Origin of the sequence: Bradyrhizobium sp. LB11.1, from assembly GCF_040549385.1 — a bacterium.
Lineage (GTDB): Bacteria > Pseudomonadota > Alphaproteobacteria > Rhizobiales > Xanthobacteraceae > Bradyrhizobium.
Map to the genome: position 1 here is coordinate 453189 of NZ_JBEPTH010000004.1, position 57356 is coordinate 510544.

50 protein-coding genes, 1 other RNA gene and 1 pseudogene (1 of these 52 only partly in view) are annotated in these 57356 nt (G+C 64.2%); 33 read left to right on the top strand and 19 right to left on the bottom strand.

The annotated features are described in order from the left end of the window. The first annotated feature begins 137 nt into the window (after positions 1-137). A complete protein-coding gene (locus ABIA96_RS13490; protein ID WP_148775805.1) occupies positions 138-308 on the top strand; it encodes a DUF1328 domain-containing protein in 171 nt (56 codons plus the stop codon). Here the strand turns inward: ABIA96_RS13490 and ABIA96_RS13495 are convergent. Further along, the gene (locus ABIA96_RS13495) at positions 305-817 is read right to left on the bottom strand and encodes a thioesterase family protein (protein ID WP_354137532.1); all 513 of its coding nucleotides are present in this window, start codon (positions 815-817) and stop codon (positions 305-307) included. The genes ABIA96_RS13490 and ABIA96_RS13495 overlap by 4 nt on opposite strands. Before the next feature lie 87 nt (positions 818-904). On the opposite strand from ABIA96_RS13495, the gene ABIA96_RS13500 reads away from it, so the two are divergent. Both ABIA96_RS13500 and ABIA96_RS13505 read left to right on the top strand, forming a co-directional pair. Then, positions 905-2329 (top strand): FAD-binding oxidoreductase, encoded by a 1425-nt coding sequence (locus tag ABIA96_RS13500; protein ID WP_354137533.1) that lies wholly within the window; start codon positions 905-907, stop codon positions 2327-2329. A gap of 52 nt (positions 2330-2381) precedes the next feature. Further along, positions 2382-2744, top strand: coding sequence for a hypothetical protein (locus tag ABIA96_RS13505; protein WP_354137534.1), 363 nt, complete (start codon positions 2382-2384; stop codon positions 2742-2744). Positions 2745-2750: 6 nt separating this feature from the next. Here ABIA96_RS13505 and ABIA96_RS13510 read toward each other — a convergent pair whose 3' ends face one another. From ABIA96_RS13510 to ABIA96_RS13520, 3 genes are all read right to left on the bottom strand, one after another. Next, a complete protein-coding gene (locus ABIA96_RS13510; protein ID WP_354137535.1) occupies positions 2751-4418 on the bottom strand; it encodes a SulP family inorganic anion transporter in 1668 nt (555 codons plus the stop codon). Positions 4419-4704: 286 nt separating this feature from the next. After that, a complete protein-coding gene (locus ABIA96_RS13515) occupies positions 4705-6183 on the bottom strand; it encodes a caspase family protein (protein ID WP_354137536.1) in 1479 nt (492 codons plus the stop codon). 146 nt (positions 6184-6329) lie between these two features. Further along, the gene (locus ABIA96_RS13520) at positions 6330-7250 is read right to left on the bottom strand and encodes a LysR family transcriptional regulator (protein WP_354137537.1); all 921 of its coding nucleotides are present in this window, start codon (positions 7248-7250) and stop codon (positions 6330-6332) included. A gap of 95 nt (positions 7251-7345) precedes the next feature. On the opposite strand from ABIA96_RS13520, the gene ABIA96_RS13525 reads away from it, so the two are divergent. Next, on the top strand, positions 7346-7789 hold the full coding sequence (locus tag ABIA96_RS13525; RefSeq protein WP_354137538.1) for a DoxX family protein: 444 nt from the start codon (positions 7346-7348) through the stop codon (positions 7787-7789). Positions 7790-7799: 10 nt separating this feature from the next. Here the strand turns inward: ABIA96_RS13525 and ABIA96_RS13530 are convergent, their stop codons facing one another. Beyond that, complete coding sequence (locus ABIA96_RS13530; RefSeq protein WP_354137539.1) at positions 7800-7982, bottom strand: hypothetical protein; 183 nt, start codon at positions 7980-7982, stop codon at positions 7800-7802. A gap of 170 nt (positions 7983-8152) precedes the next feature. Between ABIA96_RS13530 and ABIA96_RS13535 the strand changes: the two genes are divergently transcribed. Genes ABIA96_RS13535 through ABIA96_RS13545 form a run of 3 tightly spaced genes read left to right on the top strand, consistent with a single transcriptional unit; the run spans position 8153 to position 12050 of the window. Then, a complete protein-coding gene (locus tag ABIA96_RS13535) occupies positions 8153-9184 on the top strand; it encodes a TRAP transporter substrate-binding protein (protein WP_354137540.1) in 1032 nt (343 codons plus the stop codon). A 22-nt stretch (positions 9185-9206) separates the two neighbouring features. After that, positions 9207-11060: a TRAP transporter large permease gene (locus ABIA96_RS13540; RefSeq protein WP_354137541.1), complete on the top strand. Its 1854-nt coding sequence runs from the start codon at positions 9207-9209 to the stop codon at positions 11058-11060. 12 nt (positions 11061-11072) lie between these two features. After that, on the top strand, positions 11073-12050 hold the full coding sequence (locus tag ABIA96_RS13545; RefSeq protein WP_354137542.1) for an NAD(P)-dependent oxidoreductase: 978 nt from the start codon (positions 11073-11075) through the stop codon (positions 12048-12050). Positions 12051-12056: 6 nt separating this feature from the next. Here ABIA96_RS13545 and ABIA96_RS13550 read toward each other — a convergent pair whose 3' ends face one another. Then, positions 12057-13223: an ABC transporter substrate-binding protein gene (locus tag ABIA96_RS13550; protein ID WP_354137543.1), complete on the bottom strand. Its 1167-nt coding sequence runs from the start codon at positions 13221-13223 to the stop codon at positions 12057-12059. Positions 13224-13508: 285 nt separating this feature from the next. Here ABIA96_RS13550 and ABIA96_RS13555 point away from each other — a divergent pair. The 3 genes and pseudogenes from ABIA96_RS13555 to ABIA96_RS13565 all read left to right on the top strand — a co-directional run bounded on the left by ABIA96_RS13555 (position 13509) and on the right by ABIA96_RS13565 (position 20063). After that, positions 13509-15937: pseudogene (locus ABIA96_RS13555) on the top strand (bifunctional diguanylate cyclase/phosphodiesterase). 84 nt (positions 15938-16021) lie between these two features. Next, positions 16022-17320: an MFS transporter gene (locus ABIA96_RS13560; RefSeq protein ID WP_354137544.1), complete on the top strand. Its 1299-nt coding sequence runs from the start codon at positions 16022-16024 to the stop codon at positions 17318-17320. Positions 17321-17477: 157 nt separating this feature from the next. Next, positions 17478-20063, top strand: a complete 2586-nt coding sequence (locus tag ABIA96_RS13565) for an EAL domain-containing protein (protein ID WP_354137545.1) — start codon at positions 17478-17480, stop codon at positions 20061-20063. Between the two features lie 81 nt (positions 20064-20144). Here ABIA96_RS13565 and ABIA96_RS13570 read toward each other — a convergent pair whose 3' ends face one another. Next, positions 20145-20594 (bottom strand): ester cyclase, encoded by a 450-nt coding sequence (locus ABIA96_RS13570; protein ID WP_354137683.1) that lies wholly within the window; start codon positions 20592-20594, stop codon positions 20145-20147. Positions 20595-20864: 270 nt separating this feature from the next. On the opposite strand from ABIA96_RS13570, the gene ABIA96_RS13575 reads away from it, so the two are divergent. Continuing rightward, positions 20865-21566 carry an alpha/beta fold hydrolase gene (locus ABIA96_RS13575; RefSeq protein ID WP_354137546.1) on the top strand — a complete coding sequence of 234 codons (702 nt, stop codon included), beginning with the start codon at positions 20865-20867 and terminating at the stop codon, positions 21564-21566. 88 nt (positions 21567-21654) lie between these two features. On the opposite strand, the gene ABIA96_RS13580 is transcribed toward ABIA96_RS13575, so the two are convergent. Next, complete coding sequence (locus ABIA96_RS13580; protein ID WP_354137547.1) at positions 21655-22266, bottom strand: TetR/AcrR family transcriptional regulator; 612 nt, start codon at positions 22264-22266, stop codon at positions 21655-21657. Positions 22267-22394: 128 nt separating this feature from the next. Between ABIA96_RS13580 and ABIA96_RS13585 the strand changes: the two genes are divergently transcribed. From ABIA96_RS13585 to ABIA96_RS13605, 5 genes are all read left to right on the top strand, one after another. Continuing rightward, positions 22395-23624, top strand: a complete 1230-nt coding sequence (locus tag ABIA96_RS13585) for a cytochrome P450 (protein WP_354137548.1) — start codon at positions 22395-22397, stop codon at positions 23622-23624. 160 nt (positions 23625-23784) lie between these two features. After that, entirely contained in the window at positions 23785-27414 is a 3630-nt protein-coding gene (locus ABIA96_RS13590; protein WP_354137549.1) for an AsmA family protein, read from the top strand. A gap of 218 nt (positions 27415-27632) precedes the next feature. After that, on the top strand, positions 27633-28757 hold the full coding sequence (locus ABIA96_RS13595) for a DUF2336 domain-containing protein (protein WP_354137550.1): 1125 nt from the start codon (positions 27633-27635) through the stop codon (positions 28755-28757). A 25-nt stretch (positions 28758-28782) separates the two neighbouring features. Beyond that, positions 28783-29028 carry a hypothetical protein gene (locus ABIA96_RS13600; protein WP_354137551.1) on the top strand — a complete coding sequence of 82 codons (246 nt, stop codon included), beginning with the start codon at positions 28783-28785 and terminating at the stop codon, positions 29026-29028. A 321-nt stretch (positions 29029-29349) separates the two neighbouring features. Beyond that, the gene (locus ABIA96_RS13605; protein ID WP_354137552.1) at positions 29350-31029 is read left to right on the top strand and encodes a di-heme-cytochrome C peroxidase; all 1680 of its coding nucleotides are present in this window, start codon (positions 29350-29352) and stop codon (positions 31027-31029) included. Between the two features lie 9 nt (positions 31030-31038). Here ABIA96_RS13605 and ABIA96_RS13610 read toward each other — a convergent pair whose 3' ends face one another. After that, positions 31039-31878 (bottom strand): class I SAM-dependent methyltransferase, encoded by an 840-nt coding sequence (locus tag ABIA96_RS13610; RefSeq protein WP_354137553.1) that lies wholly within the window; start codon positions 31876-31878, stop codon positions 31039-31041. Positions 31879-32038: 160 nt separating this feature from the next. Here ABIA96_RS13610 and ABIA96_RS13615 point away from each other — a divergent pair, with 160 nt between their 5' ends. Beyond that, complete coding sequence (locus tag ABIA96_RS13615; RefSeq protein WP_354137554.1) at positions 32039-35422, top strand: AAA family ATPase; 3384 nt, start codon at positions 32039-32041, stop codon at positions 35420-35422. A 68-nt stretch (positions 35423-35490) separates the two neighbouring features. Beyond that, complete coding sequence (locus ABIA96_RS13620) at positions 35491-35949, top strand: sterol desaturase family protein (RefSeq protein ID WP_354137555.1); 459 nt, start codon at positions 35491-35493, stop codon at positions 35947-35949. A 209-nt stretch (positions 35950-36158) separates the two neighbouring features. On the opposite strand, the gene ABIA96_RS13625 is transcribed toward ABIA96_RS13620, so the two are convergent. Beyond that, positions 36159-36521 (bottom strand): hypothetical protein, encoded by a 363-nt coding sequence (locus ABIA96_RS13625; RefSeq protein ID WP_354137556.1) that lies wholly within the window; start codon positions 36519-36521, stop codon positions 36159-36161. A 109-nt stretch (positions 36522-36630) separates the two neighbouring features. Next, positions 36631-37371, bottom strand: a complete 741-nt coding sequence (locus tag ABIA96_RS13630; RefSeq protein ID WP_354137684.1) for a 3-oxoacyl-ACP reductase family protein — start codon at positions 37369-37371, stop codon at positions 36631-36633. A 106-nt stretch (positions 37372-37477) separates the two neighbouring features. Here ABIA96_RS13630 and ABIA96_RS13635 point away from each other — a divergent pair, with 106 nt between their 5' ends. The 3 genes from ABIA96_RS13635 (at position 37478) to ABIA96_RS13645 (ending at position 39083) form a co-directional block, all read left to right on the top strand. Further along, the gene (locus ABIA96_RS13635) at positions 37478-38071 is read left to right on the top strand and encodes a TetR/AcrR family transcriptional regulator (protein WP_354137557.1); all 594 of its coding nucleotides are present in this window, start codon (positions 37478-37480) and stop codon (positions 38069-38071) included. A gap of 133 nt (positions 38072-38204) precedes the next feature. Continuing rightward, positions 38205-38573, top strand: a complete 369-nt coding sequence (locus tag ABIA96_RS13640; protein ID WP_354137558.1) for a cupin domain-containing protein — start codon at positions 38205-38207, stop codon at positions 38571-38573. A 144-nt stretch (positions 38574-38717) separates the two neighbouring features. Continuing rightward, a complete protein-coding gene (locus ABIA96_RS13645) occupies positions 38718-39083 on the top strand; it encodes a response regulator (RefSeq protein WP_354137559.1) in 366 nt (121 codons plus the stop codon). A 505-nt stretch (positions 39084-39588) separates the two neighbouring features. Here ABIA96_RS13645 and ABIA96_RS13650 read toward each other — a convergent pair. The 8 genes from ABIA96_RS13650 to ssrA form a co-directional block, all read right to left on the bottom strand. After that, a complete protein-coding gene (locus tag ABIA96_RS13650; protein ID WP_354137560.1) occupies positions 39589-40914 on the bottom strand; it encodes an MFS transporter in 1326 nt (441 codons plus the stop codon). 382 nt (positions 40915-41296) lie between these two features. Then, entirely contained in the window at positions 41297-43168 is a 1872-nt protein-coding gene (feoB, locus tag ABIA96_RS13655; protein WP_354137561.1) for a ferrous iron transporter B, read from the bottom strand. Between the two features lie 24 nt (positions 43169-43192). Continuing rightward, entirely contained in the window at positions 43193-43468 is a 276-nt protein-coding gene (locus tag ABIA96_RS13660) for a FeoA family protein (protein ID WP_354137562.1), read from the bottom strand. A gap of 114 nt (positions 43469-43582) precedes the next feature. Then, a complete protein-coding gene (locus ABIA96_RS13665) occupies positions 43583-43837 on the bottom strand; it encodes a ribbon-helix-helix domain-containing protein (RefSeq protein ID WP_354137563.1) in 255 nt (84 codons plus the stop codon). Further along, positions 43834-44022, bottom strand: coding sequence for a DUF4169 family protein (locus ABIA96_RS13670; protein WP_354137564.1), 189 nt, complete (start codon positions 44020-44022; stop codon positions 43834-43836). Before ABIA96_RS13670 ends, ABIA96_RS13665 begins: the two co-directional genes overlap by 4 nt. A 276-nt stretch (positions 44023-44298) precedes the next feature. Continuing rightward, a complete protein-coding gene (gene fumC, locus ABIA96_RS13675) occupies positions 44299-45732 on the bottom strand; it encodes a class II fumarate hydratase (protein WP_354137685.1) in 1434 nt (477 codons plus the stop codon). Between the two features lie 89 nt (positions 45733-45821). Continuing rightward, on the bottom strand, positions 45822-46340 hold the full coding sequence (locus tag ABIA96_RS13680) for an SspB family protein (protein WP_354137565.1): 519 nt from the start codon (positions 46338-46340) through the stop codon (positions 45822-45824). A 113-nt stretch (positions 46341-46453) separates the two neighbouring features. After that, positions 46454-46828, bottom strand: a transfer-messenger RNA (tmRNA) gene (gene ssrA, locus ABIA96_RS13685). 95 nt (positions 46829-46923) lie between these two features. Between ssrA and ABIA96_RS13690 the strand changes: the two genes are divergently transcribed. The 12 genes from ABIA96_RS13690 to ABIA96_RS13745 all read left to right on the top strand — a co-directional run. Then, positions 46924-47541 (top strand): chromate transporter, encoded by a 618-nt coding sequence (locus ABIA96_RS13690; RefSeq protein ID WP_354137566.1) that lies wholly within the window; start codon positions 46924-46926, stop codon positions 47539-47541. Continuing rightward, positions 47538-48068 (top strand): chromate transporter, encoded by a 531-nt coding sequence (locus ABIA96_RS13695; RefSeq protein WP_354137567.1) that lies wholly within the window; start codon positions 47538-47540, stop codon positions 48066-48068. The genes ABIA96_RS13690 and ABIA96_RS13695 overlap by 4 nt, the downstream gene beginning before the upstream one ends. Before the next feature lie 93 nt (positions 48069-48161). Further along, positions 48162-48923, top strand: coding sequence for a tripartite tricarboxylate transporter TctB family protein (locus tag ABIA96_RS13700; protein WP_354137568.1), 762 nt, complete (start codon positions 48162-48164; stop codon positions 48921-48923). A 7-nt stretch (positions 48924-48930) separates the two neighbouring features. Next, complete coding sequence (locus ABIA96_RS13705) at positions 48931-50496, top strand: tripartite tricarboxylate transporter permease (protein ID WP_354137569.1); 1566 nt, start codon at positions 48931-48933, stop codon at positions 50494-50496. Between the two features lie 135 nt (positions 50497-50631). Continuing rightward, on the top strand, positions 50632-51612 hold the full coding sequence (locus tag ABIA96_RS13710) for a tripartite tricarboxylate transporter substrate binding protein BugD (RefSeq protein ID WP_354137570.1): 981 nt from the start codon (positions 50632-50634) through the stop codon (positions 51610-51612). A gap of 171 nt (positions 51613-51783) precedes the next feature. Beyond that, positions 51784-52578, top strand: a complete 795-nt coding sequence (locus ABIA96_RS13715; protein ID WP_354137571.1) for a thymidylate synthase — start codon at positions 51784-51786, stop codon at positions 52576-52578. Positions 52579-52583: 5 nt separating this feature from the next. Continuing rightward, positions 52584-53069: a GNAT family N-acetyltransferase gene (locus ABIA96_RS13720; RefSeq protein ID WP_354137572.1), complete on the top strand. Its 486-nt coding sequence runs from the start codon at positions 52584-52586 to the stop codon at positions 53067-53069. Continuing rightward, on the top strand, positions 53069-53578 hold the full coding sequence (locus tag ABIA96_RS13725; protein WP_354137573.1) for a dihydrofolate reductase: 510 nt from the start codon (positions 53069-53071) through the stop codon (positions 53576-53578). The genes ABIA96_RS13720 and ABIA96_RS13725 overlap by 1 nt, the downstream gene beginning before the upstream one ends. Before the next feature lie 159 nt (positions 53579-53737). After that, on the top strand, positions 53738-54874 hold the full coding sequence (gene hflK, locus ABIA96_RS13730; RefSeq protein ID WP_354137574.1) for an FtsH protease activity modulator HflK: 1137 nt from the start codon (positions 53738-53740) through the stop codon (positions 54872-54874). Beyond that, positions 54871-55767: a protease modulator HflC gene (gene hflC, locus ABIA96_RS13735; RefSeq protein ID WP_354137575.1), complete on the top strand. Its 897-nt coding sequence runs from the start codon at positions 54871-54873 to the stop codon at positions 55765-55767. Before hflK ends, hflC begins: the two co-directional genes overlap by 4 nt. Positions 55768-55838: 71 nt before the next feature. Beyond that, the gene (locus ABIA96_RS13740) at positions 55839-56045 is read left to right on the top strand and encodes a DUF2065 domain-containing protein (protein WP_354137576.1); all 207 of its coding nucleotides are present in this window, start codon (positions 55839-55841) and stop codon (positions 56043-56045) included. 148 nt (positions 56046-56193) lie between these two features. Further along, positions 56194-57356, top strand: the 5' portion of a protein-coding gene (locus tag ABIA96_RS13745; protein ID WP_354137577.1) for a Do family serine endopeptidase. It continues 355 nt past the right edge of the window; the window shows 1163 of its 1518 coding nt (coding positions 1-1163); its start codon is at positions 56194-56196; its stop codon lies off the right edge, out of view.

The window sequence follows — 57356 nt, forward strand, 5'->3', positions numbered from 1 at the left end:
GATTTTGTTCCTCGCGCCCGAGCGAATTTCCGGCTCCAGCGGGCCGGAACCAATGTTCCGCGATGGCGATTATTTCTGCAAGTGAGGCGCCTCAGCCGCGCCGATCGCAGACAGACATCAAAACAGAGGTTAAGGCCATGCTGAGCTGGGTTGTGACGTTTCTGGTTATCGCACTGATCGCCGCTATTCTGGGCTTTGGCGGCCTCGCCGGCGCATCGATCGAAATCGCCAAGATCATCTTCTTCGTCGCGATTGTGCTGTTCCTGGTCTCGGCCGTGGTCGGCCTGGCCCGTGGGCGAAGGATCTAGCGCGACCGCTTCGAGGGCATCGCCACGTTACGGCCGATGCCCTCGGGCCGCGACACGCGGCTGTGAGCCCCGATGACGGCCGCGATGCGCTCGCTTATGTCAGGCGGAAAGGCGGCTACCTTCCGCGAACCCATGTCGATGTGCAGCGACATGTTCTCGGAAGTGGCCGACAGCCAGCCCTCGGTCGCGTGCCGCAGCTCCTGGAAGGTGTGCAGGCGCTTGTCATCGGCTTCCAGCAGCCAGACCGAGACCTGCACGGGATCACCAAGGTGGATCTCGCGCAAATAGCGCACGTGGCATTCGGCGGTGAAAGTCGAGCCGTTGCGCTCCTTCATGTAACCCGGCCCGATCCCGAGCGTCAGCCACATCTGGTCGATCGCCCGGTCGAACATCACGTTGTAATAGGCCATGTTGAGATGGCCGTTATAGTCGATCCACTGCGGCTCGATCTGCATGATCGCGCTGCGGAACGGTTCGGCGTTGGGCGCTGAAGCGGCGGTCTCCGGCATGTTTCATTCCCTGGTTATGCGTCCGGTCGCTTGACTTGACCGGTGAGATGTCCTTTGCCACGGTTTCGACTGTCGGGAGGACTATCCGTGGGTACAACTATCACCAATAATCCGCCGCGGCCCGAGCCGAAAGCCCTCGCGAGCGCGCTGGAGCAACTGGCCGCACGCTTCGGCAACCGCCTCATCACCTCGCAGGCCGTGCGCGAGCAGCACGGCCATACCACGACATGGATCGTCAACCAGCCGCCTGATGGTGTGGTGATGGCGCAGGAGACTGCCGACATCCAGGACGTGGTGCGCATCTGCGCCAAGAACGGCGTGCCCGTCATTGCCTTCGGCACCGGCACCTCGCTCGAGGGCCAGGTCAACGCGCCCGCCGGCGGCATCTCGATCGATTTGCGCGACATGAACCAGGTGCTCGCGGTGCACGCCGAGGACCTCGACTGCGTGATCCAGCCCGGCGTCACCCGCAAGGCGCTCAACGAGCATCTGCGCGACCAGGGCCTGTTCTTCCCGATCGATCCCGGCGCGGACGCCTCGCTCGGCGGCATGGCCTCGACGCGTGCTTCCGGCACCAACGCGGTGCGCTACGGCACTATGCGCGACAGCGTGCTGGCGCTGAAAGTCGTGCGCGGCGACGGTGAGATCATCACCACCGGCACGCGCGCGAAAAAATCATCCGCCGGCTACGACCTGACGCATCTGTTCGTCGGCGCCGAAGGCACGCTCGGCATCATCTCCGAGCTGACCATTCGGCTCCGCGGCATTCCCGAGACGATTGCGGCCGGCGCGGTGTCGTTCGAGACCGTGCACGGGGCGTGTCAGGCGGTGATCCTGGCGATCCAGACCGGCATTCCGGTGGCGCGCATCGAGCTGCTCAATGCTGCGCAGGTGAAGGCCTGCAATGCCTATTCGAAGCTGACGCTGCCGGAGACGCCGCTTCTGCTGATGGAATTCCACGGCAGCGAGATCGAGGTCGATGCGCAGTCGAAGGCGTTCGGCGAGATCGCGAAAGATTGCGGCGGCGGCGATTTCTCCTGGACCACCAAGCCCGAGGATCGCACGAAACTGTGGCAGGCGCGGCACGATGCCTATTGGTCCGTCAAGGCGTTGCGCCCCGGCGACAGCATCGGCGTGGTCGCAACCGACGTCTGCGTGCCGATCTCGCGGCTTGCCGATTGCGTCAGCGAGACCGAGGAAGATCTCAAGCGACTCAATCTGTTGTCGCCGATCGTCGGCCATGTCGGCGACGGCAATTTCCACTGCTCGCTGGTGTGTGACACCAACGATGCGGCCGAGATGGCGCGCGGTGAGGAATTCATGCATCGCCTGGTCGAGCGCGCGCAGGCGATGGACGGAACCTGCACCGGCGAGCACGGCATCGGCCAGGGTAAGCAGAAATATCTCAAGGCGGAACTCGGCCCCGAGGCCATCGATGCGATGCGTGCGCTAAAAAAGGCACTCGATCCGCAAAACATCTTCAACCCCGGCAAGATCGTGCCGGAGGTGTAGCGCGCAGCATTGCCTTTCGTTTATGCTCGCGCCATCACGGCGGAGCGAGGCAATGCAGTGGTTCGCGCGCAAGACGCGAGAAGACATCTGGGACGAAGCGATCGAATGGCCGCTCGGCGATATCCAAGCGGCCGAGCGCATCCGTGCGATCTGTGAAGCTGCGGCCCAGAGCGCCGCAGGCTCCGCCTGTAACGACAAGAGCGAGAGTGCGCGCTATGAGCGCGCCGCAAAGGTCGTAATGGAAATCGCGATGAAGATCTCCGACGGCCTGATGCGCGACGACGCGGTGCATCGGATCGTCAATCTCTGCATGGCCGCGAACGACATCACGACGGCGCAGATCCTGTTCCGCGCGATCCACGCCGGCTGGATCCGCGAAACGGCGCAGCGGGATCACCCGGCGCTGGTGCAGTGAGGCCCGCTATTTCGCCAGCTTGCGCACGGCCTCGTCGACGCTGTGGAAGACGTGCTCCTTGGGCAGGACATCGAACAATCTGAAGCGCTCGAACGCGTCCTGCGCGCGCACCGATTCCAGCCGCGCCAGCGCGACGGTGACACCCTGTTCGCTGCAAGCCTTGAAGACGTCGAGCAGGATCTGCGCAGCGGTGAAGTCGATCTCGACCATCCCGCTCGCCTCCAGCACCAGCAGTTGCGGCGTGGCCGTCGTGAGCACCTTCGTCACGTCGCTGCGAAAGCCGGGCGCGTTGAGGAAGGACAGCGGCGCCTGAAGCCCGATCACGGCAATGCCGGCAAGCCGCTCGCCGGTGATGTGCGGATGCGTCGGCCACCAGATCGTTGTGCCCGGCACGCGCTCGAACTCGACGAGTCTTGCGCGTGTCGTGCTCCAGATGCCGTGCAGCAGCGACAGCACGATGCCGAGGAATGCGCCCTGCTGGATCGGCAGCACGATGATCAGCGCGGCGGTGGCGACGATCAGCAGAAATTCGCTTGGGGATTGGCGATAGATCGTCCTGATCTGCTTCACGCGGATGATGCGCAGCGCCACGAACAGCAGGATGCCGCTGAGTGCCGCGTCAGGCACATGGCGCAACAATCCCGTTCCGAACGCGAGCAACAACAGCACGATCGCTGCAGCCGCAAGCCCTGCAAGCTGCGATTGTCCGCCGGTCTCCGCGACGATGCCCGTGCGTGGCGGGCTGGCGTTGACCGGAAACGCGCCGAACAGGCCTGACAGCACGCTGCCGGCGCCGGCGCCGAGGAAATCGCGATCGACATCGGCGGGCTTGTCGGGATCCGACGGGAAGGATCGCGTGGTAGCGGCGGTCTGCACCATCACGACGATGGTGATCACGAAGGCGAGCGGCACCAGCCGCACCCAGAGCTCCGGCGCAAGCGTGGGGAGGGTCGGCCGCGGTAGCGTGCCCGGCACCACGCCGACGACGTTGACGCCCTTGCTCTCGAGGCCGAGCGCGATCGTGGCCAACGTCGCGGCAACGAGCCCGATCAGCGCGCCGGGGATCTTTGCGCTGACCTTTTCGGAGACGACAACCACGGCCAGTACGCCGAAACCGATGCAGAGCGTTACGGGATTGGTGCGACCGATCTCGCTTGCGAGCACGCCGATGCGATCGAGCGTCGGTCCGCTCGGCGATTCCAGACCCAGCACGCCCGGCAATTGCGAGACGATGATATGGACTGAGATACCGGCGAGGAAGCCGACCATCACCGGCATCGACAAGAGGTTTGCAATGCCGCCGAGCCGAAACGCGCCGCCGGCCAGCATCATCGCGCCGACCATCAGTGCCAGCGCGATCGCGAGCCCCTGATACTCAGGTGTGCCGGCAGCCGCGAGTGCGGCAAGGCCACCTGCAAAGATCGGCGTGATCGTGGAATCGGCGCCGCAGGACAGGAAGCGGTTGCCGCCGAGCAGTGCAAAGCCGAGCGAACCCGCCATGAAGGCGAAGAAGCCGATCTGCGGTGCGAAGCCACCGAGCCGCGCGGTCGCCATCTGCTCGGGGATCGCAATCGCCGCCAGCGTCAGCCCCGCCATGAGATCGCCGGGCAGGGCATAGGACGCGAGCGAGCCAAACAGCGGCCATGCTTTCTTGGCGTGAGTGTCTTGCGGCATCGATATCGGGTCTCCGGAAAGGCTGATGTCGGCCAGTCAGACTACAGCATTTCCGCGTTGGAGGCGGCAGACAGAGCAACTGCTCGACCATCAACAGAAATGTCGGGGGTTGGTCATCCAGGCTTCTTCCTCGTCATTGCGAGGAGCTCGCGACAAAATTGCGGAGCAATTTTGCGCTGATGCGACGAAGCAATCCAGAAATGCATCGGTGGCCGCAGTCTGGATTGCTTCGCTTCGCTCGCAATGACGGAGGACAAACTCGTCCTCCGCGTTATCTGTGGCCGCCTCAGTACCTGCCGCGGTTGTAGTCGCCGCCGCGCCCCAATCCTCCGCCGTGGCCGCCCATGCCCATGCCGAGACCAATCCCGAGACCGATTCCGGCGCCGACGGCTTCGGGCGGCGGGCCGGGGGGAGGCGCGCGCTCGACGACCTCGTCAGGCGGCGGCCGGCGCGGTTTCGGCGGCGCGTCGACGACCTTGCGCCTTGGCGGTGCGTCGTCGACGCGCTTCTTGATCACAGGCGCAACCGTCGGTTTGATCGGCGTTACCGGCGGCGTCGGTGCCGAGCATGGGCAGGTCGGCGCCATCGCGACGGCGACCGGCACCGCGGCGGCCGCAACCGGCAGGGCATAATTGCGGTTCTGCACGCGGAGCAGCAGCCGGCGCGCGGTCGCGGCGAGATCGCTGTTGTCCCAGTTCGCGAGATAGGCCTCGAAGGAGGCGCGGGTGTTGATCGCGACCGCACGGTCCCACGCCAGCATCTGGCGCCGGCGCTCCAGGATCGTGCGCAGCCGCGGCGTATAGGAGGCCTGCGCGTAGAGCTCGATATAGGCCTGATAGGCTTCCACGGTGTCGTCGGCGATCACGAGATCATAGGCGAGCTTGGAGTCCTTGCCCTGCAAATCCTTGCGCCAGTCTGCGACGCTGCGCGTGGCGGCGGCGAGCGCCATCGCGTTTGCGCCCTGAGCTGGAGGCTGTTGGCCGCTGCTGTCGCCGAAGAATTTGAAGTCGGTCGTCAGCGATGAACTTTCCCAGGGGATCTGCCGTCCGTCGGTCGATTGCGCAACCGAAATGCGGATGCGCTTGAACACTTCCTCGATCGGGATGTTCGGTTGCTTGGCGACTGTCAGGGCCGCCGTGGTGTAGGGACTGTCGGCGCCGGAGCCGTCCTCGGCCTCGGAGCCGGGCGAGGTCGAATAAGAAATGAAGGAGCCGGGCGCGCCCGCCTTGGTGTCGACGATGGCCAGCCCGTGGCCGGCACCGCTCAGCGCCGGGAACGGATTGTTGCGGCAGGCATCGAGCATGAAGATGCGCGCCCGCGTCGGCAGCGCGCCGAGCGTGTTGAGCAAATCGTTCAGCCGTACGCCCTGCAGCGGAATGTCGGCCTCGCGCTTGGGATCGAGATCAACAGGCACGAGATAGTTCTCGCCGTCGATCTGCAGACCGTGGCCGGCATAGAACACCAGCGCGACGGTGTCGGCGCCGCTGGCGCTGACCTTGCCGGCGAAATCCGAGATCGCCTGGCGCATATCGTTCTGCGACAGGTTGGGCGCCGCGGTGACGTTGAAGCCGGCATTGCCGAGCAGCTCGGCCATGCCCTTGGCGTCGTTGGCGGCGTTGGGCAGTTCCGGCACCGTGCGATAGGCGGATTGGCCGATCACCAGCGCAAGCCGGGCCTCGGCTGCGGCCTGCGTCGGCGTCATCAACTGGGTGAGTGCAAGCAGGCCGGAGGCAAGGATCAAATTGCAAAGGACTGGACGGCGCATGGCATCACCTGCATCGGCAACGGGCGAGAGGATGTCACCTTTCCTAATCGTCCGCCACGGCTCTGTCTGTGCGCTACCTCACGCATTCGCGTGCGGCATAATGGGGCAGGAAATCTGCCGGAGCTGACGCGCCACGCCGGACGATGTCAGAACAGTCCGCGCTCCCACGGCGGGTCCGGCGCAAAACGCGCGGCGAGGAAATCGATGAAGGCGCGCACCTTCGCCGGCGGCCGGCGATCGGGCAGGTAGACCGCATGCACTGCGGAGGACTGCATCTCCGGTTGGTCGAGCGGAAGCGCGACCAGCGTGCCGGCGCGTAAGTCATCCGCGACAATGAAGGTCGGCTGTCGTGCGAGGCCGAGGCCGGCCAGCGTCGCGGCGCGCAGCGCATCGCCATTGTTGGCGCGCAAGGTGCCGCTGATCTGGATGCGGATTTCGCCGTCTACGCCGAACGGCCATTCCGCGGCGCTGCCCTGCTGCGTCAGCGTATAGCCGAGGCAATTATGCACGGCGAGGTCGGCGACGCTGCGCGGCGTGCCGTGCTTCGCCAGATAGGACGGGGCGGCGCACACCACCAGGCGGTTCGGCGCGAGCTTTCGCGCCACGATGCTGGAGTCGCGCAGCTTGCCGATGCGGATCGCGAGGTCCCAGCCTTCCTCGGCGAGATCAACGAGACGATCGTTGAGGCCGAGTTCGAGCGTGACCTCGGGATGGCGCTCAGAGAAGTCCGCGATGAGGGGCGCGATCTGCCGTGTGCCGAACACGACGGGGACGTTGATCCGCAACAGCCCGCGCGGCTCGGCGCGCTCCCGCGCGACCGCGGCATCTGCCGTCTCCATGTCGGCGAGAATCCGCTCGGAGGATTCCAGATAGAGACGGCCGGGCTCGGTGATCGACAGCCGCCGCGTGGTGCGGTGGAACAGTTTGATGCCGAGCCGCGCCTCCAGCGAGGCCACGTGCTTGGTGACCATGGTCTGCGACAGGCCCATCGTCCGGGCCGCACCGGACAGGCTGCCGTTGGCCGCCACCTTGGCGAAGACTTCCAGGCTGGTTAGCCGGTCGAGCATTTATTTCACTCTATCAGTGTGAGGTATATTTCCAGAATAGCCAATTATCATTCTATTGAGAATAGATCATAGCGTCCCCAACAATGGAGACCGCCATGATCGATTCCCGTACCGCTCCCTACGCCGCGCTGGTGCTGCGCGTGACGCTGGGCGTGCTGTTCCTGGCCCACGCCGGCCTGAAACTGTTCGTTTTCACCCCCGCCGGAACTGCAAAGTTCTTCGGCAGCCTCGGCTTCCCGCCCGAGCTCGCCTACCTCGTGATGGCCGTGGAGGTTCTCAGCGGCATTGCCCTGATCCTCGGCGTCTGGACCCGCTATGCGGCGCTGGCCGGCATCCCCGTCCTGCTCGGCGCGATCTTTACGGTGCATGGCGCAGCCGGCTTCTTCTTCACCAACCCGAAGGGCGGTTGGGAATACCCGGCTTTCTGGGCAATTGCGCTGGTCGCGCAAGCGCTGCTTGGCGATGGCGCGTTCGCACTGCGGCCCTCGCGCGATGTCGAGGCGGCGAATGGACAGCTGAGCGTCGCGCCGTCGCGCTGACGTCATCGCATCATCGAAACGCGAGAGCTGCGGGATCACGGTCCCGCAGCTTTTCGTTGTGCACCAGCGCGCGCGACGCGGTCTGAAGCCCCATTAATCTGCGTTCGGCATTGATCCATACCTGAATTGGATCGATCTGCGTCAATCTTGCATAGTGCATCGTTCGGTCGCGATGCGGCATGACCGAAAACATCGGCAAATCCAGGCGTTCCGCTGCAGTCTCTGCCGCGCGCCCGCGTCTCTTCCCATAGCAGCTGCGCCGGTGGCAACCCTTGCCTGCCCCGTCGCTTTGGCCATACAGTCCGCGCAACAGGCGGTGGCTACGACCGCGGCCGCGAACAAAAAATATTGGGGAGAGACACCATGACTATCGTGCCCGTCAGCCGTCGCACGTTCATCAAGTCGTCGACGGCAGTGACCGCCGGCCTCGTGCTCTCTCCCGCGATCATCGGCCGCGCCGAAGCCGCGACGCTGAAGCTGAAATGCTCCTCCTCACTGCCGAACGATCCCAAATTCGCCAACGGCCGCGTCTACTACGACAACCTCGTCAAGAATTTGAAGGGCAACGGGCTCGGTGACCAGGTTGAGGTTGCCTTCTTTCCGGACAATCAGCTTGGTCAGGAAATCGACGTCATCAATTCGGTGAAGCTCGGCGTCATCGACCTCATGGTATCGGGTTCGTCGATCTCGGCCAATCTGGTGCCGCTGGTCGGCACCTATGACCTCGGCTTTCTGTTCTCGAGCTTCCCGCAGCAGACCAAGGCGTTCGACGCCGGTGCCGCCAAGCCGATCGAGGATGCGCTGCTCAAGGGCAGCAACATCCGCATCATCGCATGGGCCTATAATTTCGGCTCGCGCAGCGTGTTCGCCAAGAAGCCGGTGAAGACGCCGGAGGATCTCGCCGGCCTCAAGATCCGCACACTGCCAAATCCCGTCATCACGGAATGCCTGCGGCTGATGGGGGCCGCCGCCACGCCGTTGGCGTTCGGCGAAATCTACACGGCGTTGCAGGCGGGCGTGCTCGATGGCCTGGAGCACGATCCGCCGACGATCCTCGCCAGCAAGTTCTTCGAAACGGCAAAATTCTACGCGCTGACGCAGCACAATTTCTCGCCGCTCGCGATCTACTTCAGCGACATGACCTTCAACCGCATGGATCCGAAGCTGCGCGAGGGTTTTCTCGATGCCGCAAAGAAGGCCGCGGCCGACACGCGCACCCATGGACTTGCGGTCGAGAAGGAGGCTCTGGCGGCCCTGACCGAGAAGGGCGTGACCGTGGCCGAATGCGACCGCGAGGCGTTCAAGAAGCGCGTGGCGCCGCAGATCGAGAACTTCATCAAAGCGCGTCCGGAGTCCAAGGCGGTCATCGACATCATTCGTTCGACTCAAGCCTGAGATGGCCAAATCCGAGTTGGCAATGTCAGGCGCCGTGCCGCTCTCGGGCGGTCGACACGGGAGCATTGCATTGCTGCTCCGTTGCAGCGACGCGATCGCGGCCATCCTTCTGGCCGCCGATCTCGTGGTCGTCTGCGGATCCGTGCTGCTGCGTTTCTGCTTCAACGCGCCGGTCGAATGGTCGGATGACGTCGCGCGCGGATTGATGGTCGGATCGGCTTTCTTCGGAGCGGCAAGCGCGCTTGCCCGCGGCGAGAATGTCGGCGTGTCCTTCTTCCGCGACCTGCTGACGCCGCGGCTGCGCACCCTGGTCGATGCCGCAAGCGCCGTGCTCGTCGTGCTGATCTCCGGCTACGTCGCCTACAACGCCATCAAGCTCGGATCATTGACGGCGGGGCAGACCACCGGCTCCGGGCTGCCGCTGGAATTGACGTTCTACCCGATGGGCGTCGGCGCTCTGTTCATGACGGTCTTTGCGATCGACCAACTCTGCGCCAGGCCGCTTCCCGACATCGTCAGAGGACTCGTTGCGGTCGTCGTTGTCACCGGCCTCTATCTCGCCTGGGATTATCTGTCGCCGTCGTCGGTGCCGTCGGCGGGCGTGCTGATGCTGATCGGCTTCTTTGCCACGCTGTTCGGCGGCTTGCCGATCGGTTTCGCGCTGGCGCTGGCCGCGCTGATCTTCATCTGGGTCGAGGGCGCGCTGCCCGGCGTCATCTTCGCCCAGCAGATGGCGCGCGGCATCGACAATTTCGTGCTGCTTGCGATCCCGTTTTTCATCCTCGTCGGCTACCTCATGGAAGCCAACGGCATGTCGGTGCGCCTGATCGAACTGCTGCAGCGCGCGGTCGGACGCATGCGCGGCGGCCTGAACGTCGTGATGGTGGCGTCGATGGTGCTGTTCTCCGGCATCTCGGGCTCGAAGATGGCCGACGTCGCGGCCGTGGGCTCCGTGCTGATTCCGGCGGCGCGGCGTTCGAAGCAGAACCCGGGCAGCGCGGTGGCGCTGCTCGCGGCGTCCGCGGTGATGGCGGAAACCATTCCGCCCTGCATCAACCTGATCATTCTGGGCTTTGTCGCGAACCTGTCGATCGGTGGCCTGTTCATGGCAGGGCTGCTGCCGGCGGCACTGATGGCGGCGGTCCTGATCGCCTTCTCCATCATCTTCGGCAAGCCGCCGGCGGACGCCGAGGAGGTCGAGCCGCAGATGCCGGTGTCGGGCCTGTGGAGCGGCGCGATCGCCTCGTTCGGCCTGATCTTCATGATCTTCTTCGGATTCAAGAGCGGCTTCGCCACGGCCACGGAGATATCCGCCTTCGCGGTCGCCTATGCGCTCGTGGTCGGAAGCGCGGTGTTCCGCGAGCTCAGCTTCAGATCGGCGACGCATAGTTTCGTCCAGGCGGCGACGCGCGCGGGGCTGGTGCTGTTCATCGTTGCCGCCGCGCAGTCGCTGGCGTTCACGCTGACCTTACAGCAAGTGCCGCATGCGGTCGGTGACTTCATGCTGGGGCTGTCCAAAACGAGCGGCACCTGGCTGTTCATGCTGCTCGCAATCGGCGTGCTGATCGTGATGGGCTCGGTGCTGGAAGGCGCGGCCGCGCTCATCATCTTTGGGCCGCTGCTGTTGCCGGTCGCGGTGCAGCTCGGGATCGATCCCTTGCACTTCGGCGTGGTGCTGGTGATCGCGATGGGCGTCGGGCTGTTCGCGCCGCCGCTCGGGCTTGGGCTCTACGGTGCATGTTTGATCGGCAATGTGCCGATCGAGCAGACGGTCAAGCCGATCCTTGGCTATCTCGGCCTGTTGTTCCTCTGCCTGCTCGTCATCGCCTTCGTGCCATGGTTGAGCACCGCCCTGCCGCGCGCGTTCGGCTACTAAGGGAGCCTCGTCGTGAAAGTCCTGCTGGCCCACACGCCGGAGATGCGCCGCAATTATTACGGCGATCGCAGCCTGAACGGCCTGCGCGCGATTGCTGACGTGATCCTGCACGAGGGGGATCAGGCGCTCGATTCTACGGGCCTCGTGAATGCCGCGAAGGATGCCGACATCATCGTCGCCGATCGCATGACCGAAGGCCGCGGCGAGATATTTGCGCAGCTGCCGCGCCTGCGTGCGTTCGTCCGCTGCGCCGTCGACATCCGTAATGTCGAGGTGGATGCCGCTTCGGAAGCGGGCGTGCTCGTGACCCGCGCCGGCCCCGGCTTCGTGCAGGCCGTCGCCGAGCTCGCTATCGGCTACATGGTCGACCTGTCGCGCGGCGTGTCGCGCGCCACAGCGGACTACCAGGCCGGCCGCAAGCCGGAGGCGCGGATGGGCCGTCAGCTCGCCGGCAGCACGATCGGCATCATCGGCTATGGCAGCATCGGTCGGTACCTCGCCGAGATCGCCAAGGTGATGCGCATGGAGGTGCTGGTCTCCGATCCCTTCGCGACCGTCAACGACCATGCGATCAAACAGGTCGGCCTCGACGAGCTCCTGGCGTCCTCCGACCATGTCGTCTGCCTCGCAATCGCCAACGAGCAGACCGAGAAGCTGATCGGGGAGGCGGCGCTGGCGCGCATGCAGAAGCATGCCGTCTTCATCAATCTCTCGCGCGGCAATCTCGTCGACGAGGCCGCGCTCGCGAAGGCACTGCTTGAGAACCGCATCGCTGGTGCCGCGATGGATGTCGGCCGCGCGCCCGACCAGATGCCGACGCCGGAGCTGGCGAAACTTGCCAACGTCGTCGCCACGCCTCATGTCGGCGGCCTGACGCCGCAGGCGATCGAATATCAGTCGCTGGAAACGGTGCGGCAGGTCGACGCCATCATCAAGGGCGAGGCCCCGCACGGCGCCGTCAACGCCGACCGCTGGACGCGGCGTCCGTGAGTTGGCCTACAGCCGATCGACGGGCTTGAACGTTCCGTCCTTCTGGATCACCGTCAGAAACACCTTTGGCGGCGTCTCGACAGCGCGGACGCCGACGGTGACGAGGCTGCCGCTGATGTCGAAGCGGCCGATATCGCTGATCGCACGCAGCAAGCTCGCGCGTGTCGGGTTTGGTCCGGCGTTTTCCAGCGCGGCCGCGGCGAGGCGTCCGGAGAGATAGCCTTCGAGCGACACGAAGTCCGGTTCCAGTGTCGGGTCGAACGCCTTCTGTGCCGCCTGGTAATCGGCGACGAGCTTGATCGAACGATCCCAGGGAAACGGCACGACCTGCGCGACCACGACGCCGTCGCCGTCGGAGCCGAGCTCCTTGGCGAGAGCGGTGGCGCCGACGAAGGAGATGTTGACGAAGGTCGGGTAAAAGCCGCTGCGATGCGCGAGCTTGATGAATTCGGCGCTCGGACCGTAAGTGCCGACCATGACGATCGCCTCGGGCTCCGCGCGCTTGATCGTACGCCAGGCCGCGCCGACCGCGCGGGTGTTGCGCTCGAAGGTGCCTTCAGTGGCGAGTTCGAGACCGCGTTTGGCGAGCGCGTTCTTCACGCCGGCGAGACCGTCATGGCCGAAGGAATCGTCCTGATAGAAGATGCCGATCCGAGTGAAGTGGCGATCCTCGGTGAGATGCTTGATGAGGGTCTCCGTCTCCGCGCCGTAGCTCGGGCGAATGTTTACGACATTCGTCAGTTCGAGGTCGCGCAGGAGTTCGGCGCCGCTGACCGGTCCGATGAAGGGCACATCGCGGGGGCTCGTGATCGGGATGGTCGCCATTGCGGTCGCGGTGCCGACTGCACCTATCAGCGCGAACACCTTGTCGTCTTCGATCAGCCGCAGCGTCTGCACCACCGAACGATCAGGATCGTAGCCGTCATCGCGGCTGAGGAGCTGCAGCTTGCGGCCGTGAATGCCGCCTTTGGCGTTGATCTCGTTGAACGCCGCGACGATGCCATGCCGCATGCTCTGCCCGAGCATGGAGGAGGGACCTTCGAGCGCGGCGGCCTGGCCGAACAGGATTGCGTCCTCGCTGACGCCGACCTCGTCGGCTTTTGCCGTCAGCGTCGCTGCTGCCAGCAACGCGGCCCCAAGCGCGATGCATGTCGCTGCGCGCGATCGTTTCATGAGAGAGCCCGTCGGATGAAGGAAAGGTTGCGGCAACGATAAGCCCGCAGGCTGAACAGGGCGCTAACCGGCGCGGTGAGAGCGATCCGTAGGACTCCGGGGATGTCCGGCAATTGGCGGCCACATTCCGGGAATGCAAAAGGTCAATCGTTAACTACACCTCGCAGTGCGAGGCGGGTCGGTTCCAATATTGTGCAGTTCTTAACCCCGGTCCTTGTCCGATAGTCTCTACGGTGGCTCAACCCTAAGTTCGGCCACGGCGCCGAGGGGACGTGCGGAATCAAGATGGGCGATCGCGATCAGAATGATCAGGATCGAAGGCGTGTGACTGGACGATGGCGCATTGCGCCGCGGCTCGGCCTGTATCGTCCTGCGCTGGTCGCGGCTGCCGTCGGCCTGCTGTTCTCGATCGCGGGCGCCGCTGCGGTGGCGCGCTGGGAAGACCGCGTCAACAAGCTCGAGTTCGAGAACGCGGCCGAGACGCAGTCCATCGTCATGCAGAACGGCATGAACGAATACATCAGCCGGCTCGTGGCGCTGCGAACTCTGTTCGAATCCTCCAACGAGGGCGTCACCCGCAGCGAGTTCGAGACCTTCAGCGGCCGGCTGTTCGAACGCTATCCCGGCTTGCTGCGCATCGGCTGGCTGCCGCGGATCACCCGCAAGGAGCGCGCGGAATACGAGGCCGCGGCGATTGCCGACGGCGTGTCCAGCTATCGCATCAAGGCGCACGAAGGCAACGGCTTCGTTACCGCGCCGCAGGGTGAGGAATATTACCCCGTCTTCTACTCGACCCAGTCGAAGACATCGCGTGTCTATGGCATCGACTATATGAGCGTGCCGGAGCGCAAGGTGGCGCTCCAACGCGCGCGCGACAATGACCAGATCGCGGCGATCCGCACCGAGCTCTATGCCCGAAATACCGCGGGCCAGCTGCCGAACGTGCTCGTGGTTGTCCCCGTCTACGCCAAGGGCACCTCGCGTGACACCGTCGCCGACCGCCGCCGCAACATCTCGGGCTTCGTTGTCGGCGTGTTTGACCTGCCCCTGCTGATGCAGGCCATCCGCGTCAGGACCGGGGCGAGCCCCGCGGTCAGCGTGAATATCTATCAGCCCTTCAGCGCGCGCATCGTCAGCCTGGAGGGCATGCTGTCCGATTACGCCTCCGCAGCCGCCGCGCCGCAATCGATGCGCGATGTCGCGCAAGGCCGGCACTGGTCGGGCGGTCTCAGGATCGGCGACACCGATTGGCAGGTGCGAGCGGTTCCGACCGCCGGCGGCCCGCTGGAGACGTCTTACGATCGCGCGGGCGCCGTTCTGATCGTCGGCATGCTGCTGACGCTGTCGCTGTCGGCCTATCTGACGCTCGCGAGCCGCAACTCGCGGCGGCTGTCACTCGCCAACCGGCGCGTGCTCGAGCTTGCGCAGACCGACGCCCTGACCGGATTGCCGAACCGTGCCTTCTTCCTTGCCCGGCTCGACGAGCTCAACAGCCAGCTCAAGGACGGCGGCCCGACCTTCTCGATCCTGATGCTCGATCTCGACCGCTTCAAGAACGTCAACGATTCCCTCGGTCACGGCGCCGGTGACGCGCTGTTGCGGCTGGTGGCGCAGCGGCTGAAATCCGCGGTGCGCGCCACCGACGTGCTGGCGCGGCTCGGCGGCGACGAGTTCGCCATCCTCCAAGAGGACTGCGAGGACCAGCGCGCCGCTTCGACCGAGCTCGCGGCTCGGATCGCCAAGCTTGTGGCCGAGCCGTTCCTGCTGCCCGGACATCGCGTCGAGATCGGCACCAGCATCGGCATTGCGATCGCGCCGGATCACGGCAGCGACCAGGAGGAGTTGCTGAAGAAGGCCGACCTGGCGCTCTACCGCTCCAAATCGGCGGGCCGCAACTGCTTCACCATCTACGATGAGGCGATGCGGCCGAGCTCGAGGCGCGCAACACGCTGGAAGGCGATCTGCGCGACGCCATCGCGCGCTGCCAGCTGGAGGTGCACTACCAACCGTTCATGGATGCCAACACCGGCGCGCGGCGCGGTTTCGAGGCGCTGGTGCGCTGGAGGCATCCGGCCCGCGGGCTGATTCCACCGGATCAGTTCATCGCGCTCGCCGAAGAGACCGGGCTGATCGTGCCGCTCGGCGAATTCGTGCTGCGTCGCGCCTGCGCGGACGCGGCAAACTGGCCGTCCGATCTGATGGTCGCGGTGAACCTGTCGCCGATCCAGTTCAAGGAAGCCGATCTGTTCGACGTCATCTGCGCGGCCTTGCGGGATTCCGGCCTGTCGCCGCAGCGGCTCGAGATCGAGATCACCGAATCCGTCCTGCTGGAGCGCGGCACCGAGAACCACGCTTTCATGGAGCGGCTCAAACACCTCGGCATCGAGCTCGCGCTCGACGATTTCGGCACCGGCTATTCCTCGCTCAGCTATCTCACCGCGTTTCCGTTCGACAAGATCAAGATCGACAAATCGTTCATCCGCAACCTCTCGCACCAGCCGCGCTCATCCGCCATCATCTCCTCGATCGTGACGCTGGCGCGCGGGCTCGACATGTCGGTCACCGCCGAGGGCGTCGAGACGGCCGAGGAGTTCGAGCGCCTGAAGGCACTCGGCGTCAATTTTACGCAAGGCTATCTGTTCGGCCGCCCGCTGCCGATCGATCAGATCGAGCTCGACGTGCCCACCGAGCGTTCGCAGCGCAACGCTGCGTGAGCGGGCTGCCCAAATTCGCGAAAACCGCTTGACCCGAGCATTCCCAGATGGTCCGAAGGACCGTTCAGGGATGAAATACAGAAAATGCGGCTTCCGTTCTTCTACGGCTGGGTCGTGGTCGCGGTGACGTTTGTCACCATGGCCATCGGCGTCAACGCGCGCACCGCCTTTTCATTGTTCTATCCGCCCATTCTCTCCGAATTCGGCTGGGAGCGTGGCGTCACCGCGGGGGCCTTCTCCTTCGGCTTCGTCGCGTCGGCCGTAGCCAGCCCGTTGATCGGACGGCTGATGGATCGCGCGGGCCCACGCGCCGTGATGGAGCTCGGCGTGTTGCTGATGGCCGGCGGGCTGCTGCTCGCGCCGCTCACCAGCCAACCCTGGCACCTCTATCTGACGATCGGGGTGATGGTCGGCGCCGGTTCGGTGTGCCTCGGCTATTCCGGCCAGTCGCTGTTCCTGCCAAACTGGTTCATCCGCAAGCGCGGCTTTGCCATCGGCATTGCCTTTGCCGGCGTCGGCGTCGGTTCGGTGACGCTGCTGCCATGGGTGCAGCACATGATCGAGCAGACCGGCTGGCGCACCGCCTGCACCGCGATGGGTCTGATGATCCTGATCGTGCTGGCGCCGATCAATCTGCTTCTGCATAAGCGCCCCGAAGATATCGGCCTTCAGCCGGACGGCGACGCGGCGCCGGCCGCGGGCACCGCAAAGCCGGTCTCCAACATCGTCGATCCCGTCTGGGCCGCCACCGACTGGACGCTGCGGCGGGCGATTGCGACCGCGCGCTTCTGGTGGATCGCGTTCGGCTATTTTTGCGGCCTGTACATCTGGTACGCGGTGCAGGTGCACCAAACGAAGTTCCTGCTCGACATCGGCTTCAGCCCGAACGTTGCGGTATGGGCGCTCGGCGCCGTCAGCCTGCTCGGCATCCCCGGCCAGATTTTCCTCGGTCATATCTCCGACCGGATCGGGCGGGAATGGGTATGGGCGATCAGTTGCGCCGGCTTTGCGATCTGCTTCGCGGCACTGATGGCGCTGAAGTTCCAGCCCTCGTTCTGGCTGGTCTGGCTGATGGTGTTCACGCAAGGTGCGCTCGGTTACGGCCTCACCTCGATCATGGGCGCAGTGGTGTTCGAGATATTCGCGGGTCGGCACCAGGGCAGCATCTTCGGCATGATCATGCTCGCGGCCTTGGCGGGCGGTGCGGCCGGCCCGTGGGTGACCGGCCTGCTCTACGATCGCGCGGGCGACTACACGCTGGCATTTGGCATTGCCATCATCGTCAGCGGCCTGTCGGCGCTGTCGGTCTGGCAGGCCTCGCCCGGCAAGGTGCGGGCCGTGGCCGGCCGGCTGCACAGGCTCGAAGACGGAACCGCAAAGTAGGTTCCGTCTGCAGCGGATTGCCTTTGCATCTTTCGCGGAATGTTAAGCATGTCGCGGCTTGGCGGGACGCGAGTCGGTTGCAAAAACGTCTTGGACACCATCGAAGCATTAGCTTTGGATCGATTGCCGCATCTTCCCGATGTCGCCGGATCCAACGATGTCTGTCTCGGACTGCCCAGTGACCGAAATGCCGGACGTGCTGCGCGCAGCGCTCGAATGCGCCGACGACGGCATCGTCATTGTCGATGGCGCGCATCGCATCACGCATTTTAACGCCGGCGCGGAGCGGATCTGGAAGCTCGCGCGCGCTGATATGCTCGGCCGCGATGCCGCAATTCTCACCCTCAAATGCCTTCAGGTCGATCCGGTCGCAGACTTTCGCGACGAGATCAGCCTGGTGCGGCGCGATGGCAGCCGGATCAGGGCGGCAATCGCGCTGTCGTCGGCGACCATTGACGGCGCGATCCATCACATCGTGTTCGCACGCGACGTCACCGCCGATGCCGAACGTCGCGTCAGGATCGGACTGCTCAACGCGGTTTCCGACCAGACCAATCGCGTGGTGATCATCACCGACGTCGAGCAGAACATCCGCTACGTCAATTCGTCCTTCACGACGCTGTTCGGCTACACCAGCGAGGAGGCCGAGGGACGGCGCGCGGCCGAGCTCATCGCCGGCTGCCATACCAACCGGACCGCGATTGCCAAGCTGGTCAAGCGGCTGCTCGACGGCGGTCGGCGTGGCGAGGTCGAGACGCTGGTTTACAACAAGGACGGCGAGGAGATCTGGGTCTGCGCCCGGGTGGACGCCTTCCGCGACAAGAAGGGCCGCGTCAAGCACATCTTCGCGCTGCTCGAGGACATCACCGAGTCCCGGCAGCTGCGCTCGCTCCAGCAGCTCATCATGAGCGCGCTCGCCGACGAGGTACCGATCACCGAGATCGCCGACCGGCTGTGCCGTCGTGTCGAGGCGATCGCGCCCGACGTCGTCTGCTCGCTGCTCCATATCGATTCCGCCGGCTTGATTCATCCGCTCGGCGGTCCCAGTCTGCCCGAGGATTATTCCCGCGCGCTGGACGGCATCGCCATCGGCCCCAATGTCGGCTCCTGCGGCACCGCGGCTTTCTACGGCGAGTCGGTGCTGGCTGAAGATCTCGATACCGATCCGCGCTGGCAGCCCTACAAGGCCATGCCGCTCGATGTCGGCTTGCGCGCCTGCTGGTCGACGCCGATCAAGGCCAAGGACGGCCGCGTCATCGCCACCTTCGCCTTCTATTTCCATGAGCCGCGCGCGCCCAGCAACTGGCACCGTCGCATCGTCGAGGCCTGCGTCAACCTCGGCGCCTTCGCGATCGAGCGCAAGGAGGCGCGCGCCGAGATCGCGCGGCTCGCCTACCACGACATCCTCACCGGGCTACCCAACCGCGCGCAATTGCGGCATCTGATCACCACCGCGATCGACGCCTGTCCGACCGGCGGCCATGTCGCGCTGGCTTTCCTCGACGTCGATCATTTCAAGGACGTCAACGACACGCTCGGCCACGCCGCGGGCGACGAGCTTCTGATCCGGCTGGCACAGCGCCTGCGTGAGCACATAGGACCAGAAGACATGCTGGGCCGGCTCGGCGGCGACGAGTTCGTCGTCCTGCTGCCGAATCGCAACGCCGAGAGTGCCGTGCGCGTGGCGGCCGGAATCACGGAGGCGCTGGCGGCACCCTTGCGGCTCGGATCGAAGCTGATGCCGATGTCGGCCAGCATCGGCATCAGCCTCTATCCCGACCACGCCACCGACATCGACACGCTAATGCAGCAGGCCGATGCGGCCATGTACATGGCCAAGCAGGCGGGCCGCTCGACCCATCGCATGTTCAGCGCCGAGATGAACGGACTTACCGAGCAGCGGCTGGCGATGATCGCAGCGCTTCGTCGCGCCGTCACGGAGGGTGCGCTGACGCTCAGCTATCAGCCGCAGATCCGCAGCAGCGACGGCGCCATCCACGGTGTCGAGGCGCTGGCGCGCTGGCATGATGCCACGCTTGGCGACGTCTCGCCGGCAAAATTCATTCCGCTCGCCGAAGAATGCGGCCTGATCGAGCAGATCGGCCTGTGGTCGGTCCGCGAGGCCTGCCGGCAGATGGCGAGCTGGCGCCGTGCCGGGCTCAACATCCCCAGCGTCTCGGTGAACCTGTCGCCGATCAATTTCCGCAACGTCGCGCTGGCCGCGCGGCTCAAGGACATCCTCGCCGAATATCAGCTGCCGCCGAATGTCTTGATGCTGGAGATCACCGAAGGCACCTTCATGCAGGACGGCGCGACTGCACTGGAGACGATGCATGCGATCCGCGCCCTCGGCATCGGCCTGTCAGTGGATGATTTCGGCACCGGCTATTCGAGCCTCAGCCGCCTCGCACATCTGCCGATCCGGGAGCTGAAGATCGACCGCAGTTTTATGCGCGATATCGAGAAAGACCTCGGCGCGCTTGCCATTGCCACCGCCGTCGTGCGCGTCGGCCAGGGTCTCGGCATGACCGTCGTCGCCGAAGGCGTCGAGACCGAAGGCCAGCGCAAGATGCTGGCCGAACTCGGCTGCGACGTCGTGCAAGGCTTCTTCTACGCGCCCGCGCTCGCGCCGATCGCCTTCGAGCGCTGGCTGATCGAGCATTGCGCCGAGCAGGCGCAGGCGATGCTCGGCCGGCTCGATGTCAAGCCGGCGGGTGCGGCCGCGGTGAAGCGCTCGGCGTAACGCGCGCACTCCGAAACGGGACCGGCGACCGCAAGGTCGCCGGCTTCTTCCTTGAGGTTTCCGCACAGGGCGACGTACGATTCACGCAGCGCGGATGAGGCCGAGCTGCTGCAAGGCCGTGACCCCATCGTCAAGACCGATTTCCTCGAGGATCTTTCCGTCCTTGAGTTTCAACACGGTCGTGCCGGTGAACTTCATCTTGCGGCCGGTGTTGGCCGGCAGCGATCCCGCCAGGAAATCACCGAACGCCTGCCCGGTATGCGTTCCTCCGCCTTCCCATCGGCCGACGACGTAGTCGCCTTCCGCGATCAGATCCGCCGCGCCCCAGAAGTTGAGATCGGGAAACGCTTTCCGAAAGTCCGTCATGAACGCCTTGATGTCCTCACGGCCACGCCGCGGTTCGTGGAGCGAATACTGCAGAAGCATGTCCGGCGCAGCGAGTTCATCGACAATTCCAAGGTCGCAGGTCTTGCCCCAGAAATTCGTGAACCACTGGCCAACGATGGCTTTGTTGTCTTCTTCAATCGGCATGATCACTTCTCCTGTTGTGTGCTTTGACGTCAGCCACGAGTGACCATGACGATGGCACCGCTCCCGGCCCACCCGATTCCCGACGACATCGGCCAGACGCGGGATGATCCGACAGGAGGAAGGGTCCAGTCCTGACGACAGGACGTTCAAGCTGGCGAAGTTCGACGGCGGGGCGCAACGTCCCTGATCTGACACCTTCAATCGTGCGATCAGGAAAGACGCAGCTGCCTGCCCGCCCATACTGCGCTCTTCAATTGCAAAGGAGTGCAAATGCCCGCGAAAGCCAAACCAACGATCGTTTTTTGTCACGGCATCTGGGCTGACGGTTCGTGTTTCAGCAAGGTCATTCCGGCATTGCAGGCCGATGGGCACGAGGTGATCGCCGTTCAATATGGTCTGGACTCCTACGAGGAGGATCTGGCGACGGTGAAGCGCACGCTCAATCGTGTCGGTAGCCCGGTCCTCCTCGTTGGTCATTCCTATGGCGGGGCCACCATTACGGGCGCGGGCATCGATGAGCGCGTGGTCGGCCTTGTCTACATCGCCGCGGTCGCGCCGGATGCCGGCGAAACCGTACAGGACCAGCTCGAGAAGTATCCGTCGGATATTTTCTCGCGCGTCGAGGTCGCGGATGGGCGGGCCTGGCTGCTTCCGAGCGGCACCGAGTTCTTCTGCGGCGACCTTTCCGCGGCGGACCAGAAGCTGGTGTGGGCGACGCATTATGCGCCCGTCGCCGATCTGTTCCAACAGCAGAAGCTCACCGCCGACAAGGTCGCGTGGAGGTCGAAGCCGAGCTGGTATATTCTGGCCAAGCAAGACCACACCGTGCATCCCGATCTGCAACGCTGGGTCTCCAAGCGCATGGGTGCTGTTGTCACTGAGGTCAACAGCAGCCACGTGCCGATGCTCTCGCAGCCCGACATCGTGATCGACGTGATCCGCAAGGCCGCGGCCGCCGTTCAAAAAGGCTGACCGCAACGAGCGATCTATCACGAATGCGCAGGGGAGGCCGTTCGCAAGACGGCCTCTTCTTTTAACGGCCTCTTCTTTTATTCATGAGCTAGTCCGACGCCAATCCTGTCCTGCGCCGCAAATCCGTGATCGCGCGCAGAAAGCTGTCGGCCGGCGTCGTCTCGGGGTCGATCAGCCGGTGCAGGCGAAAACCGTCCTCTAGGGCTAGCACGACGGAGGCCATCCAGGGCGGGTTCAGCGTGTCGCCCTTCGCGTTGTCCTTCAATGTCGCCTCCACGATGTCCGCGATCAGCTTGCGGCGCGCACGCAGCCGCTTGGCGAGCTCGGGCCGGCGCTTCTCGGCGCGCGCGACGAAGAGGATCATTTCCATGTGGAGGAGGGGCGATCGGCCAAGAGGATCCTGTCGCGTGCGATCCATGGCCTTCAGCGCCGCAATGAAGTCGTCGAGATTTTTGTGTTGCGCAAGGATTTCCATGTTGCGCCGGATCGATTGCTCGACATGATCCTCGATCATGGCGATGATCAACTCGTCCTTGCTCTCAAAGTTCGAATAGAACGCGCCGCGGGTGAAGCCGGCCTCCGCCGCGATCGCCTCGATGCTGGCGCTGCCGATACCGTCTTGCTCGAACACCCGCGCGGCCGCCTCGAACAGCTTGTCGCGCGTGTCGTCCCTGGTCGGCCTGGTTCTCACCCTTGACATCGGGCCAGTTTAGGGCAGAATGCAACTCGATACAACAATGTATCGAGTTGATAATGATAGGGATGGTTACGCCAGGCGTGGGGCAGCCTCGCGTATTCGTGTCATGCGGCAACCGAAGTGAGGTCACCATGAACGAGCAAGTGCAACCCGCAGGCGATCCGCTGTTCAATCCGCTGGCGCCGGACTTCATCCGCAATCCCTATCCGCATTACGACCGGCTGCGCACGATCGATCCGATCCACGTGACGCCGTTCGGCGAGTTCGTCGCCAGCCGTCATGCCGATGTCAGCCTCGTCATGCGCGACAAGCGCTTCGGCAAGGATTTTGTCGAGCGCACGACGCGCCGCTATGGCCCCGATATCCTGAAGGAGCCGGTGTTCCGCAGCATGGGCAACTGGATGCTGCAGGCCGATCCGCCCGATCACACTCGCCTGCGCGGCCTCGTCGTGAAGGCATTCACCGCCCGCCGCGTCGAGGACATGCGGCCGCGCATTCAGGAGGTCGTCGACCAGGCTATCGATGCGGTGATCGACCGCGGCCAGATGGACCTGATCGAGGATTTCGCCTTTCGCCTGCCAGTGACCATCATCTGCGACATGCTCGGCATTCCCGAGGACCATCGCGAGGTCTTCTACAAGAGCTCGCGCGACGGCGGGCGGCTGCTCGATCCGGTGCCGATGACGCCCGAGGAGATCGCGAAGGGCAACGCCGCGAACATGATGGCGCAGATGTACTTCCAGCAGCTGTTCGAATTGCGCCGCCGCAATCCCGCCGACGATCTCACCACCCAGCTGGTGCAGGCCGAGGAAGACGGCAACAAGCTCACCAATGAGGAGCTGACGGCCAACATCATCCTGCTGTTCGGCGCCGGCCACGAGACCACCGTCAATCTGATCGGCAACGGCCTCCTGGCGCTCCATCGCAATCCGGACCAGCTCGCCCTGCTGAAGGCGAGGCCGGACCTGATTACCAACGCGATCGAGGAGTTCTTGCGCTACGATTCGTCGGTGCAGATGACCGGCCGCGTCACGCTGGAGGAGATCGACGATCTCGGCGGCAAGAGGATCCCCAAGGGCGAGAGCGTGCTCTGCTTGCTTGGCTCGGCCAATCACGATCCGGCAGTCTATCCCGATCGGCCTGATAGGCTCGACATCACCCGCCCGAACGTCCGGCCACTGTCGTTCGGCGGCGGCATCCATTTCTGCCTGGGGGCCCAATTGGCCCGCATCGAGGCCGAGATCGCCATCGCGACGCTGCTGCGGCGGCTTCCTGACTTGCGCATCGACGACGTCGAAAACCCGGCATGGCGCCCGACCTTTGTGCTGCGGGGTCTGAAGGAGCTGCCGGCGAGCTGGTGAGGGCGCATCGGCGTTAACCTCCGTGCGCAACAGTCGCTGTGACTTCGCCACACTTCCCCCTATATAAGGGGCAGTTCCGGCGCGCCTGAAGCTTGGTTGTAGGCTTGGGTTTGAAAGGCTTGGGTTTGACCCGGGTGCCGGCTTGGCCGAGGGGAGACCCGTGCAGACGACGCTGCTCGGACTGGCGATTGCCTTTATTCTAGCGCTGCTGGCCGCGCTGATCGGGCCTTATTTCGTCGACTGGAACCAGTTCCGGCCCCAGTTCGAGGCGGAGGCGACCCGGATCATCGGCGTGCCCGTGCGCGTGGCGGGCGAGCTCGATGCGCGGTTGCTGCCGGCGCCGACGCTGCGGCTGCGCTCGGTCACCTTCGGGGGCAACAATGATCTCGGTCGCCTGCGCGCCGACAAGCTCGACGTCGAGTTCAGCCTGAGCTCGCTGATGCGCGGCGAGTGGCGCGCCACCGAGCTATCGGTCGGCGGCATGGCAGTGGATCTCGGCCTGGACGCCAGAGGCAAGGTCGACCTGCCGTCCACTGCGAGCGGCACCTTCAACCTGGCATCGCTCGCCATCGAGCGGCTGAACCTCACCGGCCGCATCGCGCTGCACGACGCCGCCAGCCGTTCGACGCTGGAGCTCAACGACATTGTCTTCTCCGGCGACGTGCGCTCGCTCGCGGGCGCGGTGCGGGGCGACGGCAATTTCACGGCCGCAGGCACGCGCTATCCGTTCCGCATCTCCTCCGGCCCGAGCGCCGATGGAAGCGCCACCCGTCTTCACCTCAACATCGATCCCGGTGAGCGCGCCATTCTGGCCGATCTCGAAGGCGTCCTTGCCTTCGACAACCGACTGCCGAAATTCGATGGCGCGCTGACCCTGGCCGTGCCGCCGCCGAAGAAGGGCGAGGCGGGACCGTCGCCCTGGAAGCTGATCGCAAAACTCAAGGCTGATCCGGCCGGCGCCAAGTTCGACCAGATCGACGCCAGCTTTGGCCAGGAAGATAGCGCGCTGAAGCTCGGTGGCGTCGGCGATCTCAGGTTTGGCGCCACGCCGCTGCTGCGCGCGGTGCTGTCGGCGCGGCAGGTCGATGCCGACAAGCTTGCCGGCCGGGACGATGCCGAGCCGCTGCGCATCCTGCCCACGCTGCGCGCGGGCCTTGCCGCGATCCCGCAGGCGCCGATCCCGGCGCAGATCGAGTTCAACTCCGACCAGATCATGCTGGGCGGCCGCCCGCTCCAGAACATCGCGGCCGAGCTGCAGACCGATGGCCGATCCTGGACCTTCCAGCGGCTCGAGCTGCGCGCGCCCGGCATGACCCAGCTCTCGCTCAATGGTGCCACGCCCGGCGCCGGCAGCTTTAGCGGCCGCCTCAGTGTCGAGTCGTCCGATCCCGATACACTGGTGGCCTGGCTCCAGGGCCGCAACGAGGTCAACCGGCGCAGCACACGGCCGCTGCGCCTTGCCGGCGACGTGACGATCGCCGCCAACCATCTCGCCATCGACAAATTGAAAGCCGATATCGAAGGTGGTGCGGTCGAGGGCCGCATTGCCTTCGTGCAGACAGGCGCCAGCAAAGGTTCGCGGATCGATGCCGACCTCAAGGCCGATCGTCTCGACCTCGATGCCGCTGCGAGTTTTGTCCGCGCGCTCGCGGGGCCGCAGGGCGAATGGCCGGAGGAGGCGAAACTCTCGCTCGACATCGGCCGCGCGATCTCGGCGGGACAGGAGATGCGGCCATTCGCGGCCAAGCTCGGCTACGGCCCGACGGAGCTGTCGCTGGAGCAGTTGCGGTTCGGCCAGTCCAGCGGCGTGACCACGGAGGCGAGCGGCAGTTTTGATCGCACCAAGGCCACGGGCAAGCTCGCGCTGAAATCCTCCGCCAATTCGCTGCGCGATCTCACGGCGTTGCTGGAGCCGATCGCACCAGCACTGCGCGCGCGCTTCGATGCCATCCCGGCGTTGCCCGGCGCGACGCGCCTGAAACTCGACCTCAGCCTCGACAAGAATGCCGAACACGCCGATCGCAGCGACGCGCGCGCCGTGCTCGACCTCGATACGCCCCAGCTCAAGGCCACCGCGACGCTCGCCGCGCAGGCGCCGGTGGCGGCCGTCAACAGCATCGACATCGAAAAATTGCGCAACAGCGATTTCACGCTGGAGACGAAACTGTCGACGCCGCAGGCCGGCGCGCTGACGGCGCTGCTCGGGCTCGATCGCATGGTCGCTGCAGGTGAGGGCGCCTCGCAGATCGAGGGCAGACTGAGCGGCACGTGGCGCCGGCCTTTGCAACTGAACGCAAAGCTCAGTGGCGGCGGGCTGGATGCGGATGCCCAGGGCAGCGTCGAATTGTCTGCGCCGGAACCGAAGGCCAGCTTCAATCTGCGCGTGCGCAACGCCAATTTGGCGCCGCTGTTCGGGACCAGTCCGACCGACAAATCAGCCCAGAATGTGAGCCTGTCCTCCCGGGTCAATCTGTCCGGCAATCGCCTGACCTTCGACGATCTCGACGGCACCGCATCCAGCTCGCATCTGCGCGGCCATCTCGCCATGACGCTCGATCAGGAGAAGAGCGTTGACGGCGAGGTCGGGCTCGACACGCTCGATCTGGCGCCCGCGCTCGCGCTTGCGATCGGCGCTGCCGGGCGTGACGCCGCTGACCCGCTGAGCGCAGGTCTCGTCAATGGTTGGCGCGGCCGGATCGCGTTCCAGGCGCTGCGCGGCAGCCTGCCGGGCGGAATCGAGTTGCGCCCGTTCAGCGGCACGATCAGGAGCGACGGCCAGTCGCTCGCGCTCGATGCGCTGAAGGGCGGTGTCGGTGGCGGAGAGATGACGGCGAGCCTCGATGCGCGTAACGGCGCCAACGGTCTGGCGCTGAACGCGCATCTCGATCTCACCAATGTCGATGCGGCCTCGCTGCGCTACCGCGATCTCGCGCTGCCCAAGGGGCGCGCTTCGATGCAAATGACGCTGACGACCCAGGGCCGCAGCGTTTCGGCCCTGACCGGCGCGCTCGCCGGCAATGGCACGGTGACGCTGAACGCAGCCGAGATCAGTGGGCTCAATCCGCGCGCCTTCGAGATCGCCATCCGCGCCAGCGACGGCGGGCAGGTGAGCGACGACAACCGATTACGGCAACTGGTAGAGCCCGCATTGTCCGCGGGGCCGATCGCTGTGGCCTCGGCGCAGATCGCGTTCACGATCCGCGACGGCCGCCTGCGTGTCGGCGCAACCCCGCTCGAGGCGAAGAACGCGCGTGCCATCGTCTCCGGCGGCTACGACATTCCCGCCGACCAGGCCGACATCCGCGCCAGCCTGACGCCGATCATGACCGGCCTCTCCGGTGCGCCGCCGGAGATCCAGTTGTTTGCGGCAGGTCCGCCCGACAGGCTCAGCCGCACCGTCGATCTCACGCCGCTGTCGTCCTGGCTTGCGGTGCGTACGATCGACCGCGAAACGCGCCGGCTGGATGCCATCGAGCGCGGCGAGCCGCCGCCGGCGACCGCTGCTCTGCCGACACTCGTCTCGCCCGAGCCCGCGCCGGAGCCGGCACTGACCGAGGTGCCGATGCCCGGTCGTGATCCGCGTCGCGCGCCGCCGAAGCCGAGGGTTGAGCCCAGGGCTGCACCGACGCCGAAGGCGCCGCTTGCCGCCCCGGCCGTGCCAAGCCCGCCGCTGGCAAGCCAGCAGATCGCGCCCCTGCCGCCACCGATCGACGTGCGGCCGGCCCCGGGCCCTCCGCCCGCAAAGCCCCGGCCGAAACCGCCGCTGGTCCTGACGCCGTCGAATCCGTAGACGACCGAGGACGCATCAGTGCCTCCAGCGCACGCATTGCGCAAAGGTAAACACATTCGCTCGCATTTGAATGAATTTTGCTCGGCAAAACTGAGCTGCCGATTTTACTGGATTTGCGCGTTTGTTCCCTAGGCTCTGGTTCTGAGGAATTCGGCATCCTGCCTGCACGAGCAGGATTGCTGTCAAGAATCTGAATACCAAGAATTGGGGTTATCGAGATGAACGGGGCACCATCGCTTCTGCAGGATCTGGACGACGCGATCGCGCGCGGCACCGACGAAAGCCGGGCGAAGGCGTTGTGGCATGCGACCGATTTGTTGATCACCGGCCGCTACGTCGACGACGAGATCAGCATGTTCGGCGAGGTCATTGGGCGGCTTGCCGACGAGATCGAGGTCGCGGCGCGGGCGCAGCTCTCCGACTTGATGGCGGGGTGCGATCATGCTCCGCTCAACGTCATCGAGAAGCTCGCTTTGGACGACGAGATCGAGGTCGCAGGTCCCGTGCTGCGCGGCTCGACCCGGATCGACGAGAAGGTGCTGGTCGAGAGCGCCATGACCAAAGGCCAGGCGCATCTGCTCGCGATCTCCCAGCGCGGGGCGATCGGCGAGGCCGTGACCGACGTGCTCGTCAAGCGTGGTAACCAGGAGGTTGTCACCTCGGTCGCCAGGAACGAGGGCGCGCGCTTCTCCGGCTCGGGCCTGCTGCACATGGTCCGCCGCGCCGAGGGAGATTCGATTCTTGCTGAACAACTCGGCCTGCGCAAGGACGTGCCGCGCCACATCTTCCAGCAGCTCATCTCCAAGGCGTCGGAAGACGTTCGCCGCCGGCTCGAGACCGAACGCCCAGAGATGATGTCGCAGATCCAGAGCTCGGTGACCGAAGTCACCGGCGATTTGCAGTCGAAGTTCGGCCCGTCCTCGCGCAGCTATTTCGTCGCCAAGCGCGTGGTCACGACGCAATACCGGCAGGGCAATCTCAACCAGGTCTCGATCTCGAACTATGCGCGCCAGCATCGCTTCGACGAGGTGCAGATCGGCCTCTCGTTGCTGTCGTCGCTGCCGGTCGACGTGATCGAGCGTGCGCTGATGGATCGCAACCGCGAGATGATCCTGGTGCTGTGCAAGGCGCTCGACTTCTCCTGGGACACGACGATGTCGCTGTTGTTCCTCGGGGCCAAGGACCATCTGATCACGGCGCGCGAGCTTCACGACAACGAGCGCGACTTCGGTCGGCTCAAGATCGAAACGTCACGCAGCATTCTGAAATTCTACCAGTCGCGCAAGAACAGCGCCGGCACCGATCCCGCGACGGGTCGTCAGCCCGAGCTCCAGGTTCACTGAGCGGGAAATCGAGGGAGTATTTGCAATGTTGCCTCAATTCGGCACCGCAGTTCGCAAGAACAAGAGCCTCAACAACAACCTCACCGCCGATACGGGCGGAGCGGCTCCCGAGAAGGCCACGGTCGACGCCGCATGGCTTGTGCTGGAAGCCGCCAACGATCTCGGCGACCACGCAGCGATCGAAGCCTGCCGCCGCGTCATCGATGCCGAGCTGAACGGCACGGTTGCCGGCAGCGCGGATACCGATCTCGTGCTGGGTTACTTCCGGTAACGAACGTAAAGTCTGATCGGGCCATCCCTACCTTTGCGCTTGTATCCGACATGATGTAGCCTCCACTTGCCGGCGCCGACAGTGCGGCTGCGGGCAATGGGGGTTCGGAGCGGTCGCTATGGGGCGGCGTGTCTTCCTTTCTGATGGTTCGGCACGAGCGCACGCGCTCGCCGTGCATTGTCATTGTCATTTGCAGGAAAATTTCTGGAAGGCCTCCGGTGCCGCGCGCAGCGCCATCGGTGGCGGACGATTGCTGATTGCGATGTAGCGACGGCATTCACGCCGTCATGATTGAGAGCTTCACCCTGATTGGAGCCGATGATGAAATTTGATGTGCGCGTACCATTGATTGCCTTCGTATCCCTTCTTGCCGCTTTCAAGGCCGCATCGGCTGAAGACAAGCCCGCGTCGGCTAGTCCCGTCCATCTGCAACAGGGCTGGAGCGACGAGACCGCGGATCGCTGGCATTTCATCTCGCAGGGAACGGCGCTGATCCCCTATGAATGGTTCGTCGCGCTGGAGCAGCCGGGGCAGCAACCGGGACAGACCGCGTTGATCAAGGCACCCGAGAATTTGCAGCGTCTGGGTTTCCTCCCCGAACCCGTCAGCCCGACCAACAATCCGGACGGACTTGCGATCGGACTTTACAGCACTCCGGTCGACCTTCCCGACGGCAGGCACGCGTGCTGGAAAGGCAACTGGCTTGGGCTCGGCTGCGCCGGCTGTCACACCGGGCAAGTCAGCTATCGCGGCCAGCAGATCCGCATCGAGGGCGGTCCTTCCCACATCGATATCGACGCGTTCGTCGGACAGCTGGTCGGGTCCATCACCGCGGTTCTCCAGAATCAGGACGGGGCCGCACAGCGCTTCTTGGCGCGGGTGAAAGCGCCGCCGGCCGACGTGCAGAGCGGCTTGCAATGTTTCGGTGGCGTGTTGCAGGCGGCCGCGAAGTTCAACCAGGCCGTCGGTGGAAACTCCGGCGATACGGCGGGCGGGGCGGGCAGGCTGGACGCGCACGGGGCCGGCTTGAACCAGCTGCTGGCGGGGCCGTTCCGGCTGATGACCGACCCGTCGGACATCGGCGAGACCAGGAATTATGCGCACCTGACCGCGCCGGTGCGATACCCGGCGCTGTGGGACACGCCGCGCTTCAGCTGGGTGCTGTACAACGCCTCGATCCGCCAGCCGCTGACGCGCAACATCGTCGAGGCGCTGGGCGTGCTCGCGCCGATCAAGCATGACGCGACGATGATCACCCCCGACGTGGTGCATGGGGTCCAGATGGAGAATGTCGTCTGGGGTCAGCGAAAGCTGATGGATCTGCGCTCTCCGCGCTGGCCGGAAGCCATACTCGGCAGACTTGACCAGAAGCGGGCGCTGCGCGGCCAGCTCGTCTATGCCAATGCGTGCGCGGATTGCCACGAAGCCGCGCCTGTCGATGCGGCTTCCGGGGCCTGCAGCGAGATCCAGATCCCGCTGGTCGATCTCCGCAAGATCGGCACCGATCCCGAGCAGGCGATGACGTTCAACAGCCGCAGAATCGCGCTGTCGAAGATCGGCGGCCCGGATGCGATGTCCAACTACAAGGCCGCCGAGGTTCTCACCGGAAACATCGCCGCGCAGTGGATCGGCCGGTCCAAGGACAACGCAGCCAGTGCCGCTGAGATCAATTGCGGCCGTCCAAACCAGTACAGAGCGCCGCTCGCCTACCGGGCAAGGCCGCTCAACGGCATCTGGGCGATGGCGCCCTATCTGCACAACGGCTCGGTGCCGTCGCTGAACGATCTCCTGCTGCCGCCGGGGCAGCGGCCGAAAACCTTCTATGTCGGCAATTGGGAGTTCAATCCGGAGATCGTCGGATACGACATGAAGGCGCAGGCGCCGGGCGCGTTCCTGTTCGATACGACCATCCGCGGCAACTCGAATGCCGGGCACGTTTACGGAACTGATTTGACCGAGGACGATCGCAAGGCACTGATCGAATATCTCAAGACGCTCTGAGCGGCCGGTTCAGTCCCTGCGGCAGGTGAAGCAATAATAGGGGCAAGTGCCGTCGGCGAAGGACGCATGCAGCTGCGTGCCCGGAATGCCGGCGAACTCATGCGACACGCCGAGCAACACCCGCGGCACGATCTCGTCCGCCAATGCCGTTCGCCGCGCACCGTCCAGCTCCAGCGCGCGCGCCACATTGGCGGTGATGTCGTCCTCCCTCACGAGGCGCAAGCGAGACTGAGACAAAGACTCGCGCGGATACACGTCCTTCGACCGGTCCTCGAAACACGCCATCAGGAAAGCGCCGCCCGGCCTGAGCACGCGGTGGACTTCCTCCAGAAAGCGTCCCATGTCGCCATAATGCTGCGCGCTCTCGACGTTCACCACGACGTCGAAACTCTCATCCGCGAACGGCAGGCTGAGCGCATTGCCGACGCGGAATGCGAGATTGTCCTGGTCGGCATAACGCGCTTCGCTGAACCGGATCGCGGGCTTGCAGAGGTCGAGCCCCGTGTAGCTGCGCGGGTGAAGATATCGCGCGATGTAGGATGCGCCGCCGCCGCGGCCGCTTCCGACCTCCAGTACATCCGTTCCTTCGATCGCGGCTCCCGACGCGACGTGATGGTAGAGCTGGATCGCATAGCGATCGGGCTCGTCGGCGGCTTGCAGCGCGACCTGCTCGCCGTTGAGCGAGGCATAGCCATAGTTGAGGAATCGGATCGCGGCGTCCCTGTCGAGGTTGCTCAGCAGGGAGTACCAGGCGTTGGTGAAAAGATGGCGCGCAGCCCGCGAATAGAACAGTTTTACGACGGCTGAGTGTATCGGGTTTGCCGCTGTGGGATACGGATCCTGCTTCACGGATGAATACTCTCACGCGAAAATGGGGAACGCTTCCACCGCCGAGCATGAGGCAGGTCTCTCGATGCGTCAATAATGGCGACGCTTGCCTGCCACGATTGACTTCATTCCGAGGGGGAATATACTTTAGGTTTAGTACAATAATGCTGGACCCCGCGTGATGACTGGGCAGGTTGCTGCCTGGTTGGAGAAGGTCGGCCTCCCTCAATACCTGAAGTCCTTTTCCGACCACGGCATTGATTTCGACATTCTGTCCGAGATTACGGATCGCGATCTCGCGACCATGGGCGTCGTGCTCGGGCACCGGCGCAGGCTGTTGCGTTCGATTGCCGAGCTGGACGTGCCGAAGGCGCGTCTCGCAGCACCCAGGATCGACGCGGGCGCGGAGCGCCGACAACTCACGATCATGTTCTGCGACCTCGTTGGCTCGACTGCATTGTCGCAGCAGTTCGATCCCGAGGAGATGCGTGAGATCCTGCAGGCCTATCGCGAGGCCGCGACCGCGGTCATCGCCAGCTATGACGGCATTGTCTCGCGGTTGGTGGGCGACGGCATCCTGTCCTATTTCGGCTATCCGTCCGCTCACGAGGACGATGCCGAGCGTGCGGTCCGCGCCGGGCTCGAGATCACCGCAGCGGTCCAGGCCCTCGACGTGCAGCCGGGCTTGCGGCTGGAGGTGCGGATCGGGATTGCGACCGGGCTTGTTGTCGTCGGCGATCTCATCGCGAAGGGCGCCTCGAGCCGGCTCGAGGTGATCGGCGAGACGCCGAACCTCGCGGCGCGGATGCAGGCCTTCGCCGAACCCGGCACCGTCATCATCGCGTCCTCGACCCGCCGGCTGCTCGGCCATCTGTTCGAGCTTCGCGCGCTCGGCACGCGCGCGATCAAGGGATTCAGCGAGCCCGTCGAAATCTTGGCGGTGGACCGTCCATCGCCGCTCGCGAGCCGCTTCGAAGCCTATCGCTCGGCGGGCCTCGCCGGTTTCGTCGGCCGCGAGCACGAGCTCGACCGGCTCGCCGGGTGCAAGCAGCGGGCCTGGCGCGGCCAGGGCCAGGTCGTGTTGATTTCCGGTGAGCCCGGGATCGGCAAGTCGCGGTTGGCTGAGCATTTCCTCAATGAGCGGATAGCCGCGGAGCCTCACATCCGGCTGCGCTATCAGTGTTCGCCGCATCATCGCGCCAGCGCGCTCTATCCCGTCATCACGCAGCTTCAGCGGGCGGCGAAGCTCGGCGCCGGCGACGGCAACGCCCAGCGGCTGCGCAAGGTGGAAGCGCTGCTCGGGCGCAGCGATCTTAAGACGCCGACACTGGTGCCGCTGTTTGCGGATCTGCTCTCGATCGCGACCGACGGGCGCTATCCGCCGCTCGACTGGACACCGCAACAGCTGCGGCGCAATACCCTGGCGGCGCTGATCCAGCGCTTGCAGCGCCTGTGCGCCGAGGCGCCCGTGGTCTGCATCGTCGAGGATCTGCATTGGGCCGATGCGACCTCGCTCGAGCTGCTCGGGCTCGCGGTCAGGTTGGCCGACCAGCTTCGCCTGCTGCTCGTTCTGACGTTCCGCGACGAATTCACGCTGCCGTGGATGGGCCCGGCCAATTTGACGACGCTGGAGCTCGGACGGCTCAAGGAGACCGACGTCCAGCGCATGATCGCGGACGTGATCGGAAGCCGCGCGGTCCCGTCCGAGCTGGTCACGCAGATCGCGACGCGGACTGACGGCATCCCGCTGTTCGTCGAGGAGCTGACGCGGACCGTGCTCGAAATGGGCGTCCTCGAAAAGGGAGCCGGCGGTCGCTACAGGATGGCCGGCAGCCTGCCGCGGCTTTCGATTCCCACGACGCTCCAGGATTCGCTGATGGCGCGGCTCGACCGGCTCGGGCCGGCGAAGGAGGTCGCACAAGTGTGCGCCGTCATCGGCCGCGAATTCTCCGATGTGCTGCTGCGTGCGATCTCGGACAAGGACGACGCGGAGCTCGACGTCCGGCTCGCCCAGCTCGAAGGTGCGGAGTTGATTTTCCGCAGCGGGGCCGCCCCCGAGGGCGTCTATGCGTTCAAGCACGCGCTGGTGCAGGACACCGCTTATGAAAGTCTGCTCAGGAGCAGCCGGCGGCGATTGCACGAGCGGATCGCCGCCATGCTCCAGGAGAAATTCCCCGAGGCCGCCGCGGCAGCACCCGAAATCGCCGCGTATCATCTCACCCAGGCCGGCCTCGTCGAGGAAGCCGTGGAGTGGTGGGGCAAGGCGGGCGATCGGTCCTTGCACAGCTCGGCCTATCCGGAGGCGATCGCGCATCTGACCAAGGCCATCGGTCTTGCGGAAGGCTTGAGCGAGAGTCCGGCGGGACAAAGCCGGAGGCTGCAATTGCAGATCGCCTATGGCAACGCGCTGATTGCCGCGCGCGGCTATGGCGCGCCGGAAACGTCGGTCGCGTTCGCACGTGCGCGCGAGCTTGCCTACGGGCTCAAGGGCGCGCCCGAACGGTTCGCCGCAACTTACGGCCTGTGGGTTGGAAGCCTGGTTCGCAGCGAGCTCGGATCGATGCAGGAGCTCGCGCAGGCGTTCCTGCACGATACCGCCGGCCGGCCCGATGCGCCGGAGGCGGGGATCGCCCATCGCGTCTGCGGCATGACGCGCTGGTTCGAAGGCAATTTCGTCGATGCCAAGCAGCATCTCGAGCAGGCGCTCACGATCTACCGCGACGAGCATGATCGCAATCTCGCGTTTCTATACGGCCACGATTACGGGATCGCGGCGACGATCTACCTTGCGCTGGTGCTGTGGCCGCTCGGCGAAGTCGATCGCGCCGAGCAACTGGCGCAGGAAGCGATCCGCCGTGCCACCGACAGCGGCCATATCGCGACGATGGTCTACGCGCATTTCCACAAGATCGTGCTCGAAGCGATGCGCGGCAACCCTGAGCGCGCCAGGCCGCATGTCGATGCCGTGATCGAGCTTAGCCGCGAACACGGACTTCTGCTCTACACGCGGGCCGGAAAATTCTGGAACGGCTGGATCCGTTGCCGTCTCGGCGAGCGCGCGGCCGGGCTCAAGGAGATGGAAGATTCCATCGCGCTGCCGCTGGTCGGGAAGATGGCGACCGGGCTCTACGTGCCCTTGACCTGGACGCTGCTGGCCGAAGCCAAGGCCGGCGAGGGGCAGTTCGACGAAGCGCTCGCGATCCTCGACGAGCAGCTCGTCGAGGTGGAGCGGACCGGACAGGAGTGGTTCACGCCGGAGATCCAGCGCTGGCGCGGCGAGCTGTTGCTGCGCAAGGACCCCATCGATATCGTTGCCGCGGAGGCGGCGTTCACCCAGGCCATCGAGACCGCACGGCGGCAACAGACCGCGACATACGAGCTGCGCGCAGCGCTTTCGCTTGCCAGATTGTATCAGACGAGCGGAACGGATGCGCAGGCGCGAAGTGTGCTCAGTCCGGTGGTCGGGATGTTCACCAACGCGCAGGAGTTGCCGGAGATTTTCGAAGCACGGGCGGCCATGGAGCGTTCCAGCAAGACCAGCCCATGCGCAAACCCATGCGACTGAAACAGTTTTTGTACTTCGCCGATTTCGTATTCTATCCCCTCGCAAGCGCTGCGCTGGTCGCGGTCGCGTTGCTGCTGAAGGATCCGCTGCGCTGGGACGAAGCAGCCATCGGCTTTGCGTGCGGGCTGTTGCTCTGGAGCCTCGCCGAATACGTCATTCACCGCTTCGCCCTGCACGGTCCGGCCTATCTGGCTGCGTTGCATGACATGCACCATTCCGATCCTCGCGCGCTGGTCGGCTCGCCGCTGTGGCTGAGCCTGGGATCGATCTGTTGCGGATCGTTGCTGCCGGTGTGGTTATTGGTTGGCTTTGGCAGCGCCTGCACCGTCACGGCGGGATTGATGCTGGGCTACATCTATTTCGGTGCGCTCCACCACATCATTCATCATCATCGCCTGAAACGGGGCGGCTATCTCTGGCGCCTGAAGCGCCGCCATACGCGCCATCACTACGGCGAGCGGCCGTGCAATTTCGGCGTGGTCACCAGCATGTGGGATCGCGTCTTCGGAACCTTTTGTTCCGAATGAGCGCGCTCAGTCCTGATTGAAGCGACCGGGCGATTAGCCGCAGCTATCGGTGGGCAAACAAAGCGACTTGTCCGCCGTAGCTCGAAGAGCGAAGGCGGAAGCGTGCCCACGACTTTCCGTCGCGGTGCTGGATCCGTGGGCGCGGCGCAGATGCGCCTTTGCCCACCGATTTCAGACTCGTGGAGACATGAATGGACCCGTCGCGCCAATCAGCCGCAATTCCAGATCGCGCCGATCGGCGTCCGCGTCCAGCATGGACCGAAGCTGCCGCCATTGTAGCGGGAGCCGCCGAATCCGGGCCGGCCGAAATAGCGCCACTCGCCGTCAATGTAGCGATAATAGACCGGCACGCGATCGATATACCAGGGACGCCGGTTTTCGCGCGCGTAGCGCCGCAACCCGTTTTTCTGCGCGTAAAGCGGCTGGGTGTTGCTGAGCGGCTGGCGATAGCCCGGCAGGAAGCCGTAGCCACGCCAGGCTTGCGCAGGCTTTTTATGGGCAGGCGCAGCCGGTGCGGTGACCGGCAGCAGCGACAGAATGACAGCAACAAACAGACATAGGAGGCGCGACATGAATCGACCTTAGACAGTCGATTACGGGAAAGCCATTCAAATCCGGGTGGGAGTTTTTCTGGAAGGACCGCGGCCGGGCCGAATCGCGGCCCGGCCGTCACGTCCTTGTCTATGCGTTGGCGCCGCCGTCGACGGTGAGCGTCGAGCCGGTGATGTATTTCGCCTTCTCACTCGCCAGAAACGCCACCGCGTTGGCGATGTCGTCCGGCGCGCCATAGCGGCCCAGTGCCATGAACTGCTTTAGCGTCTCCGCGGTCGGGCCGCTGGCGGGGTTCATGTCGGTGTTGATCGAGCCCGGTTGCACCAGATTGACCGTGATGTCCTTGGGGCCGAGCTCGCGCGCCAGCGCCTTGTTGAACGCGATCAGCGCCGATTTCGATGCGGCGTAAACGCCGAGCGCCGGCGCCGGCACGCGATCGGCGAAATAGCTGCCGATGGTGATGATACGGCCGCCCTTGCCGAGGTGCGCGAGAGCTGCCTTGCTCGCGACGATCGGGGAACGCACGTTGACGTTCAGCAGCGCGTCGATGTCGGCGAGCGACATGTCCTTCAGCCCGGCGAGCCGGAGAATGCCGGCGTTGTTGACAAGGATATCGAGCCCGCCGAGCGCAGCGACGGTCCCGTCGACCGAGGCCTGAACGGCGGCGACATCGGCGCTGTCGGCCTGGATCGCCACGGCTTTCCGCCCCGAGGCCTTGATGGCGTCGACGACTTTCGCGGCGCTGTCCGCCGACTTTTCGTAGGTAATTGCAACATCGGCGCCTTCCGCGGCGAGCGCCTTTGCGATGGCCGCGCCGATACCCCTGCTTGCGCCCGTCACCAGGGCCCGTTTTCCTGCCAGCGTCATGATCTTCTCCTATTCTGTATCGATCGACACAGAATATCTGGGGTCTTGATCGTCTCCGTCAAGTGAATTATGTGTTGATCATTACAGAAAGAGGCGGCCAAGAGACGCTATGGCGGGACGGCCACGGGAATTTGATCGCGAGGCGGCGCTGGAGGCAGCGATGCTGCTGTTCTGGCGCAGGGGTTTTGCCGGCGCGTCGATGAACGATCTGTGCGAGGCCATGGGCGTCCGCTCGCCGAGCCTCTATGCGGCGTTCGAAAGCAAGGAGGCGCTGTATCTCGCGGCTTTCGAGCATTACCTCGCCACCGAAGGGCAGGCTGTCTGGGACAAGCTCGCGGAGGGGGCGACCGCGCGCGCCGGCGTCGAGAACCTGCTGATCAAGACGGCCGAGACTCTGCCGAAATCCCGCACAGCGCCCGCAGGCTGCATGGTCGCGCTGGGCGCCGTCAGCGACGAATGGCCGGCCACCATCGCGCGCGAGGTGAGAAAGGTCAGGCTCGAGCTGCTGGATAATTTGCGCACACGGTTCGATGCGGCGGTCGCCAGCGGCGAATTGACCGGTGCGACCGACGTGGATGCGCTGAGCCGGTTCTATCTGAGCGTCATTCAGGGTATGACGATCCAGGCCAGGGACGGCGCCACGCAGGCGGAACTGCGAGGTGCAGCCAAGGCGGCGATGGCGGCGTGGCCGGGCAAGGTGTAGTTCCGTAGGATGGTAGAGCGAAGCGAAACCCATCGCTGCGTTTGAGCTTGTTGATGTGTGATGGGTTTCGCTGCGCTCTACCCATCCTACGAGCTACCCATCTTCCAAACTAGACCGGCGAAAAGGGTGCCCAATGGATGAACGTCCCGACGCTCACGCAAGCGCGCAACAAGCAGGCTTTGCCGGTGTCACACGCAAGGTTCTCGAACGTCTTCACTTGCCCGGCAATCAGGAGCTCATGGTCGTTGAAGTCACCTATCCGCCCGGCGGCGTCGCTCCGCTTCACCGACATCCCGTGGCGGGCGCGATCTACATCGTCGAGGGCATTGCCGAGTCCGCCTATGGCAGCGACGAGCCCCGACAATATCGCGCGGGCGAGACGTTGCAGGACCGGGCTGATCTTCCACACACGCATTTTCGCAATTGTGATCCGGACCGTCCGCTTCGCTTCCTGACCATCTACGTGCTTGAACCCGGTCATTCCTACACGCTGGAGCCGTGAGGGGCTTCGGAACTGACCAGAGACTTTCTTGAGTGGCTGTTCAGGTTTCACATCTTCCATCGTGAGAAAGCCAGAAACGCGTGTTGGACTCTGCACGAACTGGAACACATGTCGCGTCGGATTGCCGGCCAGCCTAAGGCAAACATGTCGGAACCGCCTTCGATCCTGGTCGTGGAAGACGAATATCCGCTCCAGGGCGTGCTCGAGATGGTGCTGGCGGAAGCCGGCTTTACCTCCGACATCCTCGCATCCGGCGAAGAGGCGATCACGGTGTTCGTCGCGCGCGGAAAGAATCACAAGGCTCTCGTGACCGATGTCTATCTCGGCGGCAAGCTCAATGGCTGGGATCTTGCAAGGAGAATGAGGGAAAAGGATCCGAGCCTTCCGGTCGTGTACATCACGGGCAGCGCTGGCGCGGCACTGTGGAAATCACAGGGCGTGCCCAACAGCATGCTTCTCGAAAAGCCGTTTCACCCCGAACGGCTGGTTGCGGCGCTCATGAAGCTGTGAGCTGCCGACGGAACCCTACGAAATGAGCGGCCCAGCTAGCCCGCTCTCGTCTCGGCGCCGCGATCCAGCGCATCAGCCTCCGCATCGAACTGCTTCGAGAGGGCGCGAAGCTTCCTCGAATCTTCGAAGCTGCTGATGGTGGTAGAGAGCCGTTCTGCTCTGCGGGCCCTATCCCGCAACTCGTCCGACATTCTGCCCATTGAGACCGTATCCGTGGAATGATGAGAAAACGACGGGTACGCGAAAAGGTTCCATCGACGTCGACGGTGCGCGCTGGCCGACATGAGGAATTCTGGGAGGCGGTCCATCGAAGCGCTCCGCATTGAGCGCGAGCCTGGCGATCTGCCGGTTCCCCGATGATGTCATCGTGCTCCTGTTTTGCCCGACGGGTCGAGCGGCGCGCCGATGAAGCATGTCGCGGAATGGGCAAGCTCTCGTGAAATTTGTCATGGCCTCCGCGCTGTTTGGTCTGATCCGCCAACAGCTTCGCAGAAGCCACCAGACCCTAACGCGCCATCGCGATTTCACCGGACAATTGCTCGCGCCTTGCATCGATCCGCAGCATCACGACAACGATTGCGCCGACTAGCGCGCAACCCGCCAACAGAAGAAGGCCGGCGGTAAAATTGCCGGTCAAATCTTTCAGATAGCCCATCGCGTAGGGACCTGCGAAACCGGAAAGATTTCCGAGCGAGTTGATCGCGGCGATGCCGGCGGCGGCCGATGCGCCCGTCAAGAAACTTGCCGGCAGCGGCCAGAACATCGGGGGTACCGCGGACACGCCGATCTGGGCAAAGCAAAGCAACGCCATGACGAGCACGGAGTTGGAAACGAGGCCTGCCAATCCGATCCCGACCGCTGCCATCAGTAACGCTGCGGCGACGTGCCCCTTTCGCTCCATGGTCCGATCGGAATGGCGACCAAGCAGCACCATGCCAGCGGCCCCGAAAACAAAGGGTAGCGCCGCGAGCAAGCCGGTCTGGGTGTCACTAACGCCAAAGCCCTTGATGATGGTCGGCAAGAAAAACGCCACGCCATAACTTGCAGCGTTCAGGCAGAAGTACACGAGAGCGCACGCTAAAATACGGCGGTCGGTGAGCGCCTGTCCCAAGGACAAATGTTCCACTCTCTCCTTGTTGCGCTTCTCGGTGGCCTGCACGCTCTCCAGCCAGGCAATCTCGTCTGGCTGCAGCCAGCGGGCCTGGCGCGGGAAATCGGTCAGGTAGAGCAGGACACCAACGCCCACCACGACCGACGGCACCGCTTCGAGAATGAACAGCCACTGCCAGCCTTCCAATCCCCAGCCGGTCACGCCGAGCAGCATCCCGGAGATGGGTGATCCGACGATGGACGAAATCGGGATCGCCAGCATGAACAGGCTGATGACCCGGGCGCGGTAGACCGCAGGAAACCAGAGCGTCAAATAGAAGATGATGCCGGGAAAGAAACCCGCTTCGCAGGCGCCGAGCAGCAAACGAAGAGAATAGAAGACGCCTGTCGTCGGAATGCCGGTTGCTGCCGATATCGACGGGATGAATGCGAAGGCCGCCGAGACGATCCCCCACGTAATCATGATGCGAGCGATCCAGACGCGCGCGCCGACTTTCTCCAGAAAGATATTGGATGGCACTTCGAACAGGAAATATCCGACAAAGAACAAGCCGGCGCCCAGCCCGAAAGCTGCTTCACTCAAACCAAGCGCCTGGTTCATGTGCAGCTTGGCGAAGCCGACATTGACGCGGTCGAGATAGGCCACGAAGTAGCACACGATCAGGAACGGAATAAGCCGCCACATCACCTTGCCAATGACACGAGTCTCGACGTCTTCCATGGCGCAGCCTTCCGCTTGGTCACTCAAATCCGATTCAAACACCCGGGCAGCGTTACGAAATTATGACGCTCGGACACAGTGGGTGCAAACGGCATTTGCTTTTGACGTTCATGTCAAAGCGACAGGCACGCTGTCATGGTCTGAAACCGATAATGCCATCGTGCCGGTGTTTTGCCCGACGGGTCAAGTGTATTTCGGAATCCCAGCATCGGACGCGCTTTCCGGATTTGGCGGAGGATGTCATCGGGCGGCGCTTCGCGCCGACCCGTTGGCTCCATCCGGGCTACGGTCGGATGATTTTTGCACAGGCCTAAGCCATTGATCTCACGATCCCCGTCTACTGTGCATGGGGTTGTTTTCGGAAGTCTGGTTTTGAGAGAGGCTAGCCGGCGCCTAACGCGACCGCGACGTTGTAGGTCAGAAGGCTCGCCGCATAGGCCAGCACTAGCATGTAGCCGAAGGTCGCCGCCATGCAGCCCCAGCTTCCGGTCTCGCGCCGGATCACGGCGAGCGTGGAGGCGCATTGCGGGGCGAAGATGTACCAGGCGAGCATCGACAGCGCGGTCGCGAGCGACCATTTCGTCGCCAGCACCTGGCCGATCTGCTCGGCCGCTTCCTTGCCGCCTTCGATCGCATAGACGGTGCCGAGTGCTGCGACCGCGACCTCGCGCGCCGCCATGCCCGGAATCAGCGCGACCGCGATCTGCCAGTTGAAGCCGACAGGGGCGAGCAGCGGCTCCAGCGCCTTGCCGATGATGGCCGCGAGGCTGAAGTCGATCGCGGGCTCGGTCGCGCCCGCGGGCGGTTGCGGGAACGAGGCCAAAAACCAGATCAGCACCATCATCGAGAAGATCGTGGTGCCGGCGCGGTGCAGGAACATCTTGGCCCGCGTATGGACGCCGATCGCGATCGATTGCAGCCGCGGCATCTTGTAGTCCGGCAGCTCCAGCATGAAGGGCGCCGGCGCATAGTCGCGCAGCATGAAGAATTTGATCAGGAACGAAACGCCAAGCGCGCTGACGATGCCGGTGGCGTAGAGGCCGAACATCACGAGCCCCTGCAGGTTGATGAAGCCCCAGACGTCCCTGGCCGGAATGAAGGCCGAGATGATCAGCGTGTAGACCGGAATGCGCGCGGAGCAGGTCATCAGCGGCGCGATCAGGATCGTGGTCAACCGGTCGCGCTTGTTGTCGATGACGCGCGTCGCCATGATGCCGGGAATGGCGCAGGCAAAGCTCGACAGCAGCGGAATGAAAGCGCGGCCGTGCAGCCCCGCGCCGCCCATGATGCGGTCCATCAGGAACGCCGCGCGCGCCATGTAGCCGAAATCTTCCAGCAGCAGGATGAACAGGAAGATGATGATGATCTGCGGCAGGAACACGATGACGCTGCCGACGCCTGAGATCACGCCGTTCTGCAGGAAGCTCTGCACCAGACCACCGGGCAGGGTGGCGTGGATGAAATCGCCGAGCGCATCGAAGCCGGATTGCAGCAGCTCCATCAGCGGCTGCGCCCAGGCGAACACCGCCTGGAACATCACGAACAGGATGAGTGCGAGCACGACGAGGCCGCCGACCGGATGCAGCACGATCGCGTCGATCCGCGCGGTCCAGGTGTCGGGGCTAGCAGGCAGGCTGACGCAGTCGGTGATGATGCGGTCGGCCTCGCGCTGGGTCGCGCGCAGCTCGGCGACGCCGAGCGCGCGCCAGCTGTTTTCGGCCGGCTCGGCTGCGAGCTTGGCCGAGATATCGTCGGTCAGCGCCAGGAGATCAGCCGTGCCGCCCTTGCGTACCGCAATCGAGGTGACGACGGGGACGCCGAGCTCCTTGGCGAGCCGCTCGACGTCGACCGAGATGCCGCGGCGGCTCGCGATGTCGAACATGTTGAGCACGAGGATCATCGGCCGTCCGGTGCGCTTGAGCTCCAGCAGCAGGCGGATGGTCAGGCGCAGATTGGTGGAGTCGGCCACGCACAGCACGAGGTCGGGCACGGTCTCGCCGGAGGCCTTGCCGAGCACGAAGTCGCGGGTGATTTCCTCGTCCGGGCTGCGGCCGCGCAGCGAATAGGTGCCGGGGAGGTCCACCACCGAAACCTGGCGGCCGAGCGGGGTGACGAAAAATCCTTCCTTGCGCTCGACGGTGACGCCCGGATAGTTCGCGACCTTCTGCCGGCTCCCGGTCAAGGCATTGAACAGCGAGGTCTTGCCGCTGTTTGGCGTGCCCACCAGGGCGAGATGCAGAAGGGGTAATTCCATGGAATCAGATGTCCGGCCGCGATCTCAGGCGACGATGATGGCCATGGCTTCGCGGCGGCGCACCGCGATGGTGATGTTGTCGACCCGCACGGCGATCGGGTCGCGCCCGACCAGCCCCTCGTGCAGGACCTCGACCCGGGCGCCCTCGACGAAGCCGAGCTCGATCAGCCGGCTCTCGAGCTCGATGTCCGAGAGTGCCGAGCCGGCGTCCTTGGCGGACAGGTGCTGAATGACGCCGGTATAGCCGCGCAGGGCCAGGCCGAGCGGCATCTCGCGGCGCGTATCATGGGTGTCGGTCATCCCCTGTATTTTCAACGCAGGGCATGGAGGTCAAGCGCGCTGGCCCGCCGAAACTGCACCTTAGAGCGATTTTAAAGTGCAGATCACGAAGCCGTGGGCAGAGCGTCGCGACGCTTACAGGGCCGGCACCTTTTCCGCCTGGATGGCGGCCATGGCGCGGCTCTTGAAGTAGTCGAGCACGAACAGGCGGATCGCCGAGGACAGATTGCCCTGCTGGCGGGCGCCGTCGATTTCGCCGACGAGCTCGGACAGCGTCATGTTGCGCAGGCCCGAGATCTCCTTCATGCCGTTCCAGAACGCCTCTTCCAGGCTGACGCTGGTCTTGTGACCGGCGACTACGATCGAACGCTTCACGACGGGCGACTTCATGGCTGCTCCTCGCGATCGATCTGATGCTGGTCCAGATGCGCCTTCGCCTTGTCCGCGTGCGTCTCCTCCGCCGACCGCTCCGCCTTCGTGCGGCCGAACTTCGTTCGGTTGGCGTCCGCCTGCTTCGCCGATGCTTCCCGATTGGCGCGCTTCCGGAAACGATTCAGGTTGATGACGTTCCCCATGCCGCGTCTCCATCATCCGATCCTCCTCGGGCAGGATGAAACTTCCAGAAACAGGGCGCCGCGTTGGGCCCCACAAGAGTTGATCGCCATTCGCTCGTCCTCGTCAATCGGCCCCAAGGGCCATCAAACGATGAATTTCGCCCGTCTGGCAGAGGAGCCTTGCGCACCAGGCGCCTCCGCCGCCACATTGACGGTAGTCAAATCCTGTCATTTAAGCCTTATAATTATGAGCCTCAGGGCTCCGTATCACTACGGATGACTATCGGAATTCGGAATTCATCCGGGCCTCGTCATCTTCTCCGGCTGCACCAGGCGGTCGAATTCATTGGCCGAGACGAAGCCAAGCCGCAGCGCCTCCTCCTTGAGCGTGGTGCCGTTGGCATGCGCGGTCTTGGCCACCTTGGCCGCGTTGTCGTAGCCGATCTTCGGCGCGAGCGCGGTCACCAGCATCAGCGAACGCTCCATCAGCTCCTTGATGTGCTTTTCGTCGGCGCGGATGCCGCTGACGCAATGCTCGGTGAAGGAGCGCGCGGCATCGGCCATCAGGCGGATCGAGTGTAGCATGTTGTAAGCAAGAACGGGCTTATAGACGTTCAGCTCGAAATGGCCCTGGCTGCCGGCGACCGTGATCGCAGTGTGATTGCCGAACACCTGGCAGCACACCATGGTCATAGCCTCGCACTGCGTCGGATTGACCTTGCCCGGCATGATCGACGAGCCCGGCTCGTTCTCCGGCAGGATCAACTCGCCCAGGCCCGAGCGCGGGCCCGATCCGAGCAAGCGGATGTCGTTGGCGATCTTGAACAGGCCTGTCGCGACGGAATTGATGGCGCCGTGCGCCAGCACATAGGCGTCGTTCGAGGCCAGCGCCTCGAATTTGTTGGCCGCGCTGGTGAAGGGCAGCTTCGTGATCCCGGCGACGTGCCTTGCAAACAGCTTTGCGAAGCGCGGCTTCGAATTAAGGCCGGTGCCGACGGCGGTGCCACCCTGCGCCAGCGGATAGAGATCCTTTACCGCAACCTTGAGCCGCGCGATGCCGCTCTCGACCTGCGCGGCATAGCCTGAAAATTCCTGGCCGAGCGTCAGCGGCGTCGCATCCTGGGTGTGGGTGCGGCCGATCTTCACGATCTTCGCAAACTCCTTCTCCTTCTTGCGTAGCGCGCGGTGCAGCTCGCCGAGGGCAGGGACGAGATCGGCGGTGACGCGGCTTGCGGCCGCAATGTGCATCGCGGTCGGAAAAGAGTCGTTCGACGATTGGCTCATGTTGACGTGGTCGTTGGGATGCACCGGCTTCTTGGCGCCGAGCTCGCCCCCGAGCATCTCATTGGCGCGGTTGGCGATGACCTCGTTGAGGTTCATGTTGCTCTGGGTACCCGAGCCGGTCTGCCACACGACCAGCGGGAAATGATCGTCGAGCTTACCCTCGATCACCTCGCACGCGGCGCGGATGACCGCGTTGGCGCGGCGCTTGTCGAGCAAGCCGAGTTCGAGGTTGGACTGCGCGGCCGCAAGCTTCACGATGCCGAGCGCATGCACGAGTGAGATCGGCATGCGATCGATGCCGATGCGGAAATTCTGGCGCGAACGTTCGGTCTGCGCCCCCCAATAGCGATCAGCGGGGACCTCGATGGGACCAAAGCTGTCGGTCTCGATGCGGGTCGCGGGGCGGGCGGTCTTCGCGCGGGCAGCTTTGGCCATGAGCACATCCATTCTGCCGCGCGAAACGCCGCGCAGCCTCTTCATGTGCTCTTCTATATAGGGAGTTTGGCCGAGCGCGATGGTCTCGCGGCCAACCTAGATCATTTCTTGCGGAAACGATCGAGCCGCACGACTTCAGCGCCGCCCTGGTTCGGCGGGGTCGGTTCTTCTGCGGTCTCTGCCGTTTCAGTGCCAGCCGCGGGCACCGCGACGGCTGACGGGGCAGCGGCGGCCGGCAAATTCTCCCCCGCCACTTCGGCGACGTCGGAGGTGTCGAACTGGAGCCCGAACTTCACGGACGGATCGAGGAAGCTCTTGATGGCGCTGAACGGCACGATCAGCCGCTCCGGAATGCCGCCGAAGGACAGGCCGACCTCGAAACGGTCCTCGAGCACGGTCAGGTCCCAGAACTGGTGCTGGAGGATGACCGTCATCTCTTCCGGGTACTGGGCCAGGAGCCGCGGCGAAATCTTCACGCCCTCGGCCTTCGAGACGAAGGTGATGAAGAAATGATGCTCGCCCGGCAGTCCCTGGGACGCGGCATCGGTCAGCACCTTGCGCAGCACGCCGCGCAGTGCGTCGCGGGCCAGCACATCGTATCGGATATGATCGGTCGCCATGGTGGTCCTGTTGCATTCCAGGAGACGGGCCCTGCCGGCCCGACTCGGCAAGCCGCAATAGTACCGCGCCTGACGGGTCAGCAGGAGTCCCCGCCGGGAAGGAAATAAGGGTAAGTGGAGGCTTCTGTTGCCAGGTGCCTCCGAACCCCGCCTAACGGAGCTTAACCCGTTAGGACTTCAGAATGGTCTTTCAAACTGCGTTACGCAGCCTGAGCAACCGGAGCAAAGTTGTCGTTGGCAACTATTGCATAGCCCGATAACGGCGGAACAATACCGGGAAAAAGTTCGCCCTTTACGCCCTCGTCGATCCTATTTCGCCCCCGCCGAAGCTCACTTGTTAGTGGGCCAAGCTCGCCGAACGATGAGCTTTGGTGGAGGCGCCGGGTACCGCCCCCGGGTCCGAATGGTTTATTGCGACGACCGTTTATTTCCATAGCCGGCGAACCGGCAGCCCCAATATAGGGGGCAAAGGTTTCAAAAAACAGAGGTTTCGAGCGGAGAGGCGCGGTTCCCTTTGGATAGGTCCGAGATGGACCCCAGCGTGATCTTGGCCGCACCGCGGCCGGCGTTCTAAGCTCCTGACATGTCCACGGAATCAGCACCGGCCGCCCAAGAGCCGGATCAAGGTCCGGATTTGCCGGCCACCCACGTCCCACCGCCCGGCCTCGCCGCGCTGTTCCTCGCTTTTGCCCGGATGTCGCTGGCAGGCTTCGGCGGGGTTCTGGTGTTTGCCAGGCACGCCATCGTCGACCATCACCGCTGGATGACGGCGGACGCGTTCAACGAGACCTTTGCGCTCTGCCATTTCCTGCCCGGGCCCAACATCGTCAATCTGTCGATGGTGTTCGGGTCGCGGCTGCGCGGTATCGCCGGCGGCGTTGCCGCGTTTGCGGGATTGTTGCTGCCGCCGACGCTGATCATGACGGTGCTCGCGATCATCTACGCCCGGTTTGGGGACGTAGAGGTGCTGCGTCGTATTCTCGCAGGCATCGCCTGCGCGGCGGTTGGCCTGCTGATCGCGGTGGTCTTCCGCATGATGACGCCGTTGCTCAAACGGTTGGATGTCGTCGTGCTCATCCTCATGCTCGGCGTGTTCGTCGCCATCGGCGTGCTGCGCCTGCCGCTCCAGGCGGTGCTGCTGGTCGCGATCCCGCTCAGCATCGGCGTCACCTATTTGATGCGGCGGAAGGTAGCAGCGTGAGCAGCGAGAACCCGGTCTGGGCGCTGATCTCCACGTTTGGTCTGATGTCGCTGTTCGCGGTCGGCGGCGCCGCAGCCGCAGTGCCCGAGATGCACCGCATCGCAGTCGATGTGCATCACTGGATGACCGACAAGCAGTTCGCGGATGCTTATGCGATCGCGCAGCTCTCGCCGGGTCCCAACGTGCTTATCGTCACGTTAATCGGTTATGCCGTTGCCGGCATTCCCGGTGCGCTCGCCGCGACGCTGGCGATGTGTCTGCCGACGGCGCTGCTTGCCTATTATGTCAGCCGGATACTGAACCGGCCGAGCCAATCGCGCTGGCCCGGCCTGATCCAGGCTGCACTGGTTCCGCTGTCGATCGGTTTGATGGCTGCCAGTGCCCTGATCCTCGCACAGTCGACCGATCGCAGCATTGCTGCGCTGCTTCTGACCGCGACGATTGCTCTGACCGCCTCTGTCTCTCGCATCAATCCGTTGTGGCTTCTGCTCGCAGGCGGCCTGTTGGGTTTTGCTGGCATTGTGTGATGAAAATCGCTAGGCAATGAGCCGGGCCGGGGATCCCTTCCAGCCGATTAGAACAACAGTGCTCGTGGCTTACGGGTCGCGGAGGAGACATGCATGGCCGACACAATGGGCCACTCGGCGACAGCCACAAAAAACACGTCGGTGGCCATCGGCTTTTGTGTGCTGGCCATAGCGCCGCAGATTTTTGAACTGATCTGGTCGTTCGGGACGATCTTCGGCTGGGGCGCCGGGCGCGGTCCGCTGCAGGTCGTGGCTGCACATGCGACGGCGCTGGTCGCTGGCGCTCCGGCTGCGTTGCTCGGAGCAGTCGGCGGTGACACCAAGAAGGCGTCATCGGATGTGCTGCTGGCGCTGATCTATTCGTATCCGCTGTTTGCAGTGGCGATCCTAACGATCTTCATGACGATCAGGTCGGCACAGGACTATGTCGGCGGGATCGTTCTGATGGCGCTCGCCTTGTTTGCTCTGTGGGCTTCGAGCGATTTGCAGGGGATGCGCGGCTTCTCCTTTGGCGCCGGCACGGCGCCGCGAATGTTTGGCGTGCTCCTCGTCGCACTTGGCGCCGGCATCGCGTTGACGGGACTGTTGTCCGACGGCCCGGCGATGGCGCACTATGCCTGGCGCGGGCCGCTGTTCGTGATGATCTCGATCGTCTTCTTCGCTTTGGCGATTCGTCCGCTTGGGGTGGTGGTTACAGCGTTCGCGAGCTTTCTGATCGCGGCAATGGGCACCCATGAGACGCGCTGGGTCGAAGCGGTCATCGTCGGCGCCTGCCTGACGCTCGGCTGCGCGCTGCTCTTCCCCTACGTGCTCGGGCTGCCGATGCCGATGTTCCCGCGCTTCCTGGCTCAGTGAGGGTGTGATGTTCGATCTCTTCCACAATCTGGGCCTCGGTTTCGGCGTGGTGTTTCAGATCTCCTGGTGGTCACCTTGGTGGCTCCATGGCCTGTCACTTCCGATCTCGATCAATATTCTCATGTGCCTGATTGGTGCACTGGTCGGCACGCTGGTCGGCGTGCTGCCGGGCATCGGCACCGTCGCAACCGTGGCGATGCTCCTGCCGATCACGTTCGGATTGCCGCCGGTCGGCGCGCTGATTATGCTCGCCGGCATCTATTACGGCGCCCAGTATGGCGGCTCGACCACCTCGATCCTGGTCAACATTCCCGGTGAGGCAACATCGGTCGTCACCGCCATCGACGGTCACCAGATGGCGAAGCAGGGCCGCGCCGGTCCGGCGCTGGCGATCGCGGCGATCGGCTCGTTCTTCGCGGGCTGCGTTGCGACAGTCCTGATCGCTGTTCTCGGTGCGCCTCTCACCAAGCTCGCACTGGCCTTCGGCCCGGCCGAATATTTCTCGCTGATGGTGCTCGGCCTGATCTTCGCGGTCGTGCTGGCCAAGGGCTCGGTGCTGAAGGCGATCGCGATGATCGTGTTCGGCCTGTTGCTGTCGATGGTCGGCTCCGACATCGAGACCGGCGCCTCGCGCATGGCGTTCAACATTCCGGAGCTCGCCGACGGGCTCGGCTTCGCGACGGTTGCGATGGGCGTGTTCGGCTTTGCAGAGATCATCCGCAATCTCGATGCCGGCGCCGAGATGAACCGCGATCTCGTGCAGCAGAAGATCACCGGCCTCATGCCGACCAGGAAAGACCTGATCGACTCGACGCCCGCGATCTTGCGTGGCACCGTGCTCGGCTCGATCCTCGGGATCCTGCCCGGTGGCGGCGCCGTGATCGCCTCCTTCGCGGCCTATACGCTCGAGAAGAAGATCGCCAAGGATCCGTCGCGGTTCGGCCGTGGCGCGATCGAGGGCGTGGCGTCGCCGGAAAGCGCCAACAATGCCGCGGCGCAGACCTCCTTCATCCCGCTCCTGACGCTCGGCATCCCGCCGAACGCGGTGATGGCACTGATGGTGGGTGCGATGACCATCCACGGCATCGTGCCGGGTCCGCAGGTAATGCAGAAGCAGCCGGAGCTCGTCTGGGGCATGATCGCCTCGATGTGGGTCGGCAATCTGATGTTGATCATCATCAACCTTCCGCTGGTGGGCATCTGGGTCCGCCTGCTGCGCGTACCTTACCGGCTGATGTTCCCGTCGATCGTGATCTTCTGCGCGATCGGCATCTATTCGGTGAATAACGCACCAGTCGATGTCATCCTTGCAGGCGCGTTCGGTCTCGTCGGCTATTGGCTGATCAAGCATGATTTCGAGCCGGCGCCGCTGCTGCTCGGCATGGTGCTCGGACCGCTGATGGAAGAGAACCTGCGCCGCGCGCTGCTGATCTCGCGCGGTGACTGGAGCGTGTTCTTGACGCGTCCGTTGTCGGCTGTGCTGCTCGCGATCGCGGCGTTTCTTCTGGTCCTCACATTGCTGCCAATGCTGCGTGCCAAACGCGACGAGGTGTTCACGGAATCCGAGAACTGATCGCGTCGCGCCTGCGTCGTCGCCGCGCACTGCGTCGGCGCGCCGCATTCGGAAGTCCAATCGACTTGCGTGACAGCTTCGTGAAATGAAAATGCCGGCCTTTTGGCCGGCATTTTAATGTCGGAGAAGATCGAGATGTTTTCCATTCGCGCGCTCACGGGCGCATGTGCTGCCATGCTCGCATCGCTGTGCGGCTTTGTCGCACCAGGCGCGGCGCAGACCTATCCGACGCGCAGCATCACCATGGTCGTGCCGTTCGCGGCCGGTGGCCCGACCGACGTGATCTCGCGCATTGTCACGTCGCACATGGCGCAGACGGTCGGACAGAGCATCATCATCGAGAACGTGGTCGGCGCCGGCGGCACCACCGCGACCACCCGCGCCGCGCGCGCGACCAATGACGGGTATACGCTGATCACCGGCCACATGGGGACGCACGCCGCCTCCGTGCCGCTCTATCCGAAGCTCGCCTATCATCCGGAGAAAGACTTCGAGCCGATCGCGCTGCTCGCGGGCACGCCGATCCTGATCCTGGCGCGCAAGGATTTTCCGCCGAAGGATTTGAAGGAGTTCGTGACTTACGTGAAGGCCAACGCCGAGAAGGTGAACGCTGCACATGCCGGCGTCGGCTCGGTCTCGCACGTCTCCTGCGAGCTCTTGCACTCCCTTCTCGACATCAAGCCGGTCAGCGTGCCCTTCAATGGTACCGGACCTGCGATGAACGCGCTGGTGGCGGGCCAGGTCGATTACATGTGCGACCAGATCGTCAACGCCGTGCCGCAGATCAATGCCGGCACAATCAAGGCCTATGCGATCGCGACGCCTGAACGCAATCCGTCGCTGCCGAACGTGCCGACCACAGCAGAAGCGGGCCTGCCAGCATTCCAGGCCCAGGCCTGGAATGCGATGTTCGCCCCGAGGGGAACCTCGCCCGCGATCCTGGCGAGCCTGAACGCCGCCGCGGTCAAGGCGCTCGACGACGAGACCGTGCGCAAGCGTCTGCTCGAGCTCGGCAGCGTCATCCCGGGCCCTGCAGCCCGGACGCCGGAGGCGCTCGCCACGCTCGTGAAATCCGAGATCGCGAAGTGGACGCCGGTGCTCAAGCCGGCAACTTAAGCAAGCATCATCAAGCCGATAGGAGGGGGCGGGACGCGAGTTCCGCCCCTTGTCGTTTGCGCACGAAGCACTCACTTTTCGGGGTATAATCGGCGAGACCAGCGAATCGCCGCTGTCGCAGCGCGGGGGTGGCCGTTAAATTCGCCGCCTTCCCCAAAGGCTCATTGGCACATGCACCAGTATCAGGACCTGCTCGAGCGGATTCTTTCAGATGGCGCCGAGAAGACCGATCGGACCGGTACGGGCACATTGTCGGTGTTCGGCCATCAGATGCGCTTCAATTTGTCCGCCGGCTTCCCGATGCTGACCACCAAGCGGCTGCCGCTGAAGGCGATCGTGCATGAGCTGCTGTGGTTCCTGAAGGGCGACACCAACATCAAATATCTGCGCGACAACGGCGTCACCATCTGGGACGAGTGGGCGGACGCCAATGGCGATCTCGGTCCGGTCTACGGTCATCAATGGCGCTCCTGGCCGGCGCCGGACGGCCGCAGCATCGACCAGATCGCGAATGTGATCGACATGATCAAGCGCAACCCGGACTCGCGCCGTCTGATCGTCTCGGCCTGGAATCCGGCCGAGGTCGACAAGATGGCGCTGCCGCCGTGTCACTGCCTGTTCCAGTTCTACGTCGCAAACGGCAAGCTGTCATGCCAGCTCTATCAACGTTCGGCTGACGTGTTCCTCGGGGTGCCCTTCAACATCGCGTCCTACGCGCTGCTCACCATGATGGTCGCGCAGGTCACGGGCTTGAAGCCTGGCGATTTCGTGCATTCGTTTGGCGACACCCATCTCTATTCCAACCATCTGGAGCAGGCGCGGCTCCAGCTCAGCCGCGCTCCGCGTGCGTTGCCGGTGATGCGAATCAATCCTGAGGTGAAGGACATCTTCTCCTTCCGTTACGAGGATTTCGAGCTCGTCGGCTACGATCCCCATCCGCATATCAAGGCGGCAGTCGCGGTCTAGCACCGATGTCTCACAACATCCGCCGCGCGCGTCCTGGCGAAGCCGGACTGGTTCTTTCGTTCATCCGCGAACTCGCCGAGTACGAAAAGCTTTCGCACGAGGTCGAAGCGACCGAGGAAATGATTGCGGAGGCGCTCTTTGGCGCCAATCCGCGGCTTTATTGCGCGGTTGCCGAATGGGACGGCGAGCCCATCGGCTTCGCCGTGTGGTTTGCGAATTTCTCGACCTTCAGCGGCCGCTACGGCATCTATCTCGAAGATTTGTATGTGCGGCCGTCGCATCGCGGCAAGGGTCTCGGCAAGGCGCTGCTGGTTTATCTGGCGAAGGAATGCGTCGACAATGGCTGGTCGCGCCTGCAATGGGCGGTGCTCGACTGGAACGCGCCGTCGATAGCGTTTTACAAATCGCTCGGCGCCGTGATGCTGGACGATTGGACGCTGTGTCGCGTCACGGGGCCTGCGCTGACGCGGCTTGCGGGGAGCGCGACCTGATGGAGATCGTCTTCGTCGTTGCGATTGCCGAGAACGGCGTCATCGGCGCGGGCAACACGATCCCATGGCGGTTAAAATCCGACATGGCGCGCTTCAAGGCGCTCACCATCGGCAAGCCCGTGATCATGGGCCGCAAGACCTTCGAATCCTTGCGCCGGCCGCTGCCCAATCGCACCAACATCATCATCACGCGCGATCCGCATTATCGCGCCGCCGGCGCGGTCGTCACGACATCGGCGGCGGACGCCGGCGCGGTTGCGCGCGGCGATGCCCTGCGGCGTTCAGCCGCTGAAATTGCGGTGATCGGCGGTGCCGAAATCTACCGGCAATGGCTCGATCGCGCCGACCGCCTCGAAATCACCGAAGTGCATGCGCGGCCCGACGGCGACACGCATTTCGATATCGACAAGGCACAGTGGGAGGAGACGGAGCGCGTCCGCCATCCCGCCGCCCCCGACGACAGCGCCGACTACTCCTATGTGACATATCGTCGGCGGCGGTCCCATTAACTGCATTCGCCAATGTTAACATTGACTTTTCTACCCCCGAGCTTAGCTCGGAGGACGGCGAGGCTTGCGTTGTAAGGGTCCTTTCGGTCCCCTATAAAGCCGGACCGGACAATGCGGGCCGGGTTAGTTCTAGTCCCGGTCTGCCGAGGAGAACGTCGAATGCCGTGGAAGAATCAGGGCGGTGGCCCGTGGGGCTCGGGTCCGAAGGGACCGTGGGGCTCAGGCCCGCAACCGGTCGGGCCGAGGCCGCCGGATCTGGAGGACCTTCTGCGGCGTGGCCAGGAGCGGCTCCAGCAGATCATGCCGGGAGGCTATTTCTCCGGCATCGGCATCACGCTGATCCTGCTCATCATCATTGCGCTCTGGCTGTTGTCGGGCTTCTTCCGGGTGCAGTCCGAAGAACAGGGCGTCGTGCTGCGCTTCGGCAAGCATGTGCGCACCGTGGACCCCGGCCTGAACTACCATCTGCCTTATCCGATCGAGACCGTGCTGCTGCCGAAGGCGTTGCGCGTGTCCACCATTTCCATCGGCATGACGCTGATCGACGATCCGGCCCGCCGCGCCCGGTCGATCCGGGACGTGCCGGAAGAGAGCCTGATGCTGACCGGCGACGAGAACATCGTCGATGTCGACTTCACCGTGCTGTGGCGCATCAAGCCCAACGGCGTCGGCAATTTCCTGTTTAACATCCAGAACCCCGAGGGCACTGTGAAGGCCGTCGCCGAAAGCGCGATGCGCGAGGTGATCGGCCGCTCCGACATCCAGCCGATCCTGACCGGCGCGCGGACGCAGACCGAGACCACCGTGCAGGATCTGATGCAGAAGACGCTCGACGGTTATGGTGCCGGCATCCAGATCACCCAGGTGCAGATGCAGAAGGTCGACCCGCCGGCGCAGGTGATCGATGCGTTCCGCGACGTGCAGGCGGCGCGTGCCAATCTCGAGCAGCTGTCAAACGAAGCGCAGACCTATTCCAACAAGGTCGTGCCGGAAGCGCGCGGCCGCGCAGCCAAGATCCAGCAGGATGCCGAAGGCTATAGGGAGCAGGCGGTCGCCGAGGCCAAGGGCCAGAGCTCACGCTTCCTGAAGGTGTACGAGGAATACAAGAAGGCGCCCGACGTGACGCGCGAACGGATCTATCTGGAGACGATGGAGCGCGTGCTCGGCGGCTCGGACAAGCTGATCTACGACGGAGGCTCTTCGGGCCAGGGTATCGTGCCCTATCTGCCGCTCAATGAATTGTCGGCCAAGCGGCCCACGACGTCCGGCCAGCAGTCGAGCGGAGGTACGCGATGAGGTCTCCGATTACAGGCATTGTCGCGCTGCTTGCAGCGCTTCTGGTCGCGATTGTCGCCTACATGTCGCTGTTCACGGTGCAGCAGACCGAGCAGACCATCGTGCTGCAATTCGGCGCGCCGGTGGACGTCGTCACCGACCCCGGGCTGCACTTCAAGGCGCCCTGGAACTCCGTGATCAACATCGACAAGCGGATTCTCGACCTCGAGAATCCCTCGCAGGAGGTCATTGCCTCCGACCAGAAGCGGCTCGTGGTGGACGCCTTTGCGCGCTATCGCATCAAGGACGCGCTGCGCTTCTATCAGAGCGTGGGCTCGATCCAGGCAGCGAATCTCCAGCTCACTTCGCTCTTGAACGCGGCACTGCGCCGCGTGCTCGGTGAGGTCAGCTTCATCACCGTGGTGCGTGATGAACGTGAGAAGCTGATGGGGCGCATCCGCGAGCAACTCGATCGCGAGGCCGGCGGTTACGGCATCGAAGTCGTCGACGTCCGCATTCGCCGCGCCGATCTGCCGGAGCAGAACAGCCAGGCGGTGTACGACCGGATGAAGTCCGAGCGCCAACGCGAAGCGGCCGAATTCCGCGCGCAGGGCGGCCAGAAGGCGCAGGAAATTCGTTCGAAAGCCGACCGCGATGTCACGGTGATCATTGCCGAAGCGAACTCCCAGGCAGAGCAGACGCGCGGTGTGGGTGACGCCGAGCGCAACCGTCTCTTTGCCGAAGCCTATGGCAAGGATGCTGACTTCTTCGCCTTCTACCGGTCGATGACGGCCTACGAGAACGGGCTGAAGAAGGACGACACTCGCTTCCTGCTGCGGCCGGACTCGGATTTCTTCCGGTACTTTGGTAACCCGTCCGGCAAGCCGGCGACCGAGACGCCGGCGAAACCGTAAGCTAGACAAGGGCGGCAGATCTGGCCGCCCTTCGTCCAGACAAGAACAGCACCACGGGAGGTTCCAATCCGATGAGGTCCATTGCGTTCGCCGACTTCCTCATCGGCTTAGGCATCCTGTTCGTGCTCGAAGGCTTGATGTTTGCGGCCAGTCCGAACTGGATGCGCAAGGCCATGAAGAGCGCCATTGCCACGCCGGACAATATCCTGCGGGCGGTCGGGATCGGTTCGGCTGTCGCCGGCCTGATCCTGATCTGGGTGATACGACGTCCGATCTAACGGTCGCGCCAACGCCAAAGTGAAGGCGAGCGGCGGGTTTTCGCCGTATTATTATCCCCGGTCCTGAGGTCCGTTAAGCTCCGCGCTTGCGCCGTGCCCCGGTTCGAGCGCAGTCTTGAGGCCGAATCCTTATTCTCTGGAGACCACAATGACCGCTGCCACCATTGTCCCGACCCGCTTGCGCCGACATGCGCGATCTGGGCTGGCCGCGCTCGCCGTCGGCGCTTTCAGCGTGTTCGGCTCGCCGGCGCAGGCGCGCGGACCGGAGGGCATCGCCGACGTCGCCGAGAAGGTGATCGACGCGGTCGTCAACATCTCGACCTCGCAGACTGTCGAAGCCAAGGGCAGCGGCGGCGGCAGCAACACCATGCCGCAACTGCCGCCCGGCTCGCCGTTCGAGGAATTCTTCGACGACTTCTTCAAGAACCGCAAGGGACCCGGCGGTGGTGGCAAAGGTGGCGATAACGGCAGCGGGCCGCCGCGCAAGACCAACTCGCTCGGAAGCGGCTTCATCATCGACACCTCCGGTGTCGTCGTCACCAACAACCACGTCATTGCGGACGCCGACGAGATCAACGTCATCCTCAACGACGGCAGCAAGATCAAGGCCGAGCTGGTCGGCGTCGACAAGAAGACCGATCTTGCCGTCTTGAAGTTCAAGCCGACGAAGCCGCTCGTTTCGGTGAAGTTCGGCGACTCCGACAAGCTGCGTCTGGGTGACTGGGTGGTTGCGATCGGTAACCCCTTCAGCCTCGGCGGCACGGTGACCGCGGGTATCGTCTCGGCCAAGAACCGCGACATCTCCTCGGGCCCCTATGACAGCTACATCCAGACTGACGCCGCCATCAATCGCGGCAATTCGGGCGGCCCGTTGTTCAACCTCGATGGCGACGTGGTCGGCGTCAACACCCTGATCATCTCGCCCTCCGGCGGCTCGATCGGCATCGGCTTTGCCGTGCCGTCGAAGACGGTCGCGGGCGTCGTCGACCAGCTGCGCCAGTTCGGCGAGCTGCGTCGGGGCTGGCTTGGCGTGCGCATCCAGAGCGTCACCGATGAGATCGCCGAGAGCCTCAACATCAAGCCGGCGCGCGGTGCGCTTGTTGCCGGCATCGACGACAAGGGACCGGCCAAACCTGCCGGCATCGAGCCCGGCGACGTCGTCGTCAAGTTCGACGGCAAGGACGTCAAGGACCCGAAGGACCTGTCCCGCGTCGTCGCCGATACGGCGGTCGGCAAGGAAGTCGACGTCGTCATCATCCGCAAGGGCGAGGAGCAGACCAAGAAGGTCACGCTCGGCCGCCTGCAAGATCC

Bases quoted from the DNA above. Each gene is read 5' to 3' on its own strand.
- ABIA96_RS13490 (WP_148775805.1), top strand. From the start codon at position 138: ATGCTGAGCTGGGTTGTGACGTTTCTGGTTATCGCACTGATCGCCGCT.
- ABIA96_RS13495 (WP_354137532.1), bottom strand. From the start codon at position 817: ATGCCGGAGACCGCCGCTTCAGCGCCCAACGCCGAACCGTTCCGCAGC.
- ABIA96_RS13505 (WP_354137534.1), top strand. From the start codon at position 2,382: ATGCAGTGGTTCGCGCGCAAGACGCGAGAAGACATCTGGGACGAAGCG.
- ABIA96_RS13510 (WP_354137535.1), bottom strand. From the start codon at position 4,418: ATGCCGCAAGACACTCACGCCAAGAAAGCATGGCCGCTGTTTGGCTCG.
- ABIA96_RS13515 (WP_354137536.1), bottom strand. From the start codon at position 6,183: ATGCGCCGTCCAGTCCTTTGCAATTTGATCCTTGCCTCCGGCCTGCTT.
- ABIA96_RS13520 (WP_354137537.1), bottom strand. From the start codon at position 7,250: ATGCTCGACCGGCTAACCAGCCTGGAAGTCTTCGCCAAGGTGGCGGCC.
- ABIA96_RS13525 (WP_354137538.1), top strand. From the start codon at position 7,346: ATGATCGATTCCCGTACCGCTCCCTACGCCGCGCTGGTGCTGCGCGTG.
- ABIA96_RS13530 (WP_354137539.1), bottom strand. From the start codon at position 7,982: ATGTTTTCGGTCATGCCGCATCGCGACCGAACGATGCACTATGCAAGA.
- ABIA96_RS13535 (WP_354137540.1), top strand. From the start codon at position 8,153: ATGACTATCGTGCCCGTCAGCCGTCGCACGTTCATCAAGTCGTCGACG.
- ABIA96_RS13540 (WP_354137541.1), top strand. From the start codon at position 9,207: ATGTCAGGCGCCGTGCCGCTCTCGGGCGGTCGACACGGGAGCATTGCA.
- ABIA96_RS13550 (WP_354137543.1), bottom strand. From the start codon at position 13,223: ATGAAACGATCGCGCGCAGCGACATGCATCGCGCTTGGGGCCGCGTTG.
- ABIA96_RS13560 (WP_354137544.1), top strand. From the start codon at position 16,022: ATGCGGCTTCCGTTCTTCTACGGCTGGGTCGTGGTCGCGGTGACGTTT.
- ABIA96_RS13565 (WP_354137545.1), top strand. From the start codon at position 17,478: ATGTCTGTCTCGGACTGCCCAGTGACCGAAATGCCGGACGTGCTGCGC.
- ABIA96_RS13570 (WP_354137683.1), bottom strand. From the start codon at position 20,594: ATGCCGATTGAAGAAGACAACAAAGCCATCGTTGGCCAGTGGTTCACG.
- ABIA96_RS13575 (WP_354137546.1), top strand. From the start codon at position 20,865: ATGCCCGCGAAAGCCAAACCAACGATCGTTTTTTGTCACGGCATCTGG.
- ABIA96_RS13580 (WP_354137547.1), bottom strand. From the start codon at position 22,266: ATGTCAAGGGTGAGAACCAGGCCGACCAGGGACGACACGCGCGACAAG.
- ABIA96_RS13585 (WP_354137548.1), top strand. From the start codon at position 22,395: ATGAACGAGCAAGTGCAACCCGCAGGCGATCCGCTGTTCAATCCGCTG.
- ABIA96_RS13595 (WP_354137550.1), top strand. From the start codon at position 27,633: ATGAACGGGGCACCATCGCTTCTGCAGGATCTGGACGACGCGATCGCG.
- ABIA96_RS13600 (WP_354137551.1), top strand. From the start codon at position 28,783: ATGTTGCCTCAATTCGGCACCGCAGTTCGCAAGAACAAGAGCCTCAAC.
- ABIA96_RS13605 (WP_354137552.1), top strand. From the start codon at position 29,350: ATGAAATTTGATGTGCGCGTACCATTGATTGCCTTCGTATCCCTTCTT.
- ABIA96_RS13615 (WP_354137554.1), top strand. From the start codon at position 32,039: ATGACTGGGCAGGTTGCTGCCTGGTTGGAGAAGGTCGGCCTCCCTCAA.
- ABIA96_RS13625 (WP_354137556.1), bottom strand. From the start codon at position 36,521: ATGTCGCGCCTCCTATGTCTGTTTGTTGCTGTCATTCTGTCGCTGCTG.
- ABIA96_RS13635 (WP_354137557.1), top strand. From the start codon at position 37,478: ATGGCGGGACGGCCACGGGAATTTGATCGCGAGGCGGCGCTGGAGGCA.
- ABIA96_RS13640 (WP_354137558.1), top strand. From the start codon at position 38,205: ATGGATGAACGTCCCGACGCTCACGCAAGCGCGCAACAAGCAGGCTTT.
- ABIA96_RS13645 (WP_354137559.1), top strand. From the start codon at position 38,718: ATGTCGGAACCGCCTTCGATCCTGGTCGTGGAAGACGAATATCCGCTC.
- ABIA96_RS13650 (WP_354137560.1), bottom strand. From the start codon at position 40,914: ATGGAAGACGTCGAGACTCGTGTCATTGGCAAGGTGATGTGGCGGCTT.
- feoB (WP_354137561.1), bottom strand. From the start codon at position 43,168: ATGGAATTACCCCTTCTGCATCTCGCCCTGGTGGGCACGCCAAACAGC.
- ABIA96_RS13660 (WP_354137562.1), bottom strand. From the start codon at position 43,468: ATGACCGACACCCATGATACGCGCCGCGAGATGCCGCTCGGCCTGGCC.
- ABIA96_RS13665 (WP_354137563.1), bottom strand. From the start codon at position 43,837: ATGAAGTCGCCCGTCGTGAAGCGTTCGATCGTAGTCGCCGGTCACAAG.
- ABIA96_RS13670 (WP_354137564.1), bottom strand. From the start codon at position 44,022: ATGGGGAACGTCATCAACCTGAATCGTTTCCGGAAGCGCGCCAATCGG.
- fumC (WP_354137685.1), bottom strand. From the start codon at position 45,732: ATGGATGTGCTCATGGCCAAAGCTGCCCGCGCGAAGACCGCCCGCCCC.
- ABIA96_RS13680 (WP_354137565.1), bottom strand. From the start codon at position 46,340: ATGGCGACCGATCATATCCGATACGATGTGCTGGCCCGCGACGCACTG.
- ABIA96_RS13690 (WP_354137566.1), top strand. From the start codon at position 46,924: ATGTCCACGGAATCAGCACCGGCCGCCCAAGAGCCGGATCAAGGTCCG.
- ABIA96_RS13700 (WP_354137568.1), top strand. From the start codon at position 48,162: ATGGCCGACACAATGGGCCACTCGGCGACAGCCACAAAAAACACGTCG.
- ABIA96_RS13705 (WP_354137569.1), top strand. From the start codon at position 48,931: ATGTTCGATCTCTTCCACAATCTGGGCCTCGGTTTCGGCGTGGTGTTT.
- ABIA96_RS13710 (WP_354137570.1), top strand. From the start codon at position 50,632: ATGTTTTCCATTCGCGCGCTCACGGGCGCATGTGCTGCCATGCTCGCA.
- ABIA96_RS13715 (WP_354137571.1), top strand. From the start codon at position 51,784: ATGCACCAGTATCAGGACCTGCTCGAGCGGATTCTTTCAGATGGCGCC.
- ABIA96_RS13720 (WP_354137572.1), top strand. From the start codon at position 52,584: ATGTCTCACAACATCCGCCGCGCGCGTCCTGGCGAAGCCGGACTGGTT.
- ABIA96_RS13725 (WP_354137573.1), top strand. From the start codon at position 53,069: ATGGAGATCGTCTTCGTCGTTGCGATTGCCGAGAACGGCGTCATCGGC.
- hflK (WP_354137574.1), top strand. From the start codon at position 53,738: ATGCCGTGGAAGAATCAGGGCGGTGGCCCGTGGGGCTCGGGTCCGAAG.
- hflC (WP_354137575.1), top strand. From the start codon at position 54,871: ATGAGGTCTCCGATTACAGGCATTGTCGCGCTGCTTGCAGCGCTTCTG.
- ABIA96_RS13740 (WP_354137576.1), top strand. From the start codon at position 55,839: ATGAGGTCCATTGCGTTCGCCGACTTCCTCATCGGCTTAGGCATCCTG.